The 57,671-nt window shown below is 40.4% G+C and carries 47 protein-coding genes (2 of these 47 only partly in view); 30 read left to right on the top strand and 17 right to left on the bottom strand.

Annotated elements, in window-relative coordinates:
- Positions 1–33: the end of a hypothetical protein gene (locus VF06_RS05400; protein WP_099066143.1), read on the top strand. Its footprint begins 501 nt before the window's first position; only the last 33 of its 534 coding nucleotides appear in the window; the start codon falls outside the window, past its left edge; the stop codon is at positions 31–33.
- Positions 34–461: 428 nt separating this feature from the next.
- On the opposite strand, the gene VF06_RS38965 is transcribed toward VF06_RS05400, so the two are convergent.
- Positions 462–674, bottom strand: coding sequence for a hypothetical protein (locus VF06_RS38965; RefSeq protein WP_143861664.1), 213 nt, complete (start codon positions 672–674; stop codon positions 462–464).
- A 356-nt stretch (positions 675–1,030) separates the two neighbouring features.
- Here VF06_RS38965 and VF06_RS05395 point away from each other — a divergent pair, with 356 nt between their 5' ends.
- On the top strand, positions 1,031–3,124 hold the full coding sequence (locus VF06_RS05395; RefSeq protein WP_099066144.1) for a TonB-dependent receptor plug domain-containing protein: 2,094 nt from the start codon (positions 1,031–1,033) through the stop codon (positions 3,122–3,124).
- 625 nt (positions 3,125–3,749) lie between these two features.
- Here VF06_RS05395 and VF06_RS05390 read toward each other — a convergent pair.
- Positions 3,750–4,205, bottom strand: coding sequence for a pentapeptide repeat-containing protein (locus tag VF06_RS05390; protein WP_099066145.1), 456 nt, complete (start codon positions 4,203–4,205; stop codon positions 3,750–3,752).
- 378 nt (positions 4,206–4,583) lie between these two features.
- Between VF06_RS05390 and VF06_RS05385 the strand changes: the two genes are divergently transcribed.
- Entirely contained in the window at positions 4,584–5,501 is a 918-nt protein-coding gene (locus tag VF06_RS05385; protein ID WP_099066146.1) for a DUF1338 domain-containing protein, read from the top strand.
- Between the two features lie 59 nt (positions 5,502–5,560).
- Here VF06_RS05385 and VF06_RS05380 read toward each other — a convergent pair whose 3' ends face one another.
- The 3 genes from VF06_RS05380 to VF06_RS05370 form a co-directional block, all read right to left on the bottom strand.
- Positions 5,561–7,546, bottom strand: coding sequence for an ATP-binding protein (locus VF06_RS05380; RefSeq protein WP_099066147.1), 1,986 nt, complete (start codon positions 7,544–7,546; stop codon positions 5,561–5,563).
- 577 nt (positions 7,547–8,123) lie between these two features.
- Complete coding sequence (locus VF06_RS05375; RefSeq protein ID WP_099066148.1) at positions 8,124–8,576, bottom strand: response regulator; 453 nt, start codon at positions 8,574–8,576, stop codon at positions 8,124–8,126.
- Positions 8,573–9,811 carry a sensor histidine kinase gene (locus VF06_RS05370; protein WP_099066149.1) on the bottom strand — a complete coding sequence of 413 codons (1,239 nt, stop codon included), beginning with the start codon at positions 9,809–9,811 and terminating at the stop codon, positions 8,573–8,575. The genes VF06_RS05375 and VF06_RS05370 overlap by 4 nt, the downstream gene beginning before the upstream one ends.
- A 448-nt stretch (positions 9,812–10,259) precedes the next feature.
- On the opposite strand from VF06_RS05370, the gene VF06_RS38960 reads away from it, so the two are divergent.
- Entirely contained in the window at positions 10,260–10,478 is a 219-nt protein-coding gene (locus VF06_RS38960; RefSeq protein WP_143861665.1) for a hypothetical protein, read from the top strand.
- A gap of 9 nt (positions 10,479–10,487) precedes the next feature.
- Here the strand turns inward: VF06_RS38960 and VF06_RS05360 are convergent, their stop codons facing one another.
- Positions 10,488–12,983, bottom strand: a complete 2,496-nt coding sequence (locus VF06_RS05360; RefSeq protein WP_099066151.1) for a response regulator — start codon at positions 12,981–12,983, stop codon at positions 10,488–10,490.
- A gap of 253 nt (positions 12,984–13,236) precedes the next feature.
- Between VF06_RS05360 and VF06_RS05355 the strand changes: the two genes are divergently transcribed.
- Complete coding sequence (locus VF06_RS05355; protein ID WP_099066152.1) at positions 13,237–13,866, top strand: hypothetical protein; 630 nt, start codon at positions 13,237–13,239, stop codon at positions 13,864–13,866.
- An 86-nt stretch (positions 13,867–13,952) separates the two neighbouring features.
- Here VF06_RS05355 and VF06_RS05350 read toward each other — a convergent pair whose 3' ends face one another.
- Positions 13,953–14,930 (bottom strand): stage II sporulation protein M, encoded by a 978-nt coding sequence (locus VF06_RS05350; protein ID WP_099066153.1) that lies wholly within the window; start codon positions 14,928–14,930, stop codon positions 13,953–13,955.
- Between the two features lie 80 nt (positions 14,931–15,010).
- Between VF06_RS05350 and VF06_RS05345 the strand changes: the two genes are divergently transcribed.
- The 4 genes from VF06_RS05345 (at position 15,011) to VF06_RS05330 (ending at position 19,782) form a co-directional block, all read left to right on the top strand.
- On the top strand, positions 15,011–15,844 hold the full coding sequence (locus tag VF06_RS05345; RefSeq protein WP_099066154.1) for a hypothetical protein: 834 nt from the start codon (positions 15,011–15,013) through the stop codon (positions 15,842–15,844).
- A gap of 57 nt (positions 15,845–15,901) precedes the next feature.
- Complete coding sequence (locus tag VF06_RS05340; protein ID WP_099066155.1) at positions 15,902–16,684, top strand: RDD family protein; 783 nt, start codon at positions 15,902–15,904, stop codon at positions 16,682–16,684.
- Between the two features lie 323 nt (positions 16,685–17,007).
- Entirely contained in the window at positions 17,008–17,988 is a 981-nt protein-coding gene (locus VF06_RS05335; RefSeq protein WP_180267481.1) for an ABC transporter substrate-binding protein, read from the top strand.
- Positions 17,989–17,997: 9 nt separating this feature from the next.
- A complete protein-coding gene (locus VF06_RS05330; RefSeq protein WP_099066156.1) occupies positions 17,998–19,782 on the top strand; it encodes a diguanylate cyclase domain-containing protein in 1,785 nt (594 codons plus the stop codon).
- Positions 19,783–19,948: 166 nt separating this feature from the next.
- Here the strand turns inward: VF06_RS05330 and VF06_RS05325 are convergent, their stop codons facing one another.
- Positions 19,949–22,984, bottom strand: coding sequence for a GAF domain-containing protein (locus VF06_RS05325; protein WP_143861666.1), 3,036 nt, complete (start codon positions 22,982–22,984; stop codon positions 19,949–19,951).
- A gap of 593 nt (positions 22,985–23,577) precedes the next feature.
- Between VF06_RS05325 and VF06_RS05320 the strand changes: the two genes are divergently transcribed.
- The 4 genes from VF06_RS05320 to VF06_RS05305 all read left to right on the top strand — a co-directional run bounded on the left by VF06_RS05320 (position 23,578) and on the right by VF06_RS05305 (position 30,990).
- Complete coding sequence (locus VF06_RS05320; protein WP_099066218.1) at positions 23,578–26,103, top strand: GTPase family protein; 2,526 nt, start codon at positions 23,578–23,580, stop codon at positions 26,101–26,103.
- 75 nt (positions 26,104–26,178) lie between these two features.
- Positions 26,179–26,679 (top strand): Rpn family recombination-promoting nuclease/putative transposase, encoded by a 501-nt coding sequence (locus tag VF06_RS05315; RefSeq protein ID WP_099066157.1) that lies wholly within the window; start codon positions 26,179–26,181, stop codon positions 26,677–26,679.
- Positions 26,680–26,799: 120 nt separating this feature from the next.
- Positions 26,800–29,772, top strand: a complete 2,973-nt coding sequence (locus VF06_RS05310) for an acetate and sugar kinases/Hsc70/actin family protein (RefSeq protein ID WP_143861667.1) — start codon at positions 26,800–26,802, stop codon at positions 29,770–29,772.
- Positions 29,773–29,901: 129 nt separating this feature from the next.
- Positions 29,902–30,990 (top strand): hypothetical protein, encoded by a 1,089-nt coding sequence (locus VF06_RS05305; protein ID WP_099066158.1) that lies wholly within the window; start codon positions 29,902–29,904, stop codon positions 30,988–30,990.
- A 72-nt stretch (positions 30,991–31,062) separates the two neighbouring features.
- Here the strand turns inward: VF06_RS05305 and VF06_RS05300 are convergent, their stop codons facing one another.
- A complete protein-coding gene (locus VF06_RS05300; RefSeq protein ID WP_099066159.1) occupies positions 31,063–31,242 on the bottom strand; it encodes a CAB/ELIP/HLIP family chlorophyll-binding protein in 180 nt (59 codons plus the stop codon).
- Positions 31,243–31,407: 165 nt separating this feature from the next.
- Positions 31,408–32,133 (bottom strand): cytochrome b/b6 domain-containing protein, encoded by a 726-nt coding sequence (locus VF06_RS05295; protein ID WP_099066160.1) that lies wholly within the window; start codon positions 32,131–32,133, stop codon positions 31,408–31,410.
- A 167-nt stretch (positions 32,134–32,300) separates the two neighbouring features.
- Here VF06_RS05295 and VF06_RS05290 point away from each other — a divergent pair, with 167 nt between their 5' ends.
- Positions 32,301–33,140 (top strand): DNA adenine methylase, encoded by an 840-nt coding sequence (locus VF06_RS05290; RefSeq protein ID WP_099066161.1) that lies wholly within the window; start codon positions 32,301–32,303, stop codon positions 33,138–33,140.
- Positions 33,141–33,360: 220 nt separating this feature from the next.
- Positions 33,361–34,563 carry an anthranilate phosphoribosyltransferase gene (gene trpD, locus VF06_RS05285; RefSeq protein WP_099066162.1) on the top strand — a complete coding sequence of 401 codons (1,203 nt, stop codon included), beginning with the start codon at positions 33,361–33,363 and terminating at the stop codon, positions 34,561–34,563.
- Here trpD and VF06_RS05280 read toward each other — a convergent pair.
- Positions 34,493–35,545, bottom strand: coding sequence for a retropepsin-like aspartic protease family protein (locus tag VF06_RS05280; RefSeq protein ID WP_099066219.1), 1,053 nt, complete (start codon positions 35,543–35,545; stop codon positions 34,493–34,495). The genes trpD and VF06_RS05280 overlap by 71 nt on opposite strands.
- A gap of 496 nt (positions 35,546–36,041) precedes the next feature.
- Between VF06_RS05280 and carA the strand changes: the two genes are divergently transcribed.
- The 6 genes from carA (at position 36,042) to VF06_RS05250 (ending at position 40,663) form a co-directional block, all read left to right on the top strand.
- Positions 36,042–37,199 carry a glutamine-hydrolyzing carbamoyl-phosphate synthase small subunit gene (gene carA, locus VF06_RS05275; protein WP_099066163.1) on the top strand — a complete coding sequence of 386 codons (1,158 nt, stop codon included), beginning with the start codon at positions 36,042–36,044 and terminating at the stop codon, positions 37,197–37,199.
- A 10-nt stretch (positions 37,200–37,209) separates the two neighbouring features.
- Entirely contained in the window at positions 37,210–37,371 is a 162-nt protein-coding gene (locus tag VF06_RS40340; protein WP_180267480.1) for a hypothetical protein, read from the top strand.
- Between the two features lie 91 nt (positions 37,372–37,462).
- Entirely contained in the window at positions 37,463–37,807 is a 345-nt protein-coding gene (locus VF06_RS05265) for an STAS domain-containing protein (RefSeq protein ID WP_244918039.1), read from the top strand.
- A gap of 913 nt (positions 37,808–38,720) precedes the next feature.
- Positions 38,721–39,200: a Mini-ribonuclease 3 gene (locus VF06_RS05260; RefSeq protein WP_099066165.1), complete on the top strand. Its 480-nt coding sequence runs from the start codon at positions 38,721–38,723 to the stop codon at positions 39,198–39,200.
- A 95-nt stretch (positions 39,201–39,295) separates the two neighbouring features.
- Entirely contained in the window at positions 39,296–40,273 is a 978-nt protein-coding gene (gene rlmB / locus VF06_RS05255; RefSeq protein ID WP_099066220.1) for a 23S rRNA (guanosine(2251)-2'-O)-methyltransferase RlmB, read from the top strand.
- Positions 40,274–40,360: 87 nt separating this feature from the next.
- Complete coding sequence (locus VF06_RS05250; RefSeq protein ID WP_099066166.1) at positions 40,361–40,663, top strand: DUF1816 domain-containing protein; 303 nt, start codon at positions 40,361–40,363, stop codon at positions 40,661–40,663.
- Between the two features lie 131 nt (positions 40,664–40,794).
- On the opposite strand, the gene VF06_RS05245 is transcribed toward VF06_RS05250, so the two are convergent.
- Both VF06_RS05245 and truB read right to left on the bottom strand, forming a co-directional pair.
- Positions 40,795–41,664 carry an alpha/beta fold hydrolase gene (locus VF06_RS05245; RefSeq protein ID WP_099066167.1) on the bottom strand — a complete coding sequence of 290 codons (870 nt, stop codon included), beginning with the start codon at positions 41,662–41,664 and terminating at the stop codon, positions 40,795–40,797.
- A gap of 286 nt (positions 41,665–41,950) precedes the next feature.
- Positions 41,951–42,835, bottom strand: coding sequence for a tRNA pseudouridine(55) synthase TruB (truB, locus tag VF06_RS05240; protein ID WP_099066168.1), 885 nt, complete (start codon positions 42,833–42,835; stop codon positions 41,951–41,953).
- Between the two features lie 182 nt (positions 42,836–43,017).
- On the opposite strand from truB, the gene VF06_RS05235 reads away from it, so the two are divergent.
- Positions 43,018–43,491: a hypothetical protein gene (locus VF06_RS05235; RefSeq protein ID WP_244918040.1), complete on the top strand. Its 474-nt coding sequence runs from the start codon at positions 43,018–43,020 to the stop codon at positions 43,489–43,491.
- Positions 43,492–43,529: 38 nt separating this feature from the next.
- On the opposite strand, the gene VF06_RS05230 is transcribed toward VF06_RS05235, so the two are convergent.
- The 3 genes from VF06_RS05230 to VF06_RS05220 form a co-directional block, all read right to left on the bottom strand.
- Positions 43,530–45,266 (bottom strand): ATP-binding protein, encoded by a 1,737-nt coding sequence (locus VF06_RS05230; RefSeq protein ID WP_099066170.1) that lies wholly within the window; start codon positions 45,264–45,266, stop codon positions 43,530–43,532.
- Between the two features lie 355 nt (positions 45,267–45,621).
- Entirely contained in the window at positions 45,622–46,089 is a 468-nt protein-coding gene (locus tag VF06_RS05225) for a response regulator (RefSeq protein ID WP_099066171.1), read from the bottom strand.
- A 52-nt stretch (positions 46,090–46,141) separates the two neighbouring features.
- Positions 46,142–48,436: an ATP-binding protein gene (locus tag VF06_RS05220; RefSeq protein WP_099066172.1), complete on the bottom strand. Its 2,295-nt coding sequence runs from the start codon at positions 48,434–48,436 to the stop codon at positions 46,142–46,144.
- 526 nt (positions 48,437–48,962) lie between these two features.
- Between VF06_RS05220 and VF06_RS05215 the strand changes: the two genes are divergently transcribed.
- Positions 48,963–49,493, top strand: coding sequence for a response regulator (locus VF06_RS05215; protein ID WP_244918041.1), 531 nt, complete (start codon positions 48,963–48,965; stop codon positions 49,491–49,493).
- A gap of 149 nt (positions 49,494–49,642) precedes the next feature.
- Here the strand turns inward: VF06_RS05215 and VF06_RS05210 are convergent, their stop codons facing one another.
- The gene (locus tag VF06_RS05210) at positions 49,643–50,512 is read right to left on the bottom strand and encodes a WYL domain-containing protein (RefSeq protein WP_099066173.1); all 870 of its coding nucleotides are present in this window, start codon (positions 50,510–50,512) and stop codon (positions 49,643–49,645) included.
- 95 nt (positions 50,513–50,607) lie between these two features.
- Between VF06_RS05210 and cas3 the strand changes: the two genes are divergently transcribed.
- From cas3 to cas10d, 7 genes are all read left to right on the top strand, one after another.
- A complete protein-coding gene (cas3, locus tag VF06_RS05205) occupies positions 50,608–52,785 on the top strand; it encodes a type I-D CRISPR-associated helicase Cas3' (RefSeq protein WP_099066174.1) in 2,178 nt (725 codons plus the stop codon).
- Positions 52,786–53,013: 228 nt separating this feature from the next.
- On the top strand, positions 53,014–53,238 hold the full coding sequence (locus VF06_RS05200) for a hypothetical protein (protein WP_143863051.1): 225 nt from the start codon (positions 53,014–53,016) through the stop codon (positions 53,236–53,238).
- Positions 53,239–53,363: 125 nt separating this feature from the next.
- Positions 53,364–53,603, top strand: a complete 240-nt coding sequence (locus VF06_RS05195; protein WP_099066176.1) for a DUF433 domain-containing protein — start codon at positions 53,364–53,366, stop codon at positions 53,601–53,603.
- Positions 53,600–54,619, top strand: coding sequence for a PDDEXK nuclease domain-containing protein (locus VF06_RS05190; protein WP_099066177.1), 1,020 nt, complete (start codon positions 53,600–53,602; stop codon positions 54,617–54,619). The genes VF06_RS05195 and VF06_RS05190 overlap by 4 nt, the downstream gene beginning before the upstream one ends.
- 58 nt (positions 54,620–54,677) lie before the next feature.
- The gene (mntA, locus tag VF06_RS05185; protein WP_099066178.1) at positions 54,678–55,130 is read left to right on the top strand and encodes a type VII toxin-antitoxin system MntA family adenylyltransferase antitoxin; all 453 of its coding nucleotides are present in this window, start codon (positions 54,678–54,680) and stop codon (positions 55,128–55,130) included.
- Positions 55,127–55,570, top strand: a complete 444-nt coding sequence (gene hepT, locus VF06_RS05180) for a type VII toxin-antitoxin system HepT family RNase toxin (protein WP_099066179.1) — start codon at positions 55,127–55,129, stop codon at positions 55,568–55,570. Before mntA ends, hepT begins: the two co-directional genes overlap by 4 nt.
- Positions 55,563–57,671 carry the 5' portion of a type I-D CRISPR-associated protein Cas10d/Csc3 gene (gene cas10d, locus VF06_RS05175; RefSeq protein WP_099066180.1) on the top strand. It continues 1,254 nt past the right edge of the window, so only the first 2,109 of its 3,363 coding nucleotides appear in the window; its start codon is at positions 55,563–55,565; the stop codon falls past the right edge of the window. Before hepT ends, cas10d begins: the two co-directional genes overlap by 8 nt.

The following is a 57,671-nucleotide window of genomic DNA, read 5'->3' as shown; positions in this document are numbered from 1 at the left end:
CGAGTTACAAGTAAAAATCATGTTGAAAATTAATTTATCAAGTAACAGGACTTAAGCAATAACTCTCTGAAATTATCAAAACAGAATAAAGGCGTCAGTCGTCAGAATTCAGTCGGGTATTTTGTACGACTGGCGGATAGCGCAGCGTAAAGCCTGCGGCATGGCTTCGCTTAGAGCGACGTAGGAGCGTCTGAATAAGTGGGTTTAAGACCCCCACCAAATTTTCAATTTGGTGGTCTTCTCCCAAGGGGAGACGCTACGCGAACAATCAATGGCGGGTCGGAATCCCCCACTGATAGCGCAGCTAAGCCGTGTCCGCGTACCCCTGCTCTTAAGCAAGCTACGCGTAGCGTCTCGTAGAGAGCGTCTTGATTCTGAATTCTGAATTCTGTATTCTTCGGCTTCGCTTAGAGCGACGTAGGAGCGTCTGAATAAGTGGGTTTAAGACCCCCACCAAATTTTCAATTTGGTGGTCTTCTCCCAAGGGGAGACGCTACGCGAACAATCAATGGCGGGTCGGAATCCCCCACTGATAGCGCAGCTAAGCCGTGTCCGCGTACCCCTGCTCTTAAGCAAGCTACGCGTAGCGTCTCGTAGAGAGCGTCTTGATTCTGAATTCTGAATTCTGTATTCTTCTTCAATATTTCTTTGTGTTCTACTTTACAGTAAGCCACTTCTCTACGAAACGCTTGTCTGCAACACGCTGCGCTATCGCCAAAAGCCGGCGCTCCGACTTTTTTTTGCGTCAGTCCTAATTGTAAGTATTCAACAAACTTGATATTAAATGTGTATTAGCTTACAGAATTTATACTGAATTCTGATTTACGACTACTGATTACTGAATTTAATATTGAAAAATATTATACATTATCCATATACATTTAATTATTTACGCTGAGCTTTTAAAACATCCTGTAAGCAGTTGCTAATTTTGAGCCGCAGAAATATGACAGCCTGTCTTTTGACACAATCTCTAGACTATAGCAAAAATACTCCGTAGTGATTGTTTTAACTTGGTGTGTAAGAGAACGTGAAAAAGCATTTTTCGTTGCTAACAGTAAGTTTACCGAGTTTACTGATAGCATTTCCTGGTTTAGCTACTGAGACTGAAATTCAACAGAAAAATAGTGATAAATCAACGGAAATCATTGCAGATATTCCTAGTTTGAGTGAAATTGAGTTACCCGCAACAAACGCTCAATTATTAACTCAAGAATCTCCATCAACTGCAAGTGAGTCAGAAACTCAGCCGGAAATGGAGTCAGATTCTAGCGACGATGGAGACATTAATATAGAAGCGATCGCAGAACCAGATAGCCTGCCTCAGTCTACACCAACTTATGTAATTGAGAAAGAAGAAATTCAAAAGCAAGGTGCAAGCAGTTTAGCTGATGTTCTTAAAAGAATGCCTGGTTTTGCCATTAATGATGTCGGCCCCGGTGCAGATATTCACACAGGAACATATTATCGGGGAGCCTCAATTAATCAGTCTGTATTCCTGATTAATGGCAGACCAATTAATAATAATGTCAACACTTATCACGGTGCAACTGATTTAAACAGCATTCCTGTAGAATCTATTGAACGAGTAGAATTATATAGCGGCACGGCATCAGCTTTGTATGGTTCCTCAGCCTTTGGCGGAGTTGTTAATATCATTACCAAAGAAGGTTATGGACAGCCTAAGTTCTCTGGTAGTACAGAATTTGGTTCGCTAAGTTTAAATAATCAACAAGTAAGCTATGGTGGTTCGGTTGGTTCTGTAAAATACAATTTTAGCTTTGAAAGATTCTTTTCAGATAACCGTTATCGCGTACCTGTAGGTGCAGCAAATCGCGATAGTCAAGGGTTTCTATCGAATGCAGACACAGCTACAAGTACTTACTTTGGTAGCATTGGTTTAGATTTAAATCGAAGAAATTCTTTGAATTTAGATATTACTAAACTCAGCAGTCGTCGCGGCTTAATATATTTCGGTTTTCCTCTCCAGCAAGATAGATTAGACCACGATGGTTTAAATGTTGGCTTATCTTGGAAAACTCGACTTGGTAACGGAGAAAACTCTAATTTGACAACATCAATCGGCTATAACCAAGATTATTTCAGCACCTATGGCCCTACAGGAGCATTTTACCGTACAGGAGTTTTAGATACGCAACAACTCTCAGCTAGAGTAGATCATGAATGGAGAATTACTGCCAATAATAAATTGCGCTGGGGTTTGGATTTAAAAAATACCGACTTAAATGGTGATGTTTTGAGTACAAGTCCTAGTAGGATTGCTAATAACGAAACCGAAAATAGGAGTTTGTTCAATACAGCTTTATTTGCTGTGAATACTTGGAATTTTGGCGAAAACTTTTTAGTAGACTTAGGACTCAGACAAAGTTTTGACAGCGAATTTGGAAGTTATTTAAATCCTAGCGTTGGTTTACGTTATGCTGTTACACCGATAGTAGCATTCCGTGGCAGTTGGGCCGGGGGACAACGCAATCCTGGGTTGGATCAGTTATATGTTTATGATACGGTTCATGGTTGGGAACCTAACCCAAATTTAGAGCCAGAAACCGGTTCCACTTGGACTGCGGGAGTCGATGTCAAATTTTCTGATAATTTGATAGGACAGTTTACTTATTTTGGTAGTAGTATAAGCGATCGCCTGGGAATAATAGCAGGCAGATGGGAAAACATTGGATTAGTAGATACCAATGGTATAGAAGCTGCATTGCAATTAAAAATTGCTTCTGGCTGGTCAACTTTTCTCAACTATACTTATACAGACGCCCAAATCAAAACAGGAGCAGAAAGAGGTTTGCAGTTAGGTTTAATTCCTTATTCTGTACTCCAAACTGGTGTAGGTTATCAAAACGCAGGTTGGCAAGCTAACTTATATGTTACTTACAACAGTGGCGCTCGCAGATCTATCTTTACTAACCCTACTGACAGGACTACAGATTTTGCACCATCTTTTGTGAATTTAGATTTCACCGGTCGTATACCTTTAACTAGCAATTTGGGACTGACAGTTTACCTAGAAAATTTACTAGGGGAACAATACGAGCGAGTTAATCGCATATATAGCCCTGGTTTTACTTTTCGTATTGGTTTAAGCTCAAGTTTGTAGATAATTAATTGGGCAAAATTAATACTCGACTCAGACAATAGGCTAAAACTTACACATTGAAGCCTGAAACATAAGATCCCTGCTAACCCCCTCTTGTGTCACCTTCCGAGGGGGCGATCGCCTCGCGCTTAAGGCTCATCAACTAATTATAGAACTTTGGACTAAGATTACAAACGTAGTTGTATATCGTTGGGTAGCTTTGTACAGATTTCTATAAGCGGTGACATCCCAAATATCCTGGGATTCAAACAAATATCAAACATTAAAAGGGAATAGGGAACAGAGTGTTTCAAATGGAGATTTATACTCCACTTGAAACTTGCTACTTATAGAAGTAGGGGTCTCTAACTCCCCTGACGGGAATAGGAAACAAGGAACTCTTAACAGTTCCCTGTTCCCTATTCCCTTCTTCGATAATTACTAACTGTAAATATTTGAACATAAAAAATCCCTCTACCCCGATGGCACTGAACTAACTACAAGGTAGAGGGTTAAGTTTATCTTAATTTTTTTCTAGGTGCCGGTTTAGTGAAATTACTTGCAAACAACTAGTTTCTTTGATGAAAAATCCACTAAAACCTATGTTGTGTTTGTTTGAACCTGCCTGCTTGAGTTGCCCCTAACCCTAGTCCCAATCGGGAATCTCGGCATCTTCTCCACCAATACCGATTCCAGTGTTAAATATTTCAGCATCAGTCAGATTGAGATCTTTCATTGATGCTTTATACACATTAGAATCATGAATCGTAGCGCGAGTGAAATTTACCCCGTTGAGATTGGCTTGCTTCATATTCACATTGGTGACATAGGCTGATGTTAAGTTAGCACCTGCCAAGTTAGCACCAGTCAGATCTGCACCTTCAAGGTTAGCTTCTACAAGGTTGGCTCCTTGGAGTTTAGCTCCTCTTAAGTCAGCACCAATTAAATGAGCGCCACTGAGATTGGCTCCCGATAAATCGCATTGGATACATTCCCCAGTAGAAAGGAGCTTTTGTAAGTCCTGCGGATTCTCAGCTCTGACCGAGCTAATGAAAAATAGGGGAGTTGCTAAGGCTGTGGCCGCTAATAGCTGGAGTTTCATAATTTTCCCCCTTGATTATCAAGTTGCGTCCGTTCTTTACCTCACAGTTCTATTATCTCACCAAACTTCTTCCCGTTACAGATTGACCTGGCAAGATTCTTGTGTTAAAGAAGCAAAGATGAGGGAAAAACAAAAAATACGATTTATTTTAATTTTTGCTTATTTTACTGGAATAAACCTTAAAATCCGCTGCCATTAAATTAGTGTTAAATCTTTAGCAAAGCTGACACACATCGGCAGAGTTGCACTAAAAAATAAGTATTTATACTTTCAAAATTCATCGAAAAAGGGAATAGGGAATAGGGAACAGGAAAGAAGGTTCTCTAAGGTATACTGAATTTTTTCATAAATCAAATATGAGTCCCATATCATCAACTTATGAAACCTGAAATAGTTATTCATCTGTGGAAATTACTTTGGCAACAATACAGCGCCAGAGTAAATTACGCCCGTACCTACCAACAAATGATTACCGCTGCGGGTGGGAACGTCGCCAACGACCACATCGCCTTTCGGTCTTTGCGTCTATTACTAGATAGTCCACAAGGTCAAGTTAACCTGGGCATTGGCTACTTGGAAAAAATTGTACAAGCTTTAGGTTATGTTGCGGCTGGTGAGTATACGTTTGCGAAAACTCATCTCTATGCCCGTCATTATCATCATCCACAGCAAGAGGAATTTAACTTACCTAAACTATTTATCAGCGAGTTAATTGTTGACGAATTGCCCAGCAATATTGCTCAAATCATCTACCAAACAGTATCTTCATTTGAATATCAACTTACCTCAGATGTTAATTTTCTTCTAGAAACAGAAGAAAACATTGAAATCATCGCCCAACAACTGCAACAAATATTTACCCGTCCTTGGCTACCTCCCCGGCGTTCTCTGGTCGAAGAGGTGAATCAGGTTACTCAGTATGGGGCTTGGGTATTGCTGCACGGTTATGCTGTCAACCATTTCACAGGCTACGTTAACAGCCAAAACACCGCAAAATATCCAGATATAGACACCACTGCCAGTAGTTTGGCTAACTTGGGCGTACCAATGAAAGCAGAGATAGAGGGAAATATTGCTTGTGGTTTGCGTCAAACAGCGACTCAAGCAGTAACCGAAATGGTGACCGTGTTTGATGATAACAGTGGTTTAGAAATTCAGATTCCTTGGACTTACGCTTATTATGAGATTGCCCAGCGCTATCTAGTGGAAGTCGAACCCGGAAAGCAGGTACTTTTTGATGCTTTTTTAGGAAGTAATGCTCAGGAATTGTTTGAAATGACGCGTTTATCTAAGTAGGAGTGACTGTTGACTGTTGACTGTTGACTGCCCAATGCCCAATGCCCAATGCCCCATTTTTATTTCACAAACTCCGGCAGTTCTATCCAAAAACTACTACCGTGGGAGATTTCTGACTCCATACCTACCTGTCCTCCCATGCGTTCGATGCCTTTACGGACGATCGCTAGTCCAATTCCTGTACCAGGGTAGGCTTCTATGCTGTGTAGACGCTCGAAGACACCAAAAATCCGCTCCCAATGCTGGGCCGAGATACCTATGCCGTTGTCTTCTACCCACAAACGCACGCAGCCTCCGCGGCGTTCTGTCCAAATTCTGACTTGGGGTTGAACTCCAGAAGCTACAAATTTAATGGCGTTGGTTAGTAGGTTTGTAATAATTTGCTCGACGGTGCGGTAGTTTCCTACAACTTCTAGTAGAGGTTCAGCAATTGTTACTTGTGCTTGGTTTTGTTGTAGGGATACTTCTAATTGAATCAGCACTTGTTTGACTAGTGAGTTGAGGTTTATTGGTTGCAGTGGCAAATCAATGCGACTCAAACGGCTGTATTCTAAGAGGTCTATCAACAGGTTGTCCATACGCTCGACGTTACTGGCAATGCGATGGAGTAAATCTTGCCCGCCTGAATTTAGTACGCTGTCGTAGTCTTCTAAAAGAATAGTGGCAAATCCGCGAATAGCACGTAGAGGTTCTTGTAAGTCGTGGGAGATGGAATAGGCAAAGGCTTCTAGGGCGCTGTTGGCTTCTTCAAGCTGCTGTGTGCGGTTGTGAACTATTTGTTCGAGTTGTTCGGTGTAGCGCTGCAATTGTTCGCGCAGGCGAGATTGTTGAATGGCGATCGCCAGCTGATTTGCGACTTCGCTGGCAATTTCCACGTCTTCCTCGGTTAATGACCACGGTTGAATTACTCCCACGTTCAAAGAACCGATTAGCTGTTGTTGAGCAATTACAGGTACATTCATAATTAAGCGAATGCCTTGGTCGAACAGCCGTTGTTGAACGCGGTATGGTCTTGGATGGTCAGCCAGGTTTTCGATCATCATTACTTGGTTTTGTTGCAAGTTTTCAATGTTGCCAAAATCATGCAATGAGAAAGTTTCGCCTATGGCAAAGCCAATGCGATCGCTAGACTGGACAGCTAAGACAGTAGCTTGTTGCTGTTCCAAATCAAACAACGTCATATCTATTAATTGACAGGGAAGTAAGGGATAAGTTGCAGCTAGAGCCGCTTCAGCAATTTCTTGAGGAGAAATTGCCCCCAAAATCGACCGATCTAACTCTTGGAGAGTTTGCAATCTTGTTGCATAGCGCTTAAGTGCTTCTTCTGAGCGTTTCCGCCCGGTAATGTCTTCCACCAGCCCATCAATCACCTCCTCTCCATGAGTAATATTAAGAGTTTCATTCACTGATAGCCATATATGGCTACCATCTTTTCTCCGTATCCTTAATTCCCGTTCTCGTCTTTTGTTTGGTGTAATATCTCCAGATCTGGAAAAAATCTCGTTAAAGTTAGTATTAGACTGAATTTCTTCTAGAGAATCAAGTCTCAAAAGACTGAGAAATGCACTATTAACTTCTAATATGCGTCCGTCTGGTATTGCTCGAAATACTCCGACATTTAATTGATTGAGTAAAGATTGCAAGCGATTTTCTAAAAAACTAGCTCTTTGGCGAGTTTCATTGCGTTCTAAAACAGATCTTACCGTTGCAGATAAACGAACTAAATGCTTGGGTGACTTGAGAATATAATCATCGAGTCCGCTTTTCATCGCTTCAACGGCAATTTCCTGATTGCCTGTGTTAGTAAACATAATTACCGGGCGATCGGGGTAGCGGTTCTTTAAAAGATGTAATATTTCCAAACCATTGTTCCAACGAAGTTGATAATCAGTGATTGTCAGATCGAAGCGACCTGCTGCCAATGCTTGCTCAAAGTTTTCTGGTTCACCCACTTCCTCTATTTCTACATCGGGAAATTGTCGCCGCATCTCCCGAATAATCATGAAACGGTCATTTGGATTGTCGTCAATAATCAGAATGTGCATGAGAAGCCAAAAAAATTGATGCTTGAAAAGCTCTAAGTGGTGAATCCTTACTAAAGAAAGTAGATTTAATTACTTGCAATTTTTGTAGCATCTGTTAAAAATGTAATGCGTAAGTTTTAAATCTTTCGGTGTAGTCTTCTCAGCGAGAATACACCCTACTAAGGAATCTCAACTTAAAGCTATCCTCAAATAAATAGACCATGCCTGAGAAATAAACGCAATGCTCGTTGGTGTTAACTAGTGTTAACTATAAGGTAGAAATATTTTAACTATTGATTTCATCACCCGCCTTAAACTTGAGTTCAAGGCTAATAGCAAAAGTCTAGTGAATTAGAAAAAAGATTTTTAGGGTATTTAATCATCTGAAGATGATTTGCGCTGTTGGCAAAAAACTTTACTTTCTTGCCGGACATGACTGATGAGCATTGCCCTTGATTCTTACCACACGATAGTTAAACTCGGTAAATTTTTTCATGAATTCTGAATTACTTAAAGATAGCTTTTTGAGGCTCAACCATTATTGACCCTCCCATCCTTTGAAAGGCTAGGATTGCCAGGTTTAAGAAAATCAAATTGTCTAACTGAAGTAAACCAACGGCTGTTGATTTAAGTTTAGCCAATAGGCATCAAGTAACTTTACCATTGCCGTTAAATCACTGAATGCCACGGGTTTAACTAAATACGAATTCACACCCAGGTCATAAGCTTTATGAAGGTCGGTTGTTTCTTTAGAAGTTGTCAACACAACAACTGGTAGGCGTTTGAGTTTTGGTTGTTGCTTGAGCCACTCTAAAACCTCAAACCCAGATTTACGGGGCATTTTCAGGTCTAATAAAACCAGTATCGGCAGAGGGTAGCGTTCTCGGTCAGCATATTCCCCTTCACCACACAGGTAAGAAATAGCAGCTTCTCCATTGCTTACAACTTGTAGGGGTTGCATGAGATTGGCTTTGCATAAAGCCCGACGAATTAACAGGACTTGATTGGAGTCATCTTCTGCCAGTAAGATTGTCTGCTGGTCTGTGTTCATGTTTTCATGGAAAATTTTTGTAGTTGAATCCAAAAGCGGCTACCTTGACCTTCTATTGACTCTACACCCACTTGTCCCCCCATACGTTCAACACCTTTGCGGACAATGGCTAAACCAATGCCAGAACCAGGATAACTTTCTTGAGTATGTAATCTTTCAAATACATTGAAAATTCGCTGCCGATGTTCTGGTGCAATGCCAATACCGTTATCTTCTATCCAGAGGCGAATGGGGGATGAGGAAGACAAGGGGGATAAGGGGGACAAGGAAGACAAGGGGGACAAGGTAGAATTTTCTCCCCTTTTTACCTCATCTCCCCATCTCCCTATCTCCCCATCTCCCCCGACGATTTCCGCCCAGATACGAATTGTTGGCTGTCTGTTAGCGGGGACGAATTTAATTGCATTACTCAGCAGGTTTACGAGTACTTGGATTAAAATTGTCCAATTGCCTGTAACTTCTGGAAGTGGTTGCTCTATGTTGACTTGAGCTTGTCGCGATCGCAATTCTACTTCTAGTTGGTTAAGGGCTTCTGTAAGAATGTCTGTTAAGTTAAGTACGCCAAGATTAATTTCTACTTGACTCAGGCGCGAGTAGTCGAGCAAGTCTTGAATTAGTCCATCCATGCGTTCGGCAGAGGCGACAATCCTTTGAATATAATCTTGTGCATCGCTGTCCAAGCAATGACTATAATCTTCCTGTAGTGCTTGAGCGAAACCCTGCATCGATCGCAAAGGAGCGCGTAAGTCATGGGAAACTGAATAACCAAAGGTTTCCAGTTCTTTGTTGGCTTCCAATAGGGCGGCTGTGCGGTTGGCGACTCGTTCCTCTAATTCATTGGCGTAGTTCTGCACCGCCTCTGCCATTTCACGATAGCGAGTTTCACTTTCTCGCAGCTTTAACTCTGTGCGTCTCCAAGCTGCATTCAATTCCGTAGTTAGTAGCGATACGATCGCAAATAACCCCAAACGAATCGAACCATCGAGGGCTAAAATATTCAGTGAATAAATTGGTTCTAAGAAAAACAAAGCGATCGCTAAGCTACACAGTAGGGTTGCCAATAAACTTGAGCCGCGAGTCCCATACCAGGAACTCAACACCACAGCTGCAAAAAATACAGAAAAAGTAATGTTCTCTAACAGTGGCGATATCAGTAGAGAAAATAACAGTGCTAAACCGCTGGCGAGTACAGCAATGCCATAGCTTTTTTGCCAGGAGCGATTTGTATTGTGCATTAGACACCTGCTGGTGTGGTCTTAGGACTTCTAAGTAGGTCGTGGTGAATATTTATTCTCAGGATAAGGCAGGGAACAGGGGGCAGGAATGAAGAGGGTTTTAGCTTTGGCATTGCTGAATCTAGGGATGATTTTTACCTCACGCAAAGGCGCAAAGGCAGCGGGGTCTTGGGAGTTTCCCCCATGAGCGACTGCCGCGCCAAGAATCTACCTTTAGCCTTCGTCAAAATCTTAATTCATACCGCATTTATGCAACGCCTTAGCTTTATAATTTTTCTTCACATAGTTTGGTTTTATTGTACCGACTTACTTACCTTAGAAAGCAATACGCTTGGGTTAAGCATTTCTTCCTTCTCTTTGCGTCTTAACCTACGGGAAGCCACTTCTCTACGAGACGCTCCTTTGAAGGTGTCTATGCGTCCTTTACGGTTTTTTAAAAAATGCACCTTTGTTGCATCAACTGACACCTTTGTTGCATCAACTGACACCTTTGTTGCATCAACTGGTATCTTTGTTGCATCAACTGGCATCTTTGTTGCATTTATTTGCGCCTTTGTTGCATCAACTGGCATCTTTGTTGCATTTATTTGCACCTTTGTTGCATCAACTGGCATCTTTGTTGCATTTATTTGCACCTTTGTTGCATCTTGCTACTACATACCGTTAACGTCAACAGTCAACCTTGCACTAAATTGCCAATAGTTTCAATTAACAGGGTTGGATCTATTGGCTTGCTGATGTGGGCTTGAAAACCAGTTGCCATCGCTCTTTGTTCGTTACCTTCTCCGGCATAGGCTGTGAGGGCGATGGCTAAAATTTGTCCTCCTTGTTCTGGACTCATTAACCGAATTTGTTTCAACAACATATAGCCATCCATTTCTGGCATTCCGATATCGCTCACCAGTAAATCTGGCTGCCATTTTGGTAATATTTCTAATACTTCTATTGCTGATGATACAGCAGTGACAGTGGCTCCAGACTGTTGGAGTACGAAGCTAATTAACTCTAAAGAATCAGGTTCGTCATCCACAACTAAAATTTTTAAACCATCAAAAGTTGGAATATCGGCGGCAATCACATCACTGTCTTGACTGCTGTCAACTGTATCAGTAAGTATCATTGGCAACTTGACAATAAAGGTTGCTCCATGACCTTCTCCCAAACTTTTTGCTAAGACAGTACCACCGTGCATTTCTACTAGATAACGGACAATTGCCAATCCCAAACCCAAGCCGCCAAATTTCCTGGTAGTTGCACTATCAGCTTGACGGAAGGTTTCAAATACATAGGGCAGAAAATCTGGGTTAATTCCTTTGCCTGTGTCTTTAACTCTAATTTGCACTTGAGAATCAATTTGCTCTAAATAAATCTCAACTTGTCCGCCTTCAGGAGTAAATTTAATGGCGTTGGAGAGGAGATTCCAGACTATTTGTTGCAAGCGTCCTGGGTCGCCAAATACTTGACCAACGGCCGGATCGAGAGCAGAGTGAATTTGAATCAATTTCGCTTCCGCTGATAGCCGTACTGTTTCCATTGCGGCTCGAATAATGCTTGCCAAATCAACTGGGCAGACATTGAGACTGAGTTTACCTCGCAAGATGCGGGAGATATCTAACAAGTCTTCAATGAGTTTAGTTTGTAATTTAGCGTTGCGTTCGATGGTTTCCAAAGCTAAAGCAGTTTTTTGTGGATCTAACTTGCTGGTACGCAAAAGTTTTGCCCAACCCAAAATCGGATTTAGGGGAGTTCTAATTTCGTGAGATAGAACAGCTAAAAATTCATCTTTAATACGATTTGCGTCTATTGCTTGCTGGTAAAGTCGAGCATTTTCAATTGCTGTAGCTGCCCGCAAAGCCAAGGCTTGAGCCATATTTAAATTAGCTGTTGTGTAGCGATGGTTCTCTTGGGTAGCAATCAAAGTAATTGTACCTAGCTTGCGTAAAGCCATACCACTGTAGGCATCGCGAGCCTCTAGTGGCACAATTATGTAAGATTGAATGTTCATTTGGCGCATCAATCGTTGGGTTTGTGCGTCCTGTTTCATTGTGAATGACAAAGAATTCGCCGTTGCATCAGTTACTAATTCTGGTTCCCCTGTTTGCAAAACTTTTCTAATACCAAAATCAGCATTGGCAAAGGTGGAATAAAATCGTCTGAGTAACAAAGCTAGGGCTTCGATTTGAGGAGTGGTTGCTGCAACAATTGGTTCTTCAAAGACTGTTAAGTTAGCGTCAACAATATCAATTAAACAGCAATCAGCTAATGTAGGAACCACTAAGTTGGCTAATTTTGCTAGAGTTGTGCGGTAATCGAGGGAAGATACCAGCAATCGGCTAGCTTCAGATAATAAACTGTAATTTTGCTTTTCAGCTTCAGCTTCCATGCGGGCAGCTTGTTCGCTGATGAGTAATTGCTCTCGCTCTAATTCTACTCGTTTGCGATCGCTGATATCTTCTACCAAGCCATCAATGATACCGTTGCCATCAAATTTGGTGAAGGTTTTACTCACACGCACCCAAATCAAACTACCATTAGCTCGTCGCAATTGGATTTCTTTGTCGCGCACTTCGCCATTTTCTCGCAGCTGATTAATTAACTGAGCATAATCTTCCGGTTGGAAATAAAGCTCTATAAACCGATTTGCTTGCTCTTGGGGTAAGCTTCCTAACCCAATTAAACGCAGGAAGGCTGGGTTACATTCGAGTAAAGAACCATCAAAAGTTGTCCGATAAATGCCAACGTTTAGGCGGTTGAGGAGAGTTTGAAAGCGAATTTCTAAATTTGCAGCTTTTTGGCGAGTTTCAGCTCGTTCTAGCGCCGATCGCACTGCTACTGTTAGGCGTACTTGGTGCTGAGGAGATTTGATCACATAATCATCTAATCCAGATTTCATTGCCTCCACAGCAATTTCCTGAGTACCGCTGTTGGTGAACATAATCACCGGGCAATTCGGATAACTAGCTTTAATTGCGTGTAATACTTCTATACCGTTACTCCAACGCAATTGATAATCGGTGACAACCAAGTTAAATTGACCAGTTTGCAATGCCTGAGTCAAGTCTTGAGCTGTGACCACTTGTTCTACTTCGAGGTCAGAAAACTCGCGTTCCAATTGCCGAATTGCTAAGAGGCGATCGTTCGGATTGTCATCAATCAAGAGAAGTCGTAACATTTGCTCTGGCTGCAAGTCCGATTGCCTTCAAATCATAAGCCTAAAAGTAGCCTAAACGTACTCCACATTTAGGAGGTATTTTAGAAAATCAAGCAAAATATATGATATGTGGCAATACTAGCAATTACTACGGTGGCGAGCGATCCCTTTGTCCAAAGGTTGTGGTTGGGTTGCGATCGTCTGGCGATTTACAAGGGACACCTGAGCTAATTTGTATAGAATTTAAGTACAATCAACTTGGCTTGGCTGTTTTATGAATTCCCGCCGCATTCTCAAAGCTGGTGAATCTTATACTTTTAGCAAATATTTTGAATTGCCCTTTATTATTGATGATATTTTAGCCGAATTAAATTGTACTTTAGAAAGGAAGAATCTAACTTTACCTGAATCTTCAGAAGTTTTTGATTTGCGCTTTTTACAGCAACAGCTTCAGCGTAATTTATCTCATATCGATTTAGTTAATGAAACTGCTCGACGAGAAGCTTTAATTGGCCCGATTTTGTTTGAGGTTTGTAATTTAACTAATCAGCGACTCAATATAGAATATTCTATTGCTGTTAATGACTATCTCAAAGGCACTCTCGATTATTATATTGCAGCGCCTCAAAATTTATTAGTGATTGAAGCTAAACAATCAGACTTAGTTAGAGGATTTACTCAACTCGCCATTGAATTAATTGCACTTGATGAATGGACTAAATCTACATCAGAACTTCTATATGGAGCAGTTACAACTGGTGAAGACTGGCGTTTTGGAGTTTACCATCGCGCAAATCGCCAGGTAACTCAAGACCAGAAACGCTATCAAGTCCCAGAAGATTTATTGCTACTTGTAAAAATCCTTGTAGGGATTATTAATGGTTGCTTGTTGATGGTTGACTGATGACTGGTGAGTGGGAAGTTATTAATCTCCCGTGCCCCCTATCTCCCTCATCTTCAACTCTGCCGGCAGCTAAAGCTACATCTCCCTCATCTCCCCATTCCGTTTTCATTTATATTTTTCTTCCGGCTACAATACATCACTAAAAGTACAAACAATGCCATTCCTGCCAGATATTTAATCGGGTCGGGTACGTTGGGATTAGGTGAAAAAAAGCCTTCGATCGCACCTGCAAGCATCAACATTGGTACAATCCCAAATACTAACTGCACTGCCTGACTACCATAAAATTTCAGTGCGTCCGGTCGGCGATATTTGCCAGGAAATAAAATTGCTTTTGCTAATAAAAATCCCGCACCTCCAGCAAAAAATATCGCCGGTAGTTCTAAGGAACCATGCGGAAATACAAAGGCCCAAAAAGGATATGCTAAGTTATTTTGACCAACTAAAGTCCCAACTGCACCAATTAATAAACCATTAAATACCATCAAATAGGCTGTGTATATCCCAGCAGTAATTCCACCAGCAACAGCCCCAAAGGACACTGCCAAGTTATTAATCGTAATGCCACTGGATGCTAGAGGTTCAATGCCAACAATTGACCCCATCCACAATTTATGCTCATCTCGCACCTTGGATATCAAGTTTTCAGGTACGATTAAGGACATGAAGCTGGGATTTTGCCAGGAATACCACCAAGCTACTATTCCACCCAATAAAAACAGCGCTGTTGCTGCTGCGATATACGCAAATGTTTTTTGAACTACAGATGGTAATCCCCAACGGTAAAATTCTAAAACTGCCTGCCACTCCTGTCGTCGCGAACCTTGATAAATTTGCGTATAACCACGAGTTGTTAAAGATTGTAAACTTTGTGTCAAAGTATTACTGATTTCTTGGGTGCGGGCGCGGGCTAAATCTGCGGCGACTGAACGATATAAAGAAGCTAATTCTCTAATTTCGGCTGCCCGTAGAGACTTTAGCCCTTTTTTTTCTACCTGCTTTAATAGGGCATCTAAACGCTGCCAATTCGGTTCTCGTCGTGCAATCCAACGTTGAATATTCATGAATTTTGGGAACACTGACTTTAACTTAGCTTAAGATAGCCTCAAATTCAGATCCGTAGTTTCAAGGGAAATTTGGTATTATGTCTGAAAATTTTGGATCTCCCGGTCACATACAACCACTGAGTGTTGGTAACGTTGTCAGTGCTGCGGTGCGACTGTATCGTTCTCATCTCAAGACTTATCTCAATTTAGCTGCCATTGCTCACTTGTGGATTATAGTCCCAATTTATGGTTGGGCGAAGTATGCTGCCATTTCGGGGTTAATTTCACGTTTGGCTTTTGGTGAATTGGTTTACCAGCCAGAAAGTGTCCAAAGCGCCAACAATCACGTTAATCCACGTCTGTGGTCATTTTTTCGAGTTGCTTTGCAAGTAGGGATATCTTTACTGGTCGTTTATTTTGGATTGGCGATCGTTGGTGGTATCTTTGCTGGCTTGATAGGAGTAGTATTAGGAGGGATATTAGGTAATTCAGCCGTTATAGTCGTCACTACATTGGCAATCATTGTCACAGTCGGGATTGTGCTTTTAGGACTAACCTGGTTTTACTCCCGTTGGATTGTTGCTGAAGTCCCCCTAGCAGTTGAGGAAAATATTAATGGTGGCGAAAGTGTTGCTAGAAGTTGGGAGTTAACTAAAGCTTCAGTATTTCGCATTCAAGGTGTAGTATTAGTTGCTTTTTTGGTGACGCTACCAATAGTATTTGTATTCAACTATATACCCAGCTTATTCCTTTTAAAACTTGAGCCTGGTACTGGTATCTACTCACTTGTGTATTTTATTTCTTGGGTTGGTAGCTTAATAGGTGGAGTTTTTGTCATGCCATTCTGGCAAGCACTAAAGGCTGTTTTATATTTTGACTTGCGTAGTCGCCGTGAAGGCTTGGGTTTGCAATTACGAAAACCTCCTTTGTAGATTTTTTGTTAACTCAATACCTGAATTCAAGTTTATTAGTTTTTCATTAGTTCAAATATGCGCTTTTTTAATCGCATCTCATTCCAGACTCCAGAAAGTGTAGAACTGGAATTTACTTTAGCAGGAATTGGCAATCGAGCTTTAGCATTGCTGATTGACTATACAGTTTTGGGTATAAGTTTGCTGTTGTTTGTGTTGATTTGGACTGTCTTTTCAACGCAACTGTTGAATTTTTTGGAAAATTTAGTTACAAATCCTCGGAATATAGGACTTTGGCTATTAGCAATTTTCTTTTTTATTGGCTTTGCAATTTACATTGGGTATTTCGTATTTTTTGAAACCTTATGGTTTGGACAAACCCCCGGTAAACGCATCGCTAAAATTCGCGTGGTTAGAGATGATGGTAGACTCATCGGGCTACAACAAGCAACATTACGTGCCCTGTTGCGACCCTTTGATGAAACTTTGTTTATTGGCGCTTTTTTAATTATGTTGGGCAACCGCGAAAAGCGTTTGGGTGATTTGGCTGCTGGTACCATTGTGATTCAAGCCCAGCCAGCTAATGCATCGAACTTAATAATTTCAGAACAGGCAAAGATACTCCACGACGAATTACTACAAACTGCCAACTTATCCCAATTATTACCTGATGATTTTGCAGTTATTCGTGAATATTTACAGCGACGTAGTGCAATGTCATTAAAAGCTAGAGCATCACTATCTTTAAACTTAGCCCAGCAAGTTAAATCTATTATTAATTTAGAAAAACTGCCAGAAAATTATACACCTGATGTATTTTTAGAAGCTATTTATATTGTCTATCAACAGCAGGAATTTTAAAAGTTAAAAGCTCAGTAGTATAGGTCAGAAACAGTTTGGATTTTAGATAAATAGGCTTTTCGTAAAGGCTGTTAGCAGATTTATCCAAAATACTTATTATCCTAATTTTGTATCGATTTCATTCCACATCTGGCGGTAGTGTGGTATAATACACTATGAAATAAATCAAATTTTGATTTTCTTAATCAACCCATATATTTATTAGGAAGGTGGTAGTGAAAGAAAATAAACGACCGCTATTTTGATGGATATGTAAATACTTGTTTATCACCGGTTACAAAGCAAAAAAACATGCATTCCACTACTAAGATACCAAATATCATATGTTTAAAATACTGAGATACATTAGTATTTTTCTCATTACTGTCTGTTTGTTATTTGCTTGCCATACTTTAGCACCAACTAAATTAAAACGCCCTCCTTTGAAAGTACAATTTGCATCTTTTGTTGGGGAATATCCAAGCATCATTGCTCAACAAAAAGGATTTTTCAAAGCCCAAGGAATAGATGTAGAACTAATTTATAAACCCTACACTCAATTGGAACAAGCAAATTTCACTGCGGGTAAGTATGATGGTATTTCGTTATCTTTGGGAAGTTTAATAGTCTTGAGTGCCACAAATCCTGATATCCAAAGCGTGATAGTTATAGATGAATCAACAGGAGCAGATGTGGTAGTCGCCCAATCACAAATTAAAACCGTTGCTGACTTGAAAGGGAAAAAGCTAGGTGCCAATCTAGGCGGTTTTAGCGAAGTTTTTGTGACTGAGATGTTGAAAAATGCTAACTTAACCAGCGAAGATGTCAACTTAGTTAAGTTAGAAGCTTTAGAAATTCCTCAACACCTAAAAAATAATCTTATTCAAGCAGGACATACTTGGCAACCCTATCTTTCTGAAGTGATGAAATTAGGGGGACATATCCTATTTACCAGCAAACAAACCCCTGGCTTGATTTTAGATATGATTGTCTTTAGTGGTGATACAATCCGCCATCGCCCCGAAGACATTCGTGCATTTGTCCAAGGATGGTTAAAAGCCGCAGATTATTGGAAAGCAAATGTTCAAGAAGGAAACGCCATCGTCAGCAAAGTCTTAAAAATTCCTAGCAATACAATTTCCCTAGAGGGAGTAAACTTAACTGATTTAGCTGAGAATCAAAAATTGTTTGAATTTAGCAATCCTAACTCCATCTACAAAACCGCCAAGATATATGTAGAGTTTTTTATTCGCTCTGGAAACGTGACGCGCATTCCTGAGTTAAAAAGTTTGTTCAATTCTTCCTTCTTAAATCCTCCCTCTTAGTTTAAAGCTATGCAGCAAACTTTTTTGGGGAGCATTCGTAGAAAGTTGATTGCCTCATTTCTCATTGTTTCTTTGATTCCGTTGTTATTATTAGCATTTATCAACAAACAGACAACTGAAAAAGCACTAACTGACAACGCCAGACAAGCCTTATCTGCGGCGGCTCACGAAACTGCTAATAGAATAGATGCCTTTATTGATGCAAATCTGAATGCCGTGCGTGTAGAGGCGATTTTACCAGGTTTGGCACGCTATCTCAGCCTGACTCCAAAACAGCGAAATGACAGCCCCGAAATGCAATTGGCAATAGAAACATTAATTCGTCTCAGTCGCAAAGATATGGTCAATATTCTCTCCTATGCTTTGCTGGACTTAAACGGAAAAAATGTCTTGGATACACAGATATCGAACATTGGCAAAGATGAATCAGTTGAAAATTATTTTAAAAAACCACTGGAAACTGGTTTATCTTTTGTTTCTAGTATGAAGCGATCGCCAACAATTCCTGACCTTGTAACCCTGTTTTTTAGCAGTCCGGTTCGCAATGCCAAGGGAAATATATTAGGTGTATTGCGTGTTTCATACAATGCTACTGTTGTCCAGCAGCTAGTAACTCAAGAAACTGAACGGGCTGGAGCAAAATCTTTTGCTATTCTTTTAGATGAAAATTATATTTATTTGGCACATAGCACTGCACCAAAACTGATTTTTAAATCTATTGTACCTCTGCCTTTAAATGTTGTAACTGAATTACAAAGGCAAGGACGTTTGCTTAATTCTCCTGTGAATGAATTGGCAACTAATGAATTAAAACTCAAGGAAGCATTGGAGAATAAACAATCCTATTTAATTGCATCATTGTCAGACACAGGTAACCAGGTTAATTTAATTGCCATTGCTCGTTTAAAATATAAACCTTGGTCTGTGTTATTTACACAGATACTTGCTGTTGCCCTAGCACCTGTAGAAAAGCAAATTCGCGATGCAATGTTTCTATTTGCAATTATCGCTTCAGTAGTAACAATCATCGCTTTTGCTATTGGGCAGCTGCTAACAATGCCAATAATTTATCTGACAAATATAGTTTCCCAATTTACCACAGGTAACTTAGACATCCGTGCCAAAATTACCTCAAAAGACGAAATCGGTCACCTGGCAAAATCCTTTAATGATATGGCACTTCAATTAAAAATATCTTTGGAAACTTTGGAACAACGGGTACTGGAAAGAACAGCAGAATTAGTAATTGCTAGAGAAAAAACAGAAGAGGCAAATCAGAAACTAGAACAATTAGTAAATGTAGATGGTTTAACTCAAGTGGCTAACCGTCGCTGCTTTGATACACGACTACAAGCAGAATGGAAACGCCTTTCACAAGAACAACAACCCTTGTCACTAATTTTATTTGATGTTGATAAATTTAAATCTTACAACGACTACTATGGTCATCTTGGAGGGGATGATTGTTTATTGAGAATAGCGCAAATAGTACAAAAAACAGTCAATCGTCCCGCTGATTTGGTAGCGCGTTACGGTGGAGAAGAATTTGCGGTACTGCTTCCTAATACTGACTTAGCCGCAGCAATCACAATAGCTGAAAATATTCAACAAGCAATTCACCATCAGACTATTCCCCATGCACAGTCTGATATCAAAAATATCGTCACAATCAGTTTGGGTATTAGTTGTATCATACCCACTTGCAACATTAAGCCAGATACACTCATCGCTTCAGCCGATAAAGCACTGTACAACGCCAAACAAAATGGGCGCGATCGCTATTGTACTTCTTAGATATGTAGGACTTTGATGTAAATAATCCCCCTAACTCCTGAACTTAATCTCTTAAATTTCAGGTTATTAGAGGGATGTTCAAATGTTGCAGCAAAAAGTGAATTAATATCAGTTAACAACTAATAGATTAATTTTTGGTTAACAAAACATTAACTTTATATTATCCCTAGGATGATGGTTGCTGGTTTAGTGGAATCACGATGGCAAACTCAGCACCTTTTCCAGGTGCGGAAATACACTCAAGTTTTCCAGAGTGTTTTTTGACGACGATTTGGTAACTAATTGATAAACCCATACCAGTGCCTTTACCTACAGGTTTTGTAGTAAAAAACGGGTCAAACAAATGCTTGCGTACTTTTTCACTCATTCCTAGTCCATTGTCTGCAATGCGAATAGTTACAGAGTTTTGATCGATGGAAGTACGAATGTGAATTTGGGGTATTGGGCATTGGGCATGGGGCATGGGGCATTGGGCATGGGGCATGGGGCATGGGGCATTGGGCACAAGAGGCAGAGGGGCAGAGGGGCAGAGGGGCAGAGGGGAAAAACTCATCTCCCTTGTCTCCTTGTCCCCCTTGTCTCCCACCCTGCTGGTTCGCGCTAGCGTCTCTGAAAGAGAAGCTAAAGCTACATCTCCCCACTCTCCACTCCCCACTCCCTCTTCTAAGGCATCGATGGCATTTGTGAGCAAATTCATAAACACCTGATTCATTTGTCCAGCGTGACATACTACTGGTGGCAGGTTGCCGTATTCTTTAATTACTTGGATTTCTGGATGTCCTGGTTTGGCTTTCAAGCGATTTTGCAAAAGTAGCAAGGTGTTATCTAAACCTTCATGGATATCCACTGCTTTCATGCCGTCTTCATCGAGGCGAGAGAAATTGCGTAAAGATAAGACAATCTGCCGAATGCGTTCAGAACCCATGTTGATAGAGTTGAGGACTTTGGGCAAGTCTTGTTTGAGAAAGTCTAAATCAATGGCGTGGATTTGTTGGTGAATTTCTGGTGCTGGTGGGCAGTAGTGTTGTTGATAAAGTTCTATTAAATCCAGCAAATCTTGGATATATCCACTGGCGTGGCTAATATTGCCATAGATAAAATTGACTGGGTTATTGATTTCGTGGGCAATTCCCGCCACTAGTTGTCCCAAACTAGACATTTTTTCAGTTTGAATCAGTTGGGCTTGGGTTTGTTGCAGTTCTCGCATTGCAACTTCTAGTTGCTGGGCTTTATCTTGGGCAGTTTGGGCAGCGATGCGGCTTTGAGTATAAAGTTTAGCTTGGTCAATGGCGATCGCTATTTGGTCTGTTACTGCTTGGAGTAATTCGATTTCGTTGTCTAGCCAAGGCCGCAAACCGTTACAATAACCACAGCTAAAAGCGCCAATTTCCCCAGATTGGGTATGTACGGGCAACGACATAAAAGCAGTGAAACCGAAATCGGTCAAAAACTCCCGTGTAATGCCATAGCCTACAGTTTTAACATCATCAATGCGGATAATTTCTTTGTTCAAAGTTTTGCTGGCGATGAGTTCGATTTCTACGTTATTTTCTTGCTCGTTTAGCAGACACGGTAAAAATGAACTTTTGGCCTCATACACTCTCTCCCAATAGGGGACTTGAGCGTTTTGTCGATACCAAAAGAAGGCGCAACGGTCTATTTGAAATAAATTGCGAATCTCCCGCACTGCGGTTTCTACAATGTAATTTAGATCCAAAGAAGCTCGAATTTGGCTAGAAAGACGATTGAGTAATGTTTCTCGCTGGACGCTTTCTCTGAGGGCAATTTCTGTTTGCTTGCGTTTGATGCCAATGGCAATCTCTTGGGCGGCAAATTCCAAGGCTTTAAAAGTTGATTCTGTCACTGCTTGGCGGCAAAACATCGCTATTACCCCTACAGTTTCACCTTCAACAATCAGGGGATAGCCCGCAAAAGCCACCATACCTTCTCGTTTTGCCCACTCTTTGTGACTCACGCGGGGATCTGTCTGTACAGAGTTAGTGAGGTGGGGTTTGCCTTCTTGGGCAATCAAACCAATTTTGAATTCACCAACTGGTACGCGTTGATGAGGCCCATGAATATGGGTGTACATCCCAGAACTGACTTGCAACTCTAGTACATTTTCCTGTTTATTAAGCGTCCAAATCCGAGCAAAAGCCGCATCTATATGTTGAACTAAAGCTTCTGTGCAGCGGCGCATCATGTTATTTAAAGTGTCACTTTGAGTGAGGGCTGCATCTACATCGGCACGGAAATTTGCTAAACGGGCGCGTTCTGCTAGTGCTTCTTCTGCTTGTCTGCGATCGGTGGTGTCATAGCAAATGCCAACGAAGTTTAAAATATTACCATTGGCGTCTCTACTAGCAGATGAGCTACTTGTATGCCATCGCCAACTACCATTTTTGTGTTTTACTCGATATTCGATGGGATCTTGTTTTTCACCTGTTGTTACAACTTGTCGCAAATAATTTGCACACTTAGGCACATCTTCTGGATGCACAAACAGACTAAAGGATTTGCCTTCTACTTCAGCAACTTCATGCCCTAAAATATCAGTCCAGTTGGGAGAAACGTAAGAAAATATCCCCTCCAGTGTCAGGGAAAAAAGAATGTTATTGGCATTCTCCACGATGGTACGAAGCTTATTATCTCTTTCGAGTAATGCTGCTTGTACTTTGTCCTCATTTTCACGGACAAGAACTATAATTTGTTGTTTTGGTAAGGGTAATAATCTAGCTTCAAAGTTACAATTTTCCAGTGGTAGGGGTAAGCTGTATTCAAAATTCACTTCACATTGAGTTACAAGTACTTGAGTCATGGCTTGGTGAAAGCGATCGCCTACAGCAATCGGTAGGCATTCTCGTAAACTCTTGCCCCGTTCAACTTTTTGTGCAATATCCAGATTTGGCATTTTTCCCGGTCGGTAATCCAGGATAGTTCCATCAGCATCTACACGAAAATAAAAATCAGGAAGTACTTGCAAAATCGCTGCCCATTCTGATGTTTTTTGGCACAACTGTGCTTCAACAGTTTGGCGTTTTGCAGTTTCCGTTGCCAGCCGTCTTAAGGCTTTTGTTAATTCTCTCCCTTGCTTCTTTTCTGTCAATGGACTTTGTTTTTTAAATAGTTTCTCGTCTTGTTCTATGTTTTCTTTTTTAACGTTGATTTGGTTAATGTAGTTTTGCACCCTTTTAGGAAACACTTTTGCCTGCCTGCTCTGCCTAAATTATTGAATTAAAATCTCTGAAACTAGATTTGTTAAAAAATGTGTATAATATGTTCAGCTACAGCCTGGTAATTATCTTAATACTTTATTTCTTTTTCTATGTGCATTAATTCCTCTTTTTGTGTAAATAAATTGGGGAAATGCTGAAGTTTTGATTAAGATAGACTTCATCATTTTTATGCAAACTGAAAATTTATACACTTCAGTAAAATTACTTAAATATATTTTTTCCTTAAAATCATCGATAAATTTATACTGATTTTCTAATTTGATGGCTGAAAATCTGAATTAGCTTTACTTGGGTGTGTTTAGATCCCCGACTTCTTAAAGAAGTCGGGGATCTGACTTTTCACGAATTATTCACAACTGCTAATATGAGGCGATTATGTCTTCATCAAAAGTTCACAAACTTCAAGATTTCCTATATCAAAGCAAAGAGTAGGGAGTGTAGGGAAAATAATAACTCTTCAATCAACAGCCCTAATAACAGTCCGTTGTATGGCTCCTTGGCGATCGCATTTTATATGTTATAAAGCTCAGAGAAATTTATGTTAGGCGGAAACTACTCTATGGAACCAGACAAGCTGGCTAGTTTTAAAGAGTACGGTGAATTCATCCTCCGGAAGATAGATTCTGTACCCGAATACCCTTCAAAACAAGAAGATTGGGTTCCGGCTAGCCTTGATGATTGTCTCCGTCGTCTGCGGGAAGCTGCTGAAAAAACTGTGGATCTTGCCACTTCGCCTGTGAAAATTGGTGTGATGGGGGAATTCAGTAGCGGCAAAACTTTACTTTTAGGCAGTTTGATTGGATATGCAGATGCTTTGCCTGTCAGTGAAAACCCGACTACAGGTAATGTCACAGCTTTACACATCATACCCCAAGATAACTTTGCAACTACGCAACTAAGCAATTTTACTGTAGAATATCTTTCCCATGAAGGGGTACACGAATGTCTGCGCTTTATGCTAGGGGAAGCTAATAAACGGACAACGGCAGCAGGACTTCCTGCCATACCAGTGTCTAGACTCAATTCTGGCAAAGATATTATTGGCTGGTGTGAGGAAGCATGGAACAGTTCTAATAATTTAGAATTGCGCTATTTACTGAGGGAGTTAGTATTATTTTTGCGGGCTTATCAAGCCTATGGCGAAGTATTGTGTAGTGGTCGCTATCAAATTGATGCTACCACCGCTCGCGAAGGACTACAGCTAGTGGAACAGCCAATGGCCATCCAAACTCTCAGCTTTGAGGATTTACCGCCAGCACATATTCGATTACCGAGTCAACCCCAAAGACTACCAACGAAATTATTACAAAACAGCTTTCCCCTGATTCGCCGTGTAGATATTGATGTCAAAATCTCGCGGGAGATTTGGGATGTGACGGGTGCTGCTAAATTTATTCTCATTGATTTTCCGGGATTGGGGGCTGCTAATTCTGGTGCTAGGGATACCTTTTTATCACTGCGAGAATTGGCAGAAGTACAGACAATTTTAGTACTGCTAAATGGTAAATCTCCGGGAAGCGATCGCGCTAATAAAATCTTTACCATGATGCAGCAGCAGCGACCTGGACAAGATTTGAAAGATTTAATTCTCGTTGGTGTGGGTCGGTTCGATCAATTACCTTTAGAAAGTGAAGGTGGCGAACGAGAACTCGACCAACTAACTGAAGATAGGGATTTGCATGAGGAAATTGTTTTCCAAAAACTCAAAGTTCTGCAAACTACTATTGATGGCGCACAGGCTTTTACAACTCAAAAAGACCGCATTGTTTTACTCTCACCACTGTTAGGACTAGCTGATTTAGCAAAACGTTCGAGTAAAGTCAAAGCAGGTTCGCCAGAGTTTTTAGCTAACTTAGATTATCCTGATTATCTAGACAGATCTAAACGGCTACAAGAAAAATGGGGACGCTTAAGCCAACGGCTTTTAGACTCTGATACTCGCAGCTATTTAGGCAGACAATTAGGTTACTTTGCTCAAGATGGTAGCCTAGCAAAACTACGGGAATTGATTCAAAATCATGTTGCTACTCATGGTCTCAAACAATTACATGAAGATACCAAAAGAGCTGCTGATGTTGTGAGTCAGCAACAAGATCATTTGAAAGACATCATAGATGAAATTCACGAGCAAGGCATCCCCACAGGAGACAGTCCCGCTTTTATTGAGTTGCGGTTTGTGGTGGAAACTTTAGATAAAATCTACAGAAATTTTCAAAAAAGTTTAGGAAAAGAACCACTCAAAGACCGGCGTGGCTTTGTTGTTAGCGATGTTGTAAAAGACGAACTTACCTTTAAAATACTTAATTGGAGTCAATGGACTTTACTGTTTAATAAAGTCAACAATGGTAGTATCGCCCTCGCTGAATCTAAAGGTGCAGCAGGAAAATTATTTGATAGAGGAAATCGTCTTAATACTTCTCTACCAACCAAGAGCGATGATTTTTATCCAATATTTGAAAAAACCGTTAAAGAAGTAGAAGAATTTGCCAGCGATCGCATTCGTCAAGCTGTGGTAGATTTGTTAAATCAATTGTCAAATCAAGTAGCCCCAGAACGCGACCAATTGAAAGCAATTCTCCGCCCAGAAATGGAACAAGAAATTGAAGCAAAATTTGGTGTGGAAGAAGCCGAACTTTTTTATAAACTATTACTAGGATGCGACCCCAACGAATGGAAAGAAGCAATCATTTCTGAAATTACTAGCAAAGACAAAACCGTTGCACCCGAAATCATTTTTCCGTTAGCGCGTCAAGACGAGAAACACAATGTTGGTCAAATCTTTGACTGGGCACCAGAAAAAAGCCAAGGCTCAGGTAGATCCAGCAATCACCAACTTTTAGTACTGCGATTGCGAGATGAAATTACTGCTAGCGTTAGCCTTCATCTTGTGCAGTATGTTAGTGAAGTCAATCAGCAAATTAATTCCGAATTAGAAGGTATTTTGGATCAAATTATTCCCAGTTTACAAAACCTCTCGAAAAAAGAAGCATTACTGAGATACTTAACAGCTGGTGACTTACCATCTGAAGTTACAGTTCCTACTTGGTTGCAGATTCTTTCAGACATTGCGGCTGTTTCTTATTAGGATGTTTTTAGATGATCCAGTAAAAACCCACAATTTACAAGCAAAGCCTTCTGAATTCTGAATTCTGACTCCTGAATTCTTCTTAAGACTCGTATTCACAGGTCATTAATAAACAGTTCTCAAGTACAAAGGATTTATTTGGATGAGTTAGGTAATCCTGATGAGCAAAAAGTTGGTATCAGTTTGATGCAGTTAACTATCGCTTCAGAAACTCAAATGGTGGAACAAGCGAAACGTTTAATTGAACGGGTGGAACAAGAACAGATAACTGTCTTGGCTAAGCAAGAGATAATAGATGTAATCACAACAATTGCTGTTTATAAATTTGCCAACTTAAGTCGTGAAGAGGTAGAGGCCATGTTAGGAGTTAAGTTAGAAGAAACTAGGGTTTATCAAGAAGCTAAACAAGAGGGACTACAGCAAGGAGTAGAAATAGGACGAGAACAAGTAAAACTTGAACTTGTACCTCAGTTCTTAGCTCTTGGTATGTCGATGGAAGAAGTTGCCAAATTACTTAGTTTAATCGTAGAACAAGTAAGACTTATAAGCGAGCAAGAATCTTCAACATCAACTTAGTAATTATAGCGATGCCTATGGCGGGCTACGCCTACGCTTTTGGATGAAAGAGCGATGTCTAAGGCAGGCTACGCCTACGCTCTATAAAAAAGCCACAGTTAAACAGAAATACTTGTTATAATGAACTCTTTTCAATTGCACAACTATACTGATAAACAGCCAAACGAGAAACAACAAAAAAGATTTCCCGGATGGTTTGCATTAGATTTTGGTACGTCGAATTCTACAGTTACACTTTTCGATCCCATTGAAGTACCCATCACCGAAATTTTACCCAAAGAACAAGAAATGCGATTGCGCGATCGCTTATCGCAATGGCTGAGTTCTCCTGCTGCTATAGCTTTACCAGATGTCAGTGATGAAGATTGGGAAAAGTTTATTTTAGAAATTAGTAAAAACCTAGAAATAGAACCAAGAAAATTAAGTGAAGTTTTTGAATCTGATAACAAAGAGAGATTTTTAGAAGCGATTCGCCAAATTGAACTTTGTTTAGGAAATAGCGAAAGATTTCGTCGCGCTGTCAGCAAAAAACTCTATCAAATTTATCACGAAGTCTTCCGCGTTCCTACTTTAGAATCGCAAAATTTGATTCCTGTTGTGCTGGATATAGATAGGCGGGAAACAGAGATTCCTAGCGAATCAGAAATCTGCCATTTAGGGGAATTACAACTGCGGATGGGTAGAGAAGCTAGAGATAATAGAAAAAAAGCCATCGCCCAAGGTACAAGCAGTACTTTAAAGGAAATTATTAGCAGGTTTTATCATTCACCAAAACGCTATTTTGGCCAAGAGCGATCGTTTTCAGTAATTTTGGATGGTCAGGAAGAAACAATTACTGCTAAAGAATTAATTCAATCTGCTTGGGCGCATTTAATAAAGTTAACTGAAGACTATCGCCAACGGGCACGACGTAGATTTTCAGAAGGGGATTTGTTAACAGCAGTTGTCACCTATCCAACAGTCGCCCCGCCGGTTGTTCGCAAGGAAGTTAAAGAATTAGTTGAACAATTGGCCATAGATGATGTCCAAACTGCTTATGATGAAGCTGTTTCTGTGGCGATATTCTTTTTGTGGCGAGAATTTGGCGGGAATTTAAATATTGGTATTGAATCATTTAAAACTCGTTGTCGCCAAACTGGAAATAAATGGTCGCAAAATGTTCTCGTTTTGGATATCGGCGGCGGAACCACAGACTTGGCTTTAATTGAGTTGACTTTGGAAGATAAAACCCCAGCTTTTGGTGATTATGAAGACAGGGGTTTAGGAGGACGTTATTATAAACTGACTCCCAAACTATTAGGTTCCTCTGGACATTTGCAGTTAGGTGGTGAGTTAATTACACTGCGAATTTTTCGACTTTTAAAAGTGGCGATCGCTGACTTTTTATTAACAGCAGTCACCACTGGCGACATCGAAAGCGAAAAGCTAGAAGATTTAATTAATTCTGAATTAAACGACCGATTCTTAGAACAAGGTAAGTTTAAAACTGGCAGCCTTTTAAAATGTTTAGATAAAGAAAATCCAGAGGGTGACATTGCTTATAAAGATGCTCTTGATACTGCCGAAAAAGTCTTACCTACTCGTTGGCAACAAGCACCACAACGCCTACAAACATTTTATCTTTTGTGGGATTATGCAGAAGCAGCAAAACTGAAACTCGGTCAAAAACCACCAACTGACGATTCTTTATTAACCTTCACCCTTTCTGAACAAGAAATTTCTGAACTCTTAGCTCAAAGTGTCATTAAATTACCAGTCCAAGACCCAAATAACATCTGCGTCACCTTGGACAATCGTCAATTTGAACGAGCCGCAGTTTCAGGAATTAAAGAAGCCATCGGAATTGCTAAAGGATTGATGGAAAGCCGTTTGCGTCCCGAAGATCTCACCAAAGATTCTTGGAATTCTCAAAAAGTTGATTGGTTAATTCTCTCTGGAAAAACCTGCAATCTCGACTTAGTACAGCGGCAAATTTATCAAGAATTTAGTAAATCGCCTTATTTTGTTTGGAATCCAGAACGCATTACTTTTGTTTTGGAATTTACAAAATTAGCCACCTCCGCCGGTGCTTGCTACGCGGAAAAATTACGTAGGTTGAGATTCGACCCAGAAGAATCGAAAACTTTGCTACGTAAGGGAGCTAATCAGCTAGAAATTGATGTCAAAAACCTGTTTTATTATTTGCCCTGCAACTTCAAACGCAAAACCCAAAGCAATGATTTATTAACTATATTTAAAGCGGGTCAAGAACTTTATCAATTAGCACCTTGGGAAACTGTAGCCAAAGTTCGCACTCCTTGGCAAGGGATACAATTAACTAACATTATCTACCGCCAAGATTACGAAGAAGGAGATTTACGACTTTGGGGTAGCTTCGACGGTAAAAACCTGATGAATAAATTAGGAATGGAAGAAGCGGATTTTTTGAAAAAAATCAAAGTCCAGTTTGAAATCGACCAAACTCTAGAATTTAATGTATTGCTGTGTCAAGGAAATCCGCATTACTTAATAGATGTTTCTGGCATTGATTTAGCAGCAGTATTTTCAGAAACTTCTGAGTTATTTGCTGATGGAAAATTGATGTGGAATATCGCCGTAGAACGCCCCAATAAAGACTTAAATGACGGTGATATTGCAGTCAATGTCATCGAATCTGCAACTGTGGATCGCACAGATGCCTATCATTTAGTATTTGAAGTGGGAAATAATAATAGTTCCTTCCAAACATTTCATTACTTGCGTGATGGTGTAACACAACCAGGAATCGGATTAATTAGTAATCCCTTACCTCCTTTCCCTAAAACTGGCCAGCATACTTTCTATGTTTATCAAACAGACGCCGAAACCCAAACAAAAAAATGGATCAGAATTGGCGCACTCAGTAAACCAGACACCACAACAGATTATCCTTGCCAATATCGTGTAACTCTGGATAACCAAGGGATTTTACGAATGCACGCAGGTGAAGTACCCTATTGGACATCAACAAATCAAGAATGTCTTCAACAAGAAGGATGCGTTTATCTGGCTGAATTAGAATTACAGCCTAATGAAGTTGATAAGGAACGCGATCCATTTTGCGGTATACATTAGAATTTGTTCGCGCACAGACGCACAGACGCAGAGATTTTTATGAGGTATTGCGTCTTAGTATGAGATAGAAAAAAGCTCTTTTTCTTTGCGCCTCTGCGCCTCTGCGTGAGATAATAAAAGGTAATATAAATGCACCATTTCCGGAAATTATTAGAAATACAAAACTCACAATTAGCCCAATTATTACGGTTTACTCTCTACGGTCTAGAAACTACTTTAAATCAGGCTCGTGCAGAATTTTCCCAAGATTCAGGAGTTGAGGTATGCGATGAGTTGCTACAAGAACTTCATAACTTATTGCAACCTGCACCTACACCTTTACACCCAGATATTGGTTGGGAAGATGTGATTATAACTTCCCAAAATCCATTAAAACTCAATGATTTAAGGGAAGCTTTCAATGCTGATGCAGAACTTAATTATTATCTGGGTAATTCTCCATTGCAAAGTCAAACTGACTCAGATTTATGGCATGAAATTCAACGCAAGTTATTACGAGTACCAGAAGATTTAGCTGCATCTTGGCAAAAGCGTACTTTAGATATGGCGCAAGCAGTTGGCGCGATGGCCGACAATGCTAATCTTTTTCAACTTCCTTTTATCCGCGATGAAATTATCTACCCTGGACTTAGCGGTACTGTTCAAACTCAGGGACTAAGTTTATCTCAAAATCTGCAAAGTAATGAATCCGATTTTTCCACAGGATTCTTACTTTTATATATGAAATTTCTAGAAATAGAACCAAACTTTTATCATGCGTTAAAAAGTGTTTGTAGCTTTGATATAGTTTCGCTCAATTCCAAAGCCGAACAACAAAGTCAATACATTAATGCTTTGAGCGATCGCTGTCAACGCACCCAAAAAGCCGAAGAAAGTAACGATCCCCTGTCTATTTTGCGTGCTTGGATTGATATGGATGAAGCAATACACTCCTTGGTTTTTGTACCACCCGCACAACGTTATTCCTGGTGGGGAAAGCTACAAAACGAATCTCGCCGCATTCTCAAGAAAATCGCCGATAAAGGCATTAACGCTGGTAATGAAGTCCGGATTCGCCAGTTATCCGGACTTTACGCAGATATTTGTACTTCATCCAAAGATGACTTACAACTAGATTTTGGCGGTACTCCTGGGGAAGTCTTAACTTGTCTGCGGGTATATGCCCGAATTAACCATGAAGAATCACCAGGCCGTGTAATATTCCGTTCATCACGCTAGCTGTTGGCAATAGTCATTAGTCATCTGTATTCACAAAGAACAAATGACTGATGACTAATGACTAATGACTAATTATAAAATGCCCCAGAAATGTAAAATCCCTTGACCGGAGAACGCTTCAATGAGAATGGCGGCTAAAAAACCAATCATTGCCAAACGACCATTCCAGTTTTCACTCTGAGGAGTAAAGCCCCAGCGTAAAGCATTAGGATCTTCTGAAACTGAAGGCGTAGTCTTGTTAGCGTTTGACATAATTAACACTCCAAGGTTCTATTTTGTAACGGTTTTAACGTTATGTAAAGTAATGTATCAGATTTTTACGAAATTGCAACATAAACTAAAAGCCAATAAATTATTCAGTAGATATTTGGTTACATAGGTTTTTAGTATAATTAATATCACGCAAACAATAATTACTTAAGACTCACCACCAGAGAAAAATACAGGTAAGACAAAGGCTGTAACAATTCCAGCCAATACAATGACCTCAATGATTCTGAGATAAAAATTGTTTTGCGTAAAATTATTCATTAACCCACTGAGATTAGCTGACCTACTCAACCAACCACGAAAACGGTTAGACCATTGTCCAGGGCTATCTTCTGGTCGAAACTTCCAGGAAAATATCGACAATAACAACGGCGCACCACCCACCTTAGCAGACATCAAAAGATGAATTGCTACACAGCAAACCATGACAACCCAAGCACTAAGGTGAAGAGAATACCAAATATGATAAAACTCTCTTCTGGGGAGCCACTCTTCCTTCATCATTCTGCCTGAGTTCACAGCTAAAATAGCAGCGATGAGCATGAGAGTGTTTGCTAAACGTTGCAAGCTAACCCACCAAATGGGCTTGCCAACTTGACTTAATTGTTGTATAGAATCAGATTGAACAAGCCGCTTTTGTCCCGCATGAAAGCTATAAAGGGCAAAAGCAGGTAGAACAAGCAAGAAACACAATGCAATAGTTCCGTGAATGTCTTGAATCTCCGGAAGTTGAAGAAATGCTATGCTACCAAAACGGCGATCGTAAGTGTTGTAAACTAGAAATCCAGTAATAATTGCGGCGATCGCTAAAATTGCACTCACACCATGAAGAATTCGTAACCACAAAGGTTGATAAGGTGCAGAACGAGTCATAAAAGTCAGTCTTAGCTAGAAGTTAGTATTAAAAATTTTAGACATTATTCGGATTTATAGTTGCTTTTGTAAATAAACTACTTACAAATTTTAAATAACAATTTTCTACTAGTTATTTGTATATATATTTGAAAAATATAAAGTAAATTTATGTATATTTTTCCGTTATGCTCAAAAGCCCTCTGCGCTATCCTGGTGGTAAATCAAAAGCAATAAATCAAATAGTTGAATACTTACCAGAAAATTTTGATGAATTTCGAGAGCCTTTCGTCGGTGGTGGTTCTGTATTTATTTATTTAAAACAAAAATTTCCCAAACTCAAAATTTGGATTAACGATTTAAACCGCGAACTCTTCTTATTTTGGAAGTTTGCCCAATCTCATTTACCTGAGTTAGTTAAAGAAATTCGATATATTAAAGCCAAATACACAGACGGTAAATTACTTTTTACAGAATTGGCTACCATCAATGTCAATCATTTATCTGATTTTGACAGAGCAGTTCGCTTTTTTGTCCTCAATAGAATTACATTTTCTGGCACTGTTGAATCAGGTGGTTTTTCCCAAGAAGCTTTTCATAAACGCTTTACTAATTCTTCAATAGAAAGGCTGGAAAAATTAGAAACTATTTTGACAAAAAATGTAGAAATTACTAATTTAGATTATAGTTACCTATTACCCAAGGAAGGTGAAAAAGTATTTTTGTTTTTAGATCCACCATATTTTATTGCTACCAAATCAAAGCTATATGGAAAATACGGTAACTTGCATACTTCATTTCAACATCAAAGATTTGCCGAACTGTTGCAACAATGTCATCACCGTTGGCTAATCACTTACGATGATTCTCCACAAATTCGAGAAAATTTTCAATGGGCTAACATTTCAGAGTGGCAATTGCAATATGGCATGAATAACTACAAACAAAGTAGTGCTGCCAAAGGAAAAGAGTTATTTATTACTAATTACAAACTTAAACTTGATTTGCATAAAAAATTACAAAATTAGAATCTTATGAATACGGCTTTACAGTTAAACCTAGAATTTTAAACTTACAGCACATTTCAAGAAGCATGAAGTACACAATTTACACTTCAAAGCTACTCCGAAAGGCTATTTGAATTCTGACTTCTGAATTTTGTTGTAACTTTGATGAAAGCTAATTTTCCGGTAGGATAGCTCCCATGCCCTGCAACATAGCTACACCCCACAACAGAAAAACCTAGCAATGACTACTTCACCAATTCCTGCACAAGAATCCTATTCTGTTCTGCTGCAACAACTAATAGATGGCGAATCATTGTCGCGTACTCAAGCTGCTGAATTAATGCAAGGTTGGCTCAGTGAAGCCGTTCCTCCAGAGTTATCAGGAGCAATTTTAACAGCACTGAACTTTAAAGGCGTTTCGGCCGACGAGTTGACCGGCATGGCTGAAGTATTACAAGCCCAATCTATAGGAGGACACGGAGAGAAGTTGGAGCAAAGGCTTCCTCCGATCCAAACTTCGGAGGACGGGGGGACACGGAGAGAAGTTGGAGCGGAGGCTTCCTCCGATCCAAACTTCGGAGGACAGGGAGACAGGGAGAATAATTTCCCCGCGTCAGAGCGTCCCCATGTCCCCGCGTCTTTTTCCGTAATAGACACCTGCGGCACTGGTGGAGATGGTTCGTCAACTTTTAATATTTCCACAGCCGTTGCTTTTGTTGTCGCTGCTTATGGCGTACCCGTTGCCAAACACGGCAATCGTTCAGCTTCAAGTCTCACTGGCAGTGCTGATGTATTGGAAGCTTTGGGTGTAAATTTGAGTGCCCCTAGTGAAAAAGTGCAAGCAGCTTTACAGGAAGTGGGAATTACTTTCTTGTTTGCCCCTGGTTGGCATCCAGCACTGAAAGCAGTGGCCTCATTACGCCGGACTCTGAGGGTACGCACAGTGTTTAATCTACTAGGGCCTTTAGTAAATCCCTTGCGTCCAACCGGGCAAGTGGTGGGGTTATTCACTCCCAAACTTTTAGCGACGGTTGCCCAGGCTTTACAGAATTTGGGCAAGGAAAAGGCCATAGTGTTGCACGGGCGAGAAAAACTCGATGAGGCTGGGTTAGGAGATATAACTGACTTGGCGGTGTTATCTGAAGGAGAAGTGCAGTTAACTACTGTTAATCCTTTGGATTTGGATGTTACACCTGCTCCCATAGGTATGCTTCGGGGTGGGGATGTGCAAGAGAATGCGGTGATTCTCAAAGCTGTCCTCCAAGGCAAAGGTACTCAGGCCCAACAGGATGCAGTGGCTTTAAATGCTTCCTTGGCGCTGCAAGTAGCGGGGACAATACCATTCCTCGATCATGCCCAAGGAATTAAAATCGCTAAGGATATTCTGCAAAGCGGGACGGCTTGGACGAAGTTGGAGGAGTTAGTTCAATTTCTGGGGAATTGATTTGCGATCGCAATTGCGGGCGAAACTCTACCACATTACGTTTTATTGTGACATCGTAATTGCCAAAAAAGTCATGTCCTAAAAGTCCGGTTTCCAGTTCCGTACCAGCGATCGCCACAGGTACTCGATTCACTTTCACCCCACCAAGTGCCATTGAATCAACGTAACCCACAGGAAATTCCACAGCTCTAGAACTGGCGGTGTTTGCCTTCGCTTTTCCCACTGGCACTATTCCCAGAGAATTTGCCATTTCTTGGGTGATTACAGTGCCACTGGCTCCTGTATCTACAATCATTTCAAACTTGTGCTGCCCATTAAAAGTAACTTCCACAATTGGCGTACCACCAGCTCGCCTTTTAATTGGAGCTGTAAATACCGGTTGCTCTGGAATCACCACTGCCGATGAAGCTCTTTGTGTTTCCGGTGGTAATGATTGTTGTTGTACCGGAATTGACACAGATGAAGTAAGCTTTGGTGTAGTTGGTGCTTGGGGAACCACAACTACTATTTTTTGAGGTTCCCTAATTGGTGCAGGGCGGGGAGTCGCTTTTTGCTTGGCATATTTGATTTGGCGCTGATATTCTGTGATTTTGGATTGAGCGAAGCCAAACTCTGGAGTTTGCCGTTCTACTTTTCGCATCAGAGCGATGGCATCTTGGTATTGACTCGCCACTAAATTCCAATCATCTGGAGATTGAGCAGATTGACTGATACTCCAAGCACTGACAGCTTTATCTAAAGCCAATTCAAAAACGCTAGGTTCAGTTTCAGATGGCTGTGGTGACTGTGGTTGAGGAGTAGCTTCTGGTGTTGCTGGTTCGGTGGTGCTAGGCTGTACTGATGCCACATCACCAATTGCCACGGGTTGTTCGTTGCCACCAACCGTAGTGTTTCGTTTGTCTTCACTACAGGCAACATTCAAAACCGCCAGAGCGCTGAATGCAAAAATTAAGGTTGTGCGGGATAAAAAAGTGGGAAGCATAATTAATATTAACTGCCCAAGCTCTTGCAAAACCACTCTTTAAAGATTTTTGTCAAAGGCAACAGGGTTGGGGAAATAGAGAGTAGACTTCTTGCAGAAGTCGGGAAAAGGGAAAGGGGAAAGGGGGTGCATGTTTGGTATTTTCCCTTTCCCCTTTAACATGATTCCCTTTGACCACAAGAGTCCAAAAAGCAATTGATTGCACTCTTACTCCATGAGCTGCGCTCACAAGGAACAATAAAAATCAATATTCTCATGCCTAATGCCCTGTTTGGCCAATGCCCTATTTTTAAGGCAGGTCTAGCGGACAATAGAAAATTTAATTTTTCATTAATAATTCTAAAGCTTTTAATTACTCAAGTTATGAGACAATCAGAGGTTGCAGTCTTCAAGAGTAAGGGACATAAAAGTTAAAAACTAAGGACTGGAGAAAAGTTTTTCTAATCCCCAGTACTCAATCCCCACTCCCCACTCCCCACTCCCCACTCCCCACTCTATGTCCTTGTCTGACGCAATACCAGCTTTACTTGTCTTGGCAGATGGAACCACTTATCGCGGTTGGTCTTTCGGTGCTACGGGAACCGCCATTGGAGAAGTGGTATTCAACACTGGGATGACTGGCTATCAAGAAGTACTGACCGATCCTAGTTACTGCGGTCAGATTGTGATTTTTACTTATCCAGAATTGGGGAATACTGGTGTCAACCCTGAAGATGAGGAATCACAACGCCCCCAAGTGCGGGGTGCCATCGCCCGAAACATTTGTCATCGACCAAGTAATTGGCGATCGACCCAATCCTTACCCGACTACCTCAAACAGCATCAGATACCAGCCATCTATGGCATCGACACCCGCGCCCTCACCCGCAAAATCCGGATGTTCGGAGCCATGAACGGTGGTATTTCCACAGCTATTCTGGATGAGGGAGAATTGCTAGAGCAGGTGCAAGCAGCTCCCAACATGGCAGGATTGAATCTGGTTCGAGAAGTGACGACGGCAAAAACTTATGAATGGTCAGATCCCACGATTCCAGCCTGGGAATTTAATCCGGAAACCACCAACAATATTGAGAAACCCTTTACCGTTGTTGCCCTGGACTTTGGCATCAAACGCAATATTTTGCGTCGCTTAGCCAGTTATGGTTGTCGGGTAATTGTTGTACCTGCTGATACGCCACCAGAGGAAATTCTCAACTACAATCCTGATGGTGTCTTTCTTTCTAACGGGCCTGGTGACCCTGCTACCGTCACCGAAGGAATTGCAACTACCAAAGCGCTGCTGCTGAGTCAAAAACCCATCTTTGGGATTTGTATGGGGCATCAAATTTTGGGTCATGCCTTGGGAGCAGAAACCTATAAACTCAAATTTGGTCACCGTGGTTTGAACCAGCCAGCGGGTTTACAGCAAAAGGTAGAAATTACCAGCCAAAACCATAGTTTTGCCATTGACCCAGATTCCCTTCCCGCAACAGTTGTGGAAGTTAGTCACCTAAATTTAAACGATCGCACCGTTGCCGGGGTACGTCACAAGTCTCTGCCTGTATTCTCTGTACAATATCACCCAGAGGCCAGCCCTGGCCCTCACGATGCTGATTACTTGTTTGAGCAATTTGTTCAAGCTATGCGAACAGCGCGTCAGAGTGATGGGAACTAGGGAATGGGGAATGGGGAGATGGGGAGATGGGGAGATGGGGAGATGGGGAGATGGGGAATGGGGAGATGGGGAAAAGGTTAAAGGGAAAAGGAATAAATTTAATCTTTTCCCTTTTCCCCTTACCCCTTTCCCTCGCCCAACGCCCAATGCCCAATGCCCCTTACTCCAGTAGATTGTAGACAACACGCTCAAAAACCATCTATACTTGAGCGTTCACTTTAACTTATGAGGAGGGAATTATTGCTGAGCCACTGAATCTAACCGTGAGCCTGAGGGGCACTCGTGAAGTCCGGGATAACTGTCAGCTATTCCGCCTCACAGGTTTGTTAGATGCCTTTTCTGAGCCGACGTTTCGCAAGGTACTAGAGAGCAAGATCGAAGAAGGTCCTAAGCATATTATTTTGGATCTCTCACAAATCGACTTTATTGATAGCTCTGGCTTGGGTGCTTTGGTGCAAGCAGCCAAGAAGGCTCAAAACGCTAATGGCACTTTGCAAATTGTCACGAATGCCCGCGTCACTCAAACGGTCAAGCTTGTTCGCTTAGAGAAGTTTCTCTCCCTGCAACAAACAGTTGAAGCGGCTCTAGAAAACGTCAAGCAGTCTTGATTGCTAGACCTATTGAGATTAACTTGGCTATTCAGATTCAACATCGGATAGCTAAATTTTTAAAACTTCTGGCAAAACCTCTCTCCTTGCGGGAGAGGCGCTCAGCCAGTTGAGCTTTATATATTTAAAACGGATCGAGATTAAAAATTAAGGCACTTGCAAGTAAAAAAAATATCCTTTGTAACTGTTGACCCTTGACAGTTCACAATCAACGACTATCTGTTGTTTATCTTTTCGAGTTTCCTAAAATCTTTGTCAATACAGGGGAGTGGGGTATGGGAAGATATTATCAATGCCCTGTACTACCTGTGAAACAACCTTGTCCGCCCACACTTGGAATGGAGTTTTTTGTGACTTTCAATAAATATTTAGCTCGATCCCCGTTAACACCCATTGAAAAGTGTGAAATCAACTTTCCAACTCTACTTCAAAAAGCGAGATTTCGGCAGATTGTTTAGCTGATTTGTGTATAATCAACAACTTTTCAAGCATTTTATAAGAGATATGACTTCTGGTTAGGATATTCGATAACAACCAAAGCCAAACAAAGTTCTAGTAAATAAAAGTCAACTGATTAATTTCGATCTAAACTTGACTTGATAATGTATAATTAGGAAAAAATATCTACTAACTAAACATAGCAATCTAGCAAATTTCAAGCAGAACTATTACATTAAAATTTTCTCTGATGCCAGTAAATTCTAGACAGCAATAAGTACCCAAAATTACCTTGTGACAAGTGGAAATCAGGGGAATCTAAAATGCTAAGTCTTAATCAAAAAGATAAAATTTAGTAAGTATTTTTGTATAGTGTTGATTATGCTAGGTATACTATGATGGCATACTTCAGGGAAATCAATCTTTGGGAAGAATGCCTGCACAATTATTGAGCTAGTCAAGGAATGATTTATTTGTGAAGTCAAAGGAAGAAGGGTTATTGGATGGACAAGATGAAGTTTCCAAACAAAATTTATCTTGGACTCAAGCACTGTTGTTAAGCACAGTGCCATTATCCCAACACATTTCTTTTTCACAAGTACAAAAAATTTCTCCCTCTGCTTTAGCTTATTTGGGGGATGCAATCTATGAACTTTATGTTAGAATGTTCTATCTACTACCACTACAGCGACCAGAGACTTATCATCGTTTGGTAGTGGGACAGGTAAGAGCGGAAACACAAGCGCTACATTTGCGATCGCTTACTCCTCATCTGAGGGACACCGAACTAGAAATTGTCCGCCGGGGTCGAAACGCTGCTACAGGACGGCCTAAGCGGCTCGATCCCGAAATTTATCAACAGGCAACTAGTCTAGAAACCTTAATTGGCTACTTATATCTAACTGATTACCAGCGCCTAACCGAACTGTTAGAAATACTCCATCTAGAGAAATAGTGAAAATTCAATTTCACAATTATCAAAACAGTAGAGTAGGTCTGGTAAATAGCGCCGTTCTGGATGCCCACTATACGCTATATCGTAAAACTAAAATGTCAAATAAACCCAGAAAAATCAAGACTTCTAGCGAACCAAATCGGGGGCAACCTATAAAGCTTCAGGGTAAGCGTGTTATTACTAATCCAATTCGCAATCCCAGAAAAAAAATAGATATCAACCCGATTTCCAGCAATTCGCGTCCACAAAATAGCAACTTCTCTCATCCTTCTCTACCTACAAAACCAGCAGAAGAGAACGATTTAATCTACGGTCGTCATCCAGTATTGACTGCATTGCAAAGTCAGCGCGGTCTCAACCGCATTTGGATTACTAACCGTCTGCGCTACGATCCCAACTTTCACCCTTTGCTTTTACACGCCAAGGAAAATGGCACGGTAATTGATGAAGTTGAACCAAAGCGTTTAGACCAAATTACCAATCACTCCAATCATCAAGGTGTGGCGGCTCAAATTGCTCCCTACACTTATATAGAATTACCGGATCTCCTCGAACAAGCAAAATCTGTAACCGATCCCGTAATTGTTGTAGCTGATGGAATTACCGATCCCCATAACCTGGGAGCAATTATTCGCACAGCTGAGGCAATTGGCGCTCAAGGATTAGTCATACCCCAAAGAAGAGCCTCTGGGATCACTTCCACCGTTGTCAAAGTTGCCGCAGGTGCTTTAGAAAACTTCTCTGTGTCAAGAGTTGTTAACCTCAGTCGCGCCTTAGAAGAATTAAAAACAGCGGGATTTTGGATTTATGGTACTGCTGCCACCGGTAGTGAACCCTTACACACAGTCAATTTTAGCGGACCCATCGCATTGGTAATTGGCTCTGAAGGTGAAGGTCTGAGTATGCTCACTCAACGTTCCTGCGATGTTTTAGTATCAATTCCGTTACAAGGTAAAACCCCTAGCCTCAATGCCTCGGTAGCAGCAGGAATGGCACTTTATGAAATTTATCGTCAGCGATCGCTAAATACGCTGCATTTAGATAAATTACAAAAAATCTCTTTGAAAAAATAGCAGTAAAAGAGTATAAAGAAATGTAAATGATAATAAAGCAACATATCCCTTAACACCCTGTAGCACGTTTACAAATCAGCGAAAACCATGAAAACCATTTGGCATAATCTCAAGGAAGGGTTGATTAACACGTTCAACTATCTCGGTTTGGCTTGGTGGGTAGAAATTGCAACGCAAAATCCCCGTTGCACATACTACTTCGGGCCATTTCTGAATTTTGATGAAGCAAAATTGGCTAGCGTTGGATACGTAGAAGATTTAGAGACCGAAGGAGCGCAGGGAATTGTTGTCAATGTCAAACGGTGCAAACCCAATAATCTAACAATTGCTGAAGACTTGGGGGAAAGATTTGACCGCAAAGTACAGCCTGCCTTTGGCGGTCAAATTTAATTTAGGCAAGACAAGAGGACACGGGAAAAAAGATACAAAGACGTGAGGACGTGGGGAAAGAGAGACTCAAAGACACCAGACACGGTGAATTCTTTTACCACAAGTCCTTGCGTTTCGTCTTCTTCCCCGCGTCACCGCGTCCCTATGTCACCGCGTCCTCTTATCTGGGGATGTTCTTCCAGCCAACGGTCAATATCACTCAGTACCAATTGGGGAACTTCCCACGGAAAAAGGTGAGCGGTACTGGGGTAACATTGCCATTGGCAGTTCTTGAGGTGTCGAGCTGTTTCCAGGCTGGAATCAACTGTGATGTGACGGTCTTGAACTCCAGCAAGTACTAGACTAGGGCATTGAATTTGTGGCAAGTCTTGAAGTCTGTCATACCCTGCTTGAATAGCACTGTAAAGGGCGCGAGTAGCAGCAGCAGAAGTTTGCAAATATGCGGGTACAGCTTCGGTGGCAATATAGCTGTAACTAGTGGATGTATGTTGTTGAATTAAGTAGCGAAAAAGCGATCGCTTGCCAAAAGTTTCAATATTCCACTGCCAACTCGGTTTTATATAATTCAATAGGGCAGCAACGCCAGTATATAAATTATCTTGCCAAGTGATGGGAGGATGACTACCACGGGGTTTTGCGGCTGTCGCTACTAAAATCAACCCCGTAATCCGCTTTGGCAAACGCAATGCCAGTTCCATTGCCAGAATACCGCCAAGCGACCATCCCAATATTAAACATTTTTCAATTTCAAACCGGTCTAGTAACGCTTCTAAGTCCGTCAAATGGTCATTCATGTCAAAATTTTCATTCCAGCGACTTTTGCCGTATCCACGTAAATCTGGGGCAAAAGTTTTGTAGCGTTTTGATAAATGATTGGTAAATACAGAAAGACTGCGACCAGAACCAGGATGACCGTGTAGGGCTAAAATCGGAAATCCTTGACCTTGGATGTAGACGTTGAGGTTTGCAGCGCTAGTAGTGTAATTTTGGCGATCGCTCATCATTAGACGTGCCTTAAAATAGGGGCTGGGGCAATACGGTTTGGGGAAGGGGGAAAGGGGAAGGGGAAGGGGGAAAGGGGAAAGGGAAAAGGGGAAAGTGGAAAGGGGAAAGGTTTCAAATACGTCAGACCTCTTGCACAATAGTGCTTTTTGCATTCTTGTGGTCAAAGGGATACATTTTTATTGTGGAAAGGGAAAATACCAAACCTTTCCCTTTTTCCCCTTTCCCTTTACCCTTTCCCCTTTCCCCTTTATGGGGCTGCGTTAAATATTAGATTTTTTCAGTTTAAGAAATCGGTTCAAAAACCATTTGAGGGATCAACGCTTCGTTTTGTAATTCTCCAATGCCTATAAAGCGAGTATCTTCATCATAAACTCGCACTATTCCAGAAACATCGACAGTTAAAGAAATTCGCTGACCTTGACACCATTTGCGAGCAGATGTTAACGGTAGAGTCACAAATGGTAAATGTTGTAATGGCGCATCAACACAAATGGGTTGAAATGTTCCAGCTTGTAGTTGTGTTTCTAAATCTGTGAAGGTGAGACTATCTGTTAAATAAAAACCACTGCTTTCGCTACGAGTTAAAGCAGCAAGCGTACCACCAGTTTCTAAAATTTCACCCAAATCACGAGCGATCGCTCTAATATATGTACCACTTCCACAGGCGATGGCCACATCTAATTCTGGAAAATCTCCTTGACGCCAATCCAAAATTTCTATGTGAAAAATCTCCACTGTCCGCACTGGAACTTCCACCGTTTTACCTTGACGCGCTAAATCGTAGAGACGTTTTCCATCCACTTGAATTGCACTGTAACTAGGTGGGATTTGTTCAATTTTGCCTTGAAATTTTAATAGTGCAGTTTTTACTTGTGCTAAATTCAATTCCCCACAAGCTTGAGAATTAATAATTTCACCTTGTAAATCATCAGTTGTGGTACGCACACCCAGGCGAATTGTTGCTTTGTAAGCTTTGTTTCCTGGTAAATATTGTAATAATCTGGTGGCTTTACCAAAGGCGATGGGTAACACTCCGGTAGCTGCTGGATCTAAAGTTCCTGCATGTCCCACGCGTTTGAGGCGCAACAACTTCCGCACCCGCGCTACACAGTCGTGGGAAGTCCAGTCAAATGGTTTGTTTAAGTTGAGAAAACCTTGAGATAACACAAAATCAATAGTTTTATTTTTTCAAGTTTATAAATGCTTAAAACATTAATATAATTTTTTTATTATACAGCAGATTTCAAATTGATGAAGTACACTAGATTAGCTTCCAAACCTGGTATGCATTCTATTTTACTTTTGAATCATGCTTTTTCATGATTCAGGAAAATTGCAGTGTTGTAAATATGAATAATATGAAAAAAACAATTTTTACCATTATATTTCTTATTTGTTCTATTTTCATTGGTGGTTGTAGTGAATCTAATAACATTAGTTCTCCAGAAAATTCTGTCACAGCCAACCCAAATAATTCTCCATCGAATTCAGTAATTAAAGAAAATCCACAGAACAGTTCCCAACCCACTAAAGATTCAAATATATCTCAGCAACCATCTATTAAAAATGAAAATCCCTCTTCTGGCACTATTAAAGATATGCAAAATGGGGATTTAAAGTGCTATGTTTCTGTTGTCGATGGCAATGGTAAATTATATGAAGGGGTTGGTGCGACATTCGATGTTTGCGAGCCGGATAAATATGTGAATAAAAATGTCAATTTATTTTATGAACTAGAGGATGTCAATGATTGTCAAAGCGCTGAACCTTGTGGAAAAACAATTAAAGAATGGCTGATTACTAAAATCGAAATTCGAGATTAGAAATCATAGCAATTAACTTATTAATTATGAATCATGAACTATGACGAAAGTTGATTTATTGATAAAACCTTCGGTAAAGTAACTGTAACTTTAGTTCCTCGTCCTACTTCACTGGATAAAGTGATGTTACCGCCATGTAATTCTACACAAGTTTTGGCGATCGCCAATCCTAAACCAGTGCCAGGAATTGTATCAACGTTACTTCCCCGACTAAAAGATTGAAATAAATTTTCTCGATCTGCCATCGGAATACCAATTCCCCAATCTTGGACATAAAAAATAATTTGCGATTCTTTACCGATGAGATTAAACTCTACAGTACCTCCATTTGGAGAATATTTAATTGCATTGGATATTAAGTTAGTAAATATTTGTTGTAAAAGCCCGCGATCGCCACAAAAACCATGATAATTTCCAGTGATTTTAAAAATCAATTCGTGGCGCTCTCCTGCTGTTTCTCGCTCTTGTTCTATTAAATCAGAAAAAAATTGGAACAAATCGAGCTGTATCGGCTTGGGCTTGGGTTTTTCCTGTTCAAATTGATTAACTAAAAGCATATTGTCCACAAGTTTGGACATGTACCTTGCTTTTTGTTCAATAATTCCCAAAAATTTCTGCTGTTTAGCTTCATCGAGTTGGTTGCTATATTTTACTAAAGTCGATGCCGCAGCCAAAATTGAAGTTAAGGGGGTTCGATATTCATGGGAAACTGTGCCAATAATTTGCGATTTAAATACATTGAGTTGTTTTTCTTTTGTCAGGGCTGCTTGAGTTTGGGCTAGCAATTCCGCTTGTTGGATAGCAATAGCTAGTTGCACCGATACTTCATTTAACATCTGAGCATCATCAGCTTGCCACTGTCGTTCATAGGAATTATGGTGAGCAATCAACAAACCCCAAAGCTTGGGAGTTGGATTTCCATTATTGCTGAGATTAATCGGAACTACCAAATTTGATTCAGTGTTAAATTTCTCTTTCAAACTCAAATGATTACACAAGCCAAGTTCATAAATATGAGGGATTGGGGATTGGGAATAAGATGTGGTAAGAGAGGAAGAGGCGGTGATGGGGTGACGCGATGAGGCGGGGAAAGAATTCTCCGTGTCCCGGTGTCCCCGCGTCTTTGTCTCCTCTTGATTCTGATTGCCGACGCGACCCTCGCACAGGGCTACGGCGCGGTATGAGTCAACAGAGGAGGCGACTATTTTACCCTCTTTATCTGTGGCGAACTGATATACCATCACGCCATCGCATTTCAAAAGTTGCTGCACCTCTACTACAGCCGTATTTAAAATTTGCTCTAGGTTAAGAGACTGGCGGATTCTCAAAGCAGTTGTAGCAATTAAACGCTGACGTTCGCGGGTTTTACTGAGTTGGGCTTGCAAGTACGATTGCTTGATGGCATTGCGGACTGCTAGTTGCAGTACATCTTGTGTCAGGTGTTGCTTGACCAAATAATCCAGCGCACCTCGTTTCATTGCCTGAACTGCAACCTCTTCATCACCCCGTCCTGTCAACATAATCACAGGCACAGAAGTATTAAATATCTCCTGCTGCATTTGATCGAAAAGTTCTAACCCACTTTTGTCAGGTAGGCAATAATCCAGCAGAATGATATCGCAATGTATTTTTTTGCACAAAGCAAGTCCTTCTTCTGCACAGTCAGCCTCCAAAATCTGGTATGACTGATGCAGATCTTTCAAAAGATATCGACGATAGATTTTTCGATCTGCTGCACAATCATCGATGATGAGTAGCGTCCATGTGTCCAACATATTAAGTATGAGGATCGGGGAGCTAGATAGATCCCTTTTATCCAGATTGTGTTTTTATTGCATAATTCTAAAAATAATATAAAATAAATATAAATAAAAGCTAAATTATTTAGAAATACTAAAGCGATCGCAAATCCTAGAAGGCAGCAACAAAAACAGGAAAATGGAGAACATCAATCTCAGGCAGTCATACAGAAAAAAATTCTATAATCTCCTATCCTCCTGTCACTCCTCATTTTCCAGACAGCAAACACTGTGACTCAAAGATGAGAATGTCTCTGTGCCATGTAAGTAGTCTTTTTTGTTATGCCTTGGTCTTTACTGCTTCATCATCTGGAAAATAAACAAATTAAGCCTACGCAGGCGGTGTATTGGCTTCCAGCCAGTAGTCTACAAAAGCCTGAATCGTCTTTTTTAGTTCTTGAGCATCCATCGGCTTTACTAGATATCCATTTGCGCCTTTTTGGTAGCACAGTTCAATATCTTTGGGGTTCGATGACGTAGTAAAAACTACGACGGGGATTTCCTTAAAAGTATTGTCTTGCTTGAGGCGGGCTAAGATGTCGCGGCCATCTATGCCTGGTAAATTGAGATCGAGCAAGATTACAGAAGGTCGTAATGCTAGTTGTGAGTTGCATGATTCTTCGCCCTGGTGGTAGGTATCGTTCTTCTGTTGATAGAGGAACTCTATAACCTCATCCCCATTGGTACAACGATGTATGGGGTTCTGGACGGACATGCGCCTCATCAGACGTTGTAGCATCCGAAAATCTTCATTGCTGTCCTCAACAACAAGCAGAGGTTCATGAAGTTTTTTTGTCATTCGTGGTCTTAAAACAACTTAACAAAAATATATATTTGGTGACTATCTTAAACTATTCGAGCGTAAAATAGAATATCGAGCCAATGCCTACAGCAGATTCGACCCAAATTTGACCGTTGTGCAGCTCAACAATTTTCTTAACAATAGCTAGTCCTGCACCTGCACCTCCGCCGTATTTTTCCTGGGAATGCAGCCGCTTAAATAATCGAAAGATGGTTTCTAGATGATGTTGGGGAATCCCAATACCGTTATCGCGGACATAAAAAATAGGGCATGGGGCATGGGGTATGGGCACAAGAGGCTCCAAGGGCAGAGGCTCCCCACCTCCCCATCTCCCTTGCTCCCTATCTCCAGAGAAGTAGCCAATCTCAACCCATTTTTCAGCTTTATCGTTGTATTTGAAGGCGTTACCAATTAAGTTACTGAAGACTTCGTTGACGAGAACGCGATCGCACTCCACTATGGGTAAAGGTCGAGGAATGCGAATATCCATCAGTCCAGAGTTGTGCTGACTAGCCCGAAAGACTTCAATTACTTGAGCCACCAATTCGTTGAGGTCGGTGGCTTGTTCTCGCAGTTGTGCTTGTCCTAACTGGGAAAGTCGCAGTAGAGCATTAATCAGCGTTTCCATGCGTACAGATAAGGAGACTACTGTCTGCAAGCACTCAACACCATCATCATCTAATATTTCGTCATAGTCTTCTAACAGTACCGTGGAAAAGTTATAAATACCCCGCAGAGGTTCCTTGAGGTCATGGGAAGCAGCATAGGCAAAGGAGGCTAGCTCTTGATTGCTGCGTTCTAACTCTAAATTAATTTTGGCTAATTCATCGGCCTTGGAGAGTACAATACCGACGATGGCATTTCTCAGACTCAAAGCACTGTCAAGTTCGCATGGTCTCCAAGGTAGAGAAGTTAATCTCACTGTTTCTTGCCAAGCTGCAAAAGATTTTCGCACAGATAAGGTCAGGCTACCATCTGCTTGGGCTTGAATGGATTCGTTGGGATCACCTGCCCAGTTTACTGTTTGGATAACTTCAGGGCGAAACCAAAGGATGTAATAGCGTCGGACTTGAGAAATCCGCAGTAGCAACAAGCCGCTAGCAGTATCTTTAAATATCAACGCTTCTGGGTAAAGCTTTGGCAAAGAATCAGTGGAAAACAAATTGTCATGAACTTGGGTATCCGCCCATTCAATCAGCGCCCGCACCTGGTCAATATTCGGTGTTGCTCCCACGAGAGTAACTTCATTATCCAAACAAATTGCTGCTCCTGAGGCGCTAACAAGATCTAACAAACGGATTTCCGGTTTGATGAGAGCATCAATAAAATTGTCGGCTTGGGAAATGGACTTGAGAAACTCAGACTGTAGCGATTTGAGCTTGACTTCATAGTCCCATTCCGAGTGACTAATTTTGTGCGCTAATTCTGAAGAAACAATTTGTCCCAAAAATTCGCACATCTTCCGCACTTCATAAGAGAGATACTTTGGTGTTTGATGATGGCAAGATATTAATCCCCAAAGTTTTTGCTCTTGAATCAGTGAAATGACTAAAAGTGACGTGACTCCCATGTTTTGATGATATTCAATACAACAGGAATCAAAACTCCTCAACACACTGTAGCTTAAGTCAAGATTTTGGCCGGGAAATAGCTTGACCGCTTCCACAGTCAAATCAGGAATAAATCGTAGCAAAGAGCGCGTGTATAACTCCCTAGCTTGGGCTGGGATATCTGTAGCAGGGTAGTGGAGTCCTAAATAAGGTGATAAATCTTCTCCTTTGACTTCTACAACTACAGAACCGGCTCCGGATTCGTCAAATTGATACACCATCACACGGTGAAAACCAATAATTTCTTGGAGTTTCTCTGCTGCGATGTGCAAAAATTCGATTAAATTCGATGTGCTTTGCATTTTGGCTATGGCTTCACCCACCAATTCATGAAAGCCCAAGAAACTGACCTCCGATTCCGAGTCAGTGGGTTCTAGCTCCACAATGACAGCTTCTTGTGTGCGATGAACCACGGCATCAAAATACCGTTCGCCATTATCAGTGTTTATTAATACTCTAAATGCATTAGAAATACCAATTTTTTTCCCCAAGCACTGCTTAACAAGTTCCACTTTTTTACTGTCAAACAAACAGTTCAGGGGTTGATTGAGCAAATCTTCTGGCTCTTTACCCAAATATTCTGGGGTATTGTCACTGACTTGCACTATCTCTAGCTGAGTATTCAGTGCTAACAGTACGCCATGAGGTTGAATAGAGCCAGGTATGTGAATGGGTTTGGAATCGTGGTTAGTCAGAGCGTTAGCTTGGGCATTGGTCTCTTCAGGCTGGCTCATAAATCAACTGATGTAAAGCTGATTTTTACAATAGCGCAATTAAATGTCACATTTCTTTAAAGTATATGCCGATAAGTGTGGACGCGATCGTACTATGGCGTTTTTCAGTAAATGGAGTACATGGTAGGGGTGAATAGCCATTCGCCCTTACAATTACCTGTATGGCGATGGCTTTGTTTGGAATTGCCGTAGATTGATGCCGATCGCAATCAACAACAGCTTTGTAACTAATGCTTTGAGTCCAAAATATAAAATCTGATAAATACTTAGAAATTTTTAGTCATAAATAGAACGTATTTGACGATAATTACTTAAATAATGAGAAGATGGCTATCGGTAAAAATAAAGACAAAAATTTAACAAACAAATAAATTTTATATATCTAAGGAAATAAGACTAGTGACAATAAAACTTGATTTAATCAAGTTCATAACACTAATGATGCCCACTAGGCAGCTAGTTAGCAGCTAGCTACCAGTAGGACTTCCTCCCTAATTGATTCGGCAACTTAGGAGGCCAATACATCGTGTCAAAAAATTTTGATGACTCACATCCTCTTGAAGAGAGAGTCGGCATAAAATTAGATAATTTTCATCATCAAAATGATATAAAAAATACAGGAATTTTTCAAGGAAGGACAATACTTTTAGTAGATGATAATGAAGATATTATTACCTTTATTACCTGTATTCTAAAAATTTATGGAATCAGTGTGATTACTACCTCATGTGCTATGGAAGCATTTGAAATCGTTAAAAAAGTAACAGTGGATCTTTTAATTAGCGACATCGATTTGCCAGGTAATTCTGGATATTTGTTGATCCAAAAAATCCGGACTCTTGCCTCAGAAAAAATGAGGGAAATTCCAGCGATCGCCTTTAGCGATCGAGGTGAAAATAAAGCTTATAAACAAGCTCTTGCATGTGGATTTCAAAGTTATATCAAAAAGCCTTCAAATCCTACACAATTGATTGTAGAAGTTGCAAAACTGCTGCGACGTTCTTGTAGCAGAGATTTTTCGTTATTTGGCGATTACTCTTGTTTAGCAGAAAGGTAATTTGTCATTGGGGTAGTGTTGGCTAGGGATTGGGGCATTGGGAAGGGGAAAAGGGTAAGGGGAAAAGGGGAAAGATTAAATTTATTCCTTTTCCCTTTAACCTTTAACCTTTTCCCCATCTCCCCATCTCCCCATCTCCCCACTAGCGTTTACAAAAAAACTTCTAGCCCGTAATGCTGACAGAGGGTTTTTAGTTTTGCAACTATCAGTGCTTGAACGTTTTCTGGGGAAACGATGACGCAATCAGGAGTATATTGCATAATTTCGCGAATAAACCAAAAGGTATTAGAGATAGGCCTGACAACTCGTTTGATACGTTGTGTGTCCGGTAACCATTCATTTGTCTTGTCTTCCGGTTTAGCTTGATAAGCAAAGCCTAAATTACCAAGTAGATGCATTTCTACGTCTATTTGTGCCAATTGGCTACGACGCCACTCACCGGCAACAGGTAATACAGCGGCTTCTTGAATACGGTCTAAACGTAGACTCCAATTGTGACGTAACTCTTCCACATCAGAATTACCCTCTGTCTCTTCACACCAGCAATCTAAATATTGACGCTTTTCGTGGGGTGTAACTTTAGCATAGCGAACAGTAAAATTAAATACTTGTTGTCTTGGATCTTGATAACTGAGTTGAAACGCTTGCTGCTGTAAGATGTAACGGTCAATTTGCAAACGCCACTGCGGGGCTAAATTCCCTAAGAAACTTTCGATTTCAGTACGCAGAGGTATCGGTATTTCGCTACGTTCCAGTAATAATTGCGCTATGATTTGCGCTTGCTCGTTTTGCCCGTTGTCGGTTAATAAACGCATTGCACGGTCAAGGGCACGGATACGCGCTTCTGACCAGTCATGATTTTTACCAATAATTAACTGATGGCGGGCGATCGCTTCTATTAGTTTAGAGATATTCGGGCGATCGCCCCACATCATACCAAACTCCAGCGCCAGGTTTTCTAATTCGGTTTTATCCTGTTCTCGCAGAGACAGAGTTATCGATTGACCTTTACGACTCATTTGTACGGACACTTTTGCACGGATATATCTTGCCAACCTCTATTTTGCGTGCCAATATGGTTTTTAACAACCAGTTACGGACACTATTTCAGTATATGTCCAATGATTACACAATAACTCTCAAGCCAGTGTATTCTCAAACAGTGGCGACACCACCAGGCTTGAAAATTCCAGATGGCTGGTCATTATCTTGGCATCAAGTTGAAACTTTCAAAGCACTGCAAGATCCAAATGTTGATGTAGTATTCAACACCGCCATGACAGGCGACGGTAAAAGCTTAGCTGCTTATTTAGAAGTGCTGCAAGGTGAATTTTCAGCTATTGCACTTTATCCAACTAACGAATTAGCGCGTGACCAAGAAATACAAATTCAAGGATATATTGAAGAATTTCAACCCAGAGATAAACCGCGTGTAGTGCGGCTGAGTGGGGCTGATTTAGAAATTTATGCTGAGAATGAAGGATTGAGAAAAAGTGCAGCGATCGCAACTCTCACAAATCAAAGAGAAGCATTATTAACTAACCCTGATATTTTTCATTACTTACATCGAGGTGCTTATATAATTCCTGGTGACAGTCCGGATAAATTATGGGGCAGAATTGATAAAGACTTTGACTTATTTATCTTTGATGAATTCCATGTTTTTGCTGCTCCTCAAATTGCAAGTGTAATTAACACGATGCTATTAATTCGCTGTACAAACCGCCGCAAGAAGTTTTTGTTTCTTTCAGCTACACCAGATAAAAATTTAATTACTAGATTGCAAGCAGCAGGTTTTCGCTGCCAAGAAATTAACCCGTTAGAGAAAAATAAATATCAATTTCCTGATAGCGCCGAACAAGAAAACGAACTGCAAACGCAAGGATGGCGGCAAGTAGCACGAACAATTTCACTGAACTTTATTCCTTTAGAACCTGCTTTTAAAGCTTCGGAAACTTGGTTAAGAGAAAATAGTAATTTGATTTTGGCTCAGTTTCAGCAGTATCCAGGGAGTAAGGGAGCAATTATTCTCAATTCCATCGCAGCAGTCAAGCGCCTGACTCCATTTTTTCAAGAACTTTTGCAGCCTCATGGCTTGACGGTAGGAGAAAATACAGGATTATCAGGAAAAGCGCAAAAAGAGTTAAGTTTGGCTGCTGATTTAGTTCTTGGCACGAGTACTATTGATGTTGGCGTTGATTTTAAAATTAACTTCCTAATTTTTGAATCATCGGATGCGGGTAATTTTATTCAGCGTTTGGGACGCTTGGGTAGACATGATGGCTATGATAAAAATGGTGAGCAAATTAAGTTTGAAAACTTCACAGCTTTGGCTTTGGTTCCCAACTTTTTAGTAGAGAGATTATTTCAGATAGAGTCACCACCTTTAGTAGTTAATAGTACTTGCGATCGCCCCACTCTGCAAAACATAATTAAAGAGCAATATCGCCAAATCAATGATTTTCATGGTTATTATCGCCGTTGGGGTGCTGTGCAATCAATGAAACTGTGTTGGGACTTGAAACACAAGACTATTCAACAACAGTATGTAGGTAGTTTAGAAGCATTTATTCAAGCTTGTGAAGCAGTCTTTGAAACCAGTTTAAAACCTCTAGCCGGACGTATTCAAGGATGGGCTAAAGATTGGCAAGCGCTTTCAGGTAAATTAGGAAATCCCATTGCTGATGATGCTTATAGTTTTCGAGGTTCTAGTCCTTTGCAATGCGGAATTTACGATTTAACAGAAACAAACGAAGTAGACAGATTTAAAACCTATGATTTACCGGGAATTTTAAGCAACTTAGAAATTGAAATGTGGACAGAAGCGGCGTTTATACGGACACTCCAAGAAACCGCCAAACGCACCGGACAACCCATAGCCAAAGGTAGATTTGCTCACTGTCTCGCATTTATCAAGTTGCGTTCCTACCGCGAGGAACGGCTGAACTGGAAATTTACTTATTCAGGCGACTTGCAACCAAAAGCAGACGCTTGGAAAGTTCAGGTTTTAAAAGGTGTGGAAATTTGGCAACCTGAAAACTACTGGATTGGGGAGATTAACAAACGCTTGAAAACACAGGGTTTAGTTTGTTATGTGATTCGCCGTCCAGTTGCAGAAGTACGGATGCGGTTGCGGCTACCGATGCATTTTCAGATTTACCCAATCAGCGATCAGTATAGCTTTCATGATGTTAACGCACCGTATGCGATCGCTTTTGGTCACTCTGCACTGCTGCTAGATACGCTGGCGTACACCTTTAAAAGCAAGGGAGATGAGATATGGGTTGCTTGAGGTTTCAATCCCTAATAGGGATTTTGGTTATTCATGGTCTTAAGGCAGAACAAGGAACAGTAGTACGTTCACAGATAATTGTTTCAATCCCTAATAGGGATTTGAATGCCTTAGACTTATACTGCTACTATAGTACACAAGTTTTAGTCACAGTAAAATATCTTATGGGGTTAATTACTGTGAACGTAAAATACTGTACCTTATTCTATGCAAATGAAACAATCTCAAATGCAGAACCAGAATGCCGACCTCCACCTAATCCGCACGGTACTTAAGCAACTTCACTATTTAGTTGATGCAATAGAAGCAGTACGACTCCAGAATGCCATTCAAGATAATCAGCTAGCTGACCTTGAGAATCGCGTCAGTGTTTTAGAGACAAATTTCGGACACCAAGTTTGTCGAAATGAGGATTTACAGAATCTTGTAGATTTTCATTATCCACCAGATTAAGAAACTGTTCGCAGTGTAGACCCGACTTGTAATCGGAAGGTCGTCGATTCATATCTCTGTCTACAAGACTGAGTTACTGTTTCGAGTGTACACACGATAAAACAATCTACTAACATCACGTAACCATGAACGAACAAAAACTTTTGGAACGAATCACAGTCAACCCCAAAATTTTTGGTGGTAAGCCAATTATTCGCGATCGTCGCCTTGCGGTTGAACATATTTTAAGAATGCTAGCAGCTGGAGACAGTATCGAAACCTTGCTAGAAGGTTATCCCTGGCTAGAAAGAGAAGATATACAAGCCTGTTTAGTCTACGCACGTAGGCTAGTTGGTGATGAACGAGTTGAACATTTTACGTTATGAGTGACTCCATTTCAGACAATTACAGAAATTTGCTAATGGAAATAAAACAGCGCATTCGTTCAGCCCAGTACGAAGCACTAAAAGCAGTTAATCGGGAAATGATTAACTTATACTGGGACATTGGGCAGATGATTGTTACTCAACAACAAGGTGCTAGTTGGGGTAAATCAGTCGTGGAACAGTTAGCAAAAGATTTACAAGCAGAGTTTCCTGGAATTAGCGGATTTTCTGCCCGTAATATTTGGAGAATGCGAGATTTTTACTTGACTTACCACTCTAAAGAAATTCTGCCACCATTGGTGGCAGAAATTGGATGGACTCACAATATAGTCATTTTAGAAAAGTGTAAAGATGACCTAGAACGAGAGTTTTATATTAGAATGACTCGCAAATTCGGTTGGACAAAAAACGTTTTGATTCACCAAATTGAAAATCAAACCTATGAAAAAACTCTGCTCAATCAGACTAACTTTGATAAAACTGTTCCAGCAGAAATCCGTAATCAATTAAAACTAGCTGTGAAAGATGAATATACATTTGATTTTTTAGAATTAGCAGATGAACATAGTGAACGACAGCTAGAACAGTCTATTTTGGCAAGAGTAGAACCATTTTTGCAAGAAATGGGTGGAAGGTTTACTTTTGTTGGTAGTCAATATCGCCTGGAAGTTGGTGATAAAGAATTTTTCATCGATTTATTACTATATCACCGCCAATTAAAATGTCTAGTTGCCATTGAGTTAAAAACTGGAGAGTTTTTACCTGAGTATGTAGGGAAAATGCAGTTTTATCTGGCAGCTTTAGATGATTTAGCTCGACTACCAGACGAAAACCTCTCAATCGGAATTATTATTTGCAAGTCTAAAGATAAAACTATTGTTGAGTATGCACTGAGAGAATCCAATAAACCTATTGGTGTAGCAACTTATCAAATAGTTTCTACGGTGCCTCAAGAACTCAAAAACCAGCTTCCCGCTCCAGAACAAGTTGCTAAACTCCTAGAAGGATTTGAATAGAATTATAGAATGAGCAACTGAATGTTGACGATTGTTTATTCAACTGGAGAATTATCAAATGCAAAACAATACTCCAAGCATCTCAGAACTACAAGAACTTTCATTACAACTTCCTGAAAAAATTCCTTACTTAAAAATGTTAGTTCTATTTGGCTCTAGAGCTACTGGTAATATAAATGCCAAGAGTGACTGGGATTTTGCTGTTTTGTATGATCAAAAACAACGTGAGGCTTACGTGAAAGATAATGCTTTACGTTGGTTTGAATTACCTATGCAGATTGGCGAATTATTCAAAATCAATTCTGACCTTATTGATATTGTAGAACTTAATCATTGTTCAGAGCTAATAGCCCATTTTATTGCTTGTGATGGGATTATGATGTTTGAAAAATATCCTGGACAATTTGAGGAATTTAGATTAACCTCACTAAAATCCAAATCAGAGTTAAAAAAATTCCGTGAAGAGCAACACAAAATTATTGAAAAAGAACTAAATAAGTGGGGAGTATGAGTAATATAGATCCCGAAATAATTTTAGTTAGGCTGAGGTTAATTACAAAATATTACAACACTTTAGAAGAGTTTCGCTCTGCTAGCCTTGATGACTTCTTAAGTGATTTTCGTCAACAGCTTGTTGTAGAAAGACTACTGCAATTAATGACTCAAGCTGCAATAGATATCAATGAACACATATTATCAAAATTAAGTCCCGGAAATTCGGTTACTAATTTTGAAGCTTTCATTGAACTTAGCAAATATCAAGTAATTACACCAGAATTAGCAAAACAAATAGCACCATCATCAGGATTAAGAAATCGTCTTGTTCATGAATATGACGAAATAGATCCTTACCAAGTTTTTAACTCTATCAGTTTTGCATTGCAACAATATCCGCTTTATGTTCGCCAGATTAACTCTTATTTAATTTCATTGAGTCAAGAAGATGATTAAAAAAAGCAAAATTGCTAATAAAGTTCAACAATTATCACTTTTAGAAACAGAAAACGATATAAATTCTCAAGTAATGGATGAAGATTGGTTATCGGGTGATTTTGGATTTGATGGTGATTCTTCAGACCGCACTATCGAAATAGAAGCTGAACTACTCACACTCAAATTACTACGTGAAGCAATACAAACACAAAATCCAGGTGATAAAGTTATGGCGGATTTTGGCGAGTATGTTTTACCAAACTTACTGCGGATAGCAATTGGTGTCACTGCTAAGGGTGGTAAGTTTTTTGATGAAATTGACCAAAAACGAGAAGCAGAAGGGAAAAGTAAAGTTAGGCGAGATAACGCTGCTGACCAATCACTCAATACTCACTTGCTTAATGGTTTATTTCCCGCAAATTTAATTGAGAAAAAATTAGAAAATCTCGATACCACCGTCCGGCGAGTTGTGAAAGAACGGGAACGGCGATTAGTAATTGCTGGATTTATTCTACATGACTTTGAAAAATTTCCCGATGCACCTGAAGAATGTCGCAAATTACCTTTAGAAAAACATCGGCAAATCGTTGAGGAAAAAGTTCAAGAATTAGGACTTGATAAATTTATCAATTCAGAGCATCCTGAAGCGTATAAGGAATATATCGATGATTTGTTGTGTATGGCTTATAATGCACAAAGTCGGTGGGATACTAACTGGAATTTTTCGGAATTTGGTCTAAATCCTGTTCTTAAAGACCGCACTATTCGCAGTTTATGTGATTTAACTCGTTTAGCTGATTTACTCGCATCAGTTATTAAACATCCCCAAGATGCAGAACATAGAGCCTTAAATGATATTCTCCACAGTCTTAGTGATGGGCAATTACAATTTACCTATCACCGCATTGCTGAAAATCGTGGTGTTTTAACTAATGTGGTGAATAATGCTGTAATCCAAGCTTACACTAGCCTGAATACTGATGAGCATACATATTATGAACCCTTATTATATCTGCCAACAGGTGTAATTTACCTCGCTGCGCGTAATGCTCCTTCAATCTCTGCAACAGATTTACCAGACCTTGTAGTTAATAATATTAAATCTCTGTGTGCTGGTCAATTGCGTTTGAGACAAACAGGATTTGGTCGAGATGGTAAAGGGATGAAATATGCCGAATATTACAACTTATTTTTTGATTCTCCAGGCTTGATGCAAGTGGCTTTAGATGCAACTCTACGCATTTTAAATTCTAATAAACCATCAGTCGCCAAAAGCCGGAGTGAAAATTTAGTCAAGTTTCAACAACAAGGAGTTTTACCACCCGAATTTGATTTCAACTTTGCTGATGATATCCGTATTGACCAAATTGCAGAGTTTGGTGATTTAGTGAGTCGTAAAATTTGGGAAGAAACTGTTAATCGTCTTGAAGCTGTTCGCAAAAAAGATAAAAAGTTACCAGAAATACCGAGTTTAAATTTGATTCATCAGGTAGCTGAATTTTGGAATTTAACAGAATATATTCCTCAAATTCGCTACATTGAGCGCATTAATGAAAGCCTGAAAGAAAATAACTTAAAGGGAAATACAGGCGGAGTTCCTTATGAATGGTATTATCTTGCAGCTAAATATCTGGAAAAACATCCTGGTATTGAAAATGTCAGAGAAAGTTGTCAGGAAGTTATCAACTATTTAACAAACTTAATTTCTCCAATTCTTGCACAATATGAGTTACCTGATGGTTGGGATGATTTAAGGGAATGGGTAACGCGAGTTGTGATGTTACCAAGTACAAATCAACAACTATCATCCAAAATTCAAAGTGAGAATTTTTTCCAGGAGTTAGATAATTATAATGCTGCGAAAAAACCTGGACGAGGACGGCAATTAATTTGCTCAATTTCCCATTCTGCTTACACTGTAACCGAGCAAATGGAATCAGCAGTTTTATTTACACCCCAAGTTTATACAAATAAACAAATGTTGGGTGGTTCTAATGCCAAGCGTAATATTTCTAGCATTGCGGGTGTAGAAATGATGCTCAGGCAAATTTTGATGAATCAAACCCAAGCAGTAGGTAAAAGATTTGAAGATGGGAAATATCGCTATCTCTACTTTTAT

The sequence above is a fragment of the Nostoc linckia z4 genome (assembly GCF_002608075.1).
Classification (GTDB): Bacteria; Cyanobacteriota; Cyanobacteriia; order Cyanobacteriales; family Nostocaceae; genus Nostoc; species Nostoc linckia.
Note: the sequence above shows the minus strand (reverse complement) of the source record. Positions and strands in the feature narration are given on the sequence as shown.

Coding starts and splice junctions, on each gene's coding strand:
- VF06_RS05220 (WP_099066172.1), bottom strand. CDS start 48,436: ATGAGCCAGCCTGAAGAGACCAATGCCCAAGCTAACGCTCTGACTAAC.
- VF06_RS05235 (WP_244918040.1), top strand. CDS start 43,018: ATGAATAATATGAAAAAAACAATTTTTACCATTATATTTCTTATTTGT.
- VF06_RS05335 (WP_180267481.1), top strand. CDS start 17,008: ATGTTTAAAATACTGAGATACATTAGTATTTTTCTCATTACTGTCTGT.
- VF06_RS05210 (WP_099066173.1), bottom strand. CDS start 50,512: ATGAGTCGTAAAGGTCAATCGATAACTCTGTCTCTGCGAGAACAGGAT.
- VF06_RS05190 (WP_099066177.1), top strand. CDS start 53,600: ATGAGTGACTCCATTTCAGACAATTACAGAAATTTGCTAATGGAAATA.
- rlmB (WP_099066220.1), top strand. CDS start 39,296: ATGTCAAATAAACCCAGAAAAATCAAGACTTCTAGCGAACCAAATCGG.
- VF06_RS05230 (WP_099066170.1), bottom strand. CDS start 45,266: ATGTTGGACACATGGACGCTACTCATCATCGATGATTGTGCAGCAGAT.
- VF06_RS05340 (WP_099066155.1), top strand. CDS start 15,902: ATGCGCTTTTTTAATCGCATCTCATTCCAGACTCCAGAAAGTGTAGAA.
- VF06_RS05225 (WP_099066171.1), bottom strand. CDS start 46,089: ATGACAAAAAAACTTCATGAACCTCTGCTTGTTGTTGAGGACAGCAAT.
- VF06_RS05300 (WP_099066159.1), bottom strand. CDS start 31,242: ATGTCAAACGCTAACAAGACTACGCCTTCAGTTTCAGAAGATCCTAAT.
- VF06_RS05305 (WP_099066158.1), top strand. CDS start 29,902: ATGCACCATTTCCGGAAATTATTAGAAATACAAAACTCACAATTAGCC.
- VF06_RS05290 (WP_099066161.1), top strand. CDS start 32,301: ATGCTCAAAAGCCCTCTGCGCTATCCTGGTGGTAAATCAAAAGCAATA.
- VF06_RS05390 (WP_099066145.1), bottom strand. CDS start 4,205: ATGAAACTCCAGCTATTAGCGGCCACAGCCTTAGCAACTCCCCTATTT.
- VF06_RS05280 (WP_099066219.1), bottom strand. CDS start 35,545: ATGCTTCCCACTTTTTTATCCCGCACAACCTTAATTTTTGCATTCAGC.
- VF06_RS05350 (WP_099066153.1), bottom strand. CDS start 14,930: ATGAATATTCAACGTTGGATTGCACGACGAGAACCGAATTGGCAGCGT.
- mntA (WP_099066178.1), top strand. CDS start 54,678: ATGCAAAACAATACTCCAAGCATCTCAGAACTACAAGAACTTTCATTA.
- VF06_RS40340 (WP_180267480.1), top strand. CDS start 37,210: ATGGGGAGATGGGGAGATGGGGAGATGGGGAGATGGGGAGATGGGGAA.
- VF06_RS05250 (WP_099066166.1), top strand. CDS start 40,361: ATGAAAACCATTTGGCATAATCTCAAGGAAGGGTTGATTAACACGTTC.
- VF06_RS05245 (WP_099066167.1), bottom strand. CDS start 41,664: ATGAGCGATCGCCAAAATTACACTACTAGCGCTGCAAACCTCAACGTC.
- VF06_RS05355 (WP_099066152.1), top strand. CDS start 13,237: ATGAATTCCCGCCGCATTCTCAAAGCTGGTGAATCTTATACTTTTAGC.
- VF06_RS05195 (WP_099066176.1), top strand. CDS start 53,364: ATGAACGAACAAAAACTTTTGGAACGAATCACAGTCAACCCCAAAATT.
- cas3 (WP_099066174.1), top strand. CDS start 50,608: ATGTCCAATGATTACACAATAACTCTCAAGCCAGTGTATTCTCAAACA.
- VF06_RS05330 (WP_099066156.1), top strand. CDS start 17,998: ATGCAGCAAACTTTTTTGGGGAGCATTCGTAGAAAGTTGATTGCCTCA.
- trpD (WP_099066162.1), top strand. CDS start 33,361: ATGACTACTTCACCAATTCCTGCACAAGAATCCTATTCTGTTCTGCTG.
- VF06_RS05360 (WP_099066151.1), bottom strand. CDS start 12,983: ATGTTACGACTTCTCTTGATTGATGACAATCCGAACGATCGCCTCTTA.
- VF06_RS05385 (WP_099066146.1), top strand. CDS start 4,584: ATGAAACCTGAAATAGTTATTCATCTGTGGAAATTACTTTGGCAACAA.
- VF06_RS05200 (WP_143863051.1), top strand. CDS start 53,014: ATGCAGAACCAGAATGCCGACCTCCACCTAATCCGCACGGTACTTAAG.
- carA (WP_099066163.1), top strand. CDS start 36,042: ATGTCCTTGTCTGACGCAATACCAGCTTTACTTGTCTTGGCAGATGGA.
- VF06_RS05345 (WP_099066154.1), top strand. CDS start 15,011: ATGTCTGAAAATTTTGGATCTCCCGGTCACATACAACCACTGAGTGTT.
- hepT (WP_099066179.1), top strand. CDS start 55,127: ATGAGTAATATAGATCCCGAAATAATTTTAGTTAGGCTGAGGTTAATT.
- VF06_RS05380 (WP_099066147.1), bottom strand. CDS start 7,546: ATGCACATTCTGATTATTGACGACAATCCAAATGACCGTTTCATGATT.
- VF06_RS05370 (WP_099066149.1), bottom strand. CDS start 9,811: ATGCACAATACAAATCGCTCCTGGCAAAAAAGCTATGGCATTGCTGTA.
- VF06_RS05310 (WP_143861667.1), top strand. CDS start 26,800: ATGAACTCTTTTCAATTGCACAACTATACTGATAAACAGCCAAACGAG.
- VF06_RS05320 (WP_099066218.1), top strand. CDS start 23,578: ATGGAACCAGACAAGCTGGCTAGTTTTAAAGAGTACGGTGAATTCATC.
- VF06_RS05375 (WP_099066148.1), bottom strand. CDS start 8,576: ATGAACACAGACCAGCAGACAATCTTACTGGCAGAAGATGACTCCAAT.
- VF06_RS05295 (WP_099066160.1), bottom strand. CDS start 32,133: ATGACTCGTTCTGCACCTTATCAACCTTTGTGGTTACGAATTCTTCAT.